General features: G+C 72.8%; 56 protein-coding genes and 1 pseudogene (1 of these 57 running past the window's edge). 29 read left to right on the top strand and 28 right to left on the bottom strand.

Annotated features, from left to right (window positions below; genetic code table 11):
• Positions 1-179: 179 nt before the first annotated feature.
• Positions 180-596 carry an IS200/IS605 family transposase gene (tnpA, locus tag ACIHFD_RS11070; protein WP_397366651.1) on the bottom strand — a complete coding sequence of 139 codons (417 nt, stop codon included), beginning with the start codon at positions 594-596 and terminating at the stop codon, positions 180-182.
• A 28-nt stretch (positions 597-624) separates the two neighbouring features.
• Here tnpA and ACIHFD_RS11075 point away from each other — a divergent pair, with 28 nt between their 5' ends.
• The 4 genes from ACIHFD_RS11075 to ACIHFD_RS11090 are packed head-to-tail and all read left to right on the top strand — an operon-like array spanning position 625 to position 2,733.
• Positions 625-1,308, top strand: a complete 684-nt coding sequence (locus ACIHFD_RS11075; protein WP_397366653.1) for an RNA-guided endonuclease InsQ/TnpB family protein — start codon at positions 625-627, stop codon at positions 1,306-1,308.
• Positions 1,298-1,681, top strand: a complete 384-nt coding sequence (locus ACIHFD_RS11080; RefSeq protein ID WP_397366961.1) for a transposase — start codon at positions 1,298-1,300, stop codon at positions 1,679-1,681. The genes ACIHFD_RS11075 and ACIHFD_RS11080 overlap by 11 nt, the downstream gene beginning before the upstream one ends.
• Positions 1,566-2,102, top strand: coding sequence for a zinc ribbon domain-containing protein (locus ACIHFD_RS11085; protein ID WP_397366962.1), 537 nt, complete (start codon positions 1,566-1,568; stop codon positions 2,100-2,102). Before ACIHFD_RS11080 ends, ACIHFD_RS11085 begins: the two co-directional genes overlap by 116 nt.
• Positions 1,996-2,733, top strand: coding sequence for a hypothetical protein (locus tag ACIHFD_RS11090; protein WP_397366969.1), 738 nt, complete (start codon positions 1,996-1,998; stop codon positions 2,731-2,733). Before ACIHFD_RS11085 ends, ACIHFD_RS11090 begins: the two co-directional genes overlap by 107 nt.
• Before the next feature lie 204 nt (positions 2,734-2,937).
• On the opposite strand, the gene ACIHFD_RS11095 is transcribed toward ACIHFD_RS11090, so the two are convergent.
• Positions 2,938-3,768, bottom strand: coding sequence for a trypsin-like serine protease (locus tag ACIHFD_RS11095; RefSeq protein ID WP_397366654.1), 831 nt, complete (start codon positions 3,766-3,768; stop codon positions 2,938-2,940).
• A 130-nt stretch (positions 3,769-3,898) separates the two neighbouring features.
• Here ACIHFD_RS11095 and ACIHFD_RS11100 point away from each other — a divergent pair, with 130 nt between their 5' ends.
• From ACIHFD_RS11100 to ACIHFD_RS11110, 3 genes are read left to right on the top strand one after another with little or no spacing between them, the layout of a single operon-like run.
• Positions 3,899-5,044 carry an acyl-CoA dehydrogenase family protein gene (locus tag ACIHFD_RS11100; protein ID WP_397366655.1) on the top strand — a complete coding sequence of 382 codons (1,146 nt, stop codon included), beginning with the start codon at positions 3,899-3,901 and terminating at the stop codon, positions 5,042-5,044.
• Positions 5,041-6,084, top strand: a complete 1,044-nt coding sequence (locus ACIHFD_RS11105) for an acyl-CoA dehydrogenase family protein (protein WP_397366656.1) — start codon at positions 5,041-5,043, stop codon at positions 6,082-6,084. Before ACIHFD_RS11100 ends, ACIHFD_RS11105 begins: the two co-directional genes overlap by 4 nt.
• 16 nt (positions 6,085-6,100) lie before the next feature.
• A complete protein-coding gene (locus tag ACIHFD_RS11110) occupies positions 6,101-6,889 on the top strand; it encodes an enoyl-CoA hydratase-related protein (protein ID WP_397366657.1) in 789 nt (262 codons plus the stop codon).
• Positions 6,890-6,892: 3 nt separating this feature from the next.
• Here the strand turns inward: ACIHFD_RS11110 and ACIHFD_RS11115 are convergent, their stop codons facing one another.
• The 3 genes from ACIHFD_RS11115 to ACIHFD_RS11125 all read right to left on the bottom strand — a co-directional run bounded on the left by ACIHFD_RS11115 (position 6,893) and on the right by ACIHFD_RS11125 (position 9,161).
• The gene (locus ACIHFD_RS11115) at positions 6,893-7,396 is read right to left on the bottom strand and encodes a cupin domain-containing protein (RefSeq protein WP_350727626.1); all 504 of its coding nucleotides are present in this window, start codon (positions 7,394-7,396) and stop codon (positions 6,893-6,895) included.
• 23 nt (positions 7,397-7,419) lie between these two features.
• Complete coding sequence (locus ACIHFD_RS11120) at positions 7,420-8,019, bottom strand: TetR/AcrR family transcriptional regulator (protein WP_397366658.1); 600 nt, start codon at positions 8,017-8,019, stop codon at positions 7,420-7,422.
• Between the two features lie 203 nt (positions 8,020-8,222).
• Positions 8,223-9,161 carry a LysR family transcriptional regulator gene (locus ACIHFD_RS11125; protein WP_397366659.1) on the bottom strand — a complete coding sequence of 313 codons (939 nt, stop codon included), beginning with the start codon at positions 9,159-9,161 and terminating at the stop codon, positions 8,223-8,225.
• Positions 9,162-9,276: 115 nt separating this feature from the next.
• On the opposite strand from ACIHFD_RS11125, the gene ACIHFD_RS11130 reads away from it, so the two are divergent.
• From ACIHFD_RS11130 to ACIHFD_RS11140, 3 genes are all read left to right on the top strand, one after another.
• Positions 9,277-10,194 (top strand): NAD(P)H-binding protein, encoded by a 918-nt coding sequence (locus ACIHFD_RS11130; RefSeq protein WP_397366660.1) that lies wholly within the window; start codon positions 9,277-9,279, stop codon positions 10,192-10,194.
• Positions 10,184-10,549 carry a darcynin family protein gene (locus ACIHFD_RS11135; protein ID WP_350727630.1) on the top strand — a complete coding sequence of 122 codons (366 nt, stop codon included), beginning with the start codon at positions 10,184-10,186 and terminating at the stop codon, positions 10,547-10,549. Before ACIHFD_RS11130 ends, ACIHFD_RS11135 begins: the two co-directional genes overlap by 11 nt.
• Before the next feature lie 175 nt (positions 10,550-10,724).
• The gene (locus tag ACIHFD_RS11140) at positions 10,725-10,991 is read left to right on the top strand and encodes a hypothetical protein (protein ID WP_397366661.1); all 267 of its coding nucleotides are present in this window, start codon (positions 10,725-10,727) and stop codon (positions 10,989-10,991) included.
• 24 nt (positions 10,992-11,015) lie between these two features.
• Here the strand turns inward: ACIHFD_RS11140 and ACIHFD_RS11145 are convergent, their stop codons facing one another.
• The 4 genes from ACIHFD_RS11145 to ACIHFD_RS11160 form a co-directional block, all read right to left on the bottom strand.
• Positions 11,016-12,548 (bottom strand): aldehyde dehydrogenase family protein, encoded by a 1,533-nt coding sequence (locus tag ACIHFD_RS11145; RefSeq protein ID WP_397366662.1) that lies wholly within the window; start codon positions 12,546-12,548, stop codon positions 11,016-11,018.
• 13 nt (positions 12,549-12,561) lie between these two features.
• Positions 12,562-13,716, bottom strand: coding sequence for an NAD(P)/FAD-dependent oxidoreductase (locus ACIHFD_RS11150; RefSeq protein ID WP_397366663.1), 1,155 nt, complete (start codon positions 13,714-13,716; stop codon positions 12,562-12,564).
• Between the two features lie 65 nt (positions 13,717-13,781).
• Complete coding sequence (locus ACIHFD_RS11155; RefSeq protein ID WP_397366664.1) at positions 13,782-14,738, bottom strand: LysR family transcriptional regulator; 957 nt, start codon at positions 14,736-14,738, stop codon at positions 13,782-13,784.
• Positions 14,739-14,747: 9 nt separating this feature from the next.
• Positions 14,748-17,573 carry an FAD-binding and (Fe-S)-binding domain-containing protein gene (locus tag ACIHFD_RS11160; protein ID WP_397366665.1) on the bottom strand — a complete coding sequence of 942 codons (2,826 nt, stop codon included), beginning with the start codon at positions 17,571-17,573 and terminating at the stop codon, positions 14,748-14,750.
• A gap of 67 nt (positions 17,574-17,640) precedes the next feature.
• Here ACIHFD_RS11160 and ACIHFD_RS11165 point away from each other — a divergent pair, with 67 nt between their 5' ends.
• Complete coding sequence (locus ACIHFD_RS11165) at positions 17,641-19,047, top strand: 2-oxoadipate dioxygenase/decarboxylase family protein (protein ID WP_397366666.1); 1,407 nt, start codon at positions 17,641-17,643, stop codon at positions 19,045-19,047.
• A gap of 62 nt (positions 19,048-19,109) precedes the next feature.
• On the opposite strand, the gene ACIHFD_RS11170 is transcribed toward ACIHFD_RS11165, so the two are convergent.
• The 3 genes from ACIHFD_RS11170 to ACIHFD_RS11180 all read right to left on the bottom strand — a co-directional run bounded on the left by ACIHFD_RS11170 (position 19,110) and on the right by ACIHFD_RS11180 (position 21,965).
• Positions 19,110-19,865, bottom strand: a complete 756-nt coding sequence (locus ACIHFD_RS11170) for a GntR family transcriptional regulator (RefSeq protein WP_397366667.1) — start codon at positions 19,863-19,865, stop codon at positions 19,110-19,112.
• Positions 19,866-19,932: 67 nt separating this feature from the next.
• Positions 19,933-20,751 (bottom strand): citryl-CoA lyase, encoded by an 819-nt coding sequence (locus tag ACIHFD_RS11175; protein ID WP_397366668.1) that lies wholly within the window; start codon positions 20,749-20,751, stop codon positions 19,933-19,935.
• Positions 20,748-21,965, bottom strand: a complete 1,218-nt coding sequence (locus ACIHFD_RS11180; protein ID WP_397366669.1) for a CaiB/BaiF CoA transferase family protein — start codon at positions 21,963-21,965, stop codon at positions 20,748-20,750. Before ACIHFD_RS11180 ends, ACIHFD_RS11175 begins: the two co-directional genes overlap by 4 nt.
• A 282-nt stretch (positions 21,966-22,247) precedes the next feature.
• On the opposite strand from ACIHFD_RS11180, the pseudogene ACIHFD_RS11185 reads away from it, so the two are divergent.
• From ACIHFD_RS11185 to ACIHFD_RS11195, 3 genes and pseudogenes are all read left to right on the top strand, one after another.
• Positions 22,248-22,352: pseudogene (locus ACIHFD_RS11185) on the top strand (hypothetical protein); the annotation flags it as partial.
• 73 nt (positions 22,353-22,425) lie between these two features.
• The gene (locus ACIHFD_RS11190) at positions 22,426-23,475 is read left to right on the top strand and encodes an aldehyde dehydrogenase family protein (RefSeq protein WP_397366670.1); all 1,050 of its coding nucleotides are present in this window, start codon (positions 22,426-22,428) and stop codon (positions 23,473-23,475) included.
• Entirely contained in the window at positions 23,472-24,722 is a 1,251-nt protein-coding gene (locus tag ACIHFD_RS11195; protein ID WP_397366963.1) for a cytochrome P450, read from the top strand. The genes ACIHFD_RS11190 and ACIHFD_RS11195 overlap by 4 nt, the downstream gene beginning before the upstream one ends.
• Here ACIHFD_RS11195 and ACIHFD_RS11200 read toward each other — a convergent pair whose 3' ends face one another.
• Positions 24,723-25,205 (bottom strand): hemerythrin domain-containing protein, encoded by a 483-nt coding sequence (locus tag ACIHFD_RS11200; protein ID WP_397366671.1) that lies wholly within the window; start codon positions 25,203-25,205, stop codon positions 24,723-24,725.
• 115 nt (positions 25,206-25,320) lie between these two features.
• Here ACIHFD_RS11200 and ACIHFD_RS11205 point away from each other — a divergent pair, with 115 nt between their 5' ends.
• Together ACIHFD_RS11205 and ACIHFD_RS11210 are read left to right on the top strand one after the other, a co-directional pair.
• Entirely contained in the window at positions 25,321-27,030 is a 1,710-nt protein-coding gene (locus ACIHFD_RS11205) for an ABC transporter transmembrane domain-containing protein (protein WP_397366672.1), read from the top strand.
• A gap of 28 nt (positions 27,031-27,058) precedes the next feature.
• A complete protein-coding gene (locus ACIHFD_RS11210; RefSeq protein WP_397366673.1) occupies positions 27,059-28,873 on the top strand; it encodes an ABC transporter ATP-binding protein in 1,815 nt (604 codons plus the stop codon).
• 4 nt (positions 28,874-28,877) lie between these two features.
• Here ACIHFD_RS11210 and ACIHFD_RS11215 read toward each other — a convergent pair whose 3' ends face one another.
• Positions 28,878-29,366 (bottom strand): DUF4396 domain-containing protein, encoded by a 489-nt coding sequence (locus ACIHFD_RS11215; RefSeq protein ID WP_397366674.1) that lies wholly within the window; start codon positions 29,364-29,366, stop codon positions 28,878-28,880.
• A 194-nt stretch (positions 29,367-29,560) separates the two neighbouring features.
• Between ACIHFD_RS11215 and ACIHFD_RS11220 the strand changes: the two genes are divergently transcribed.
• Positions 29,561-30,202 carry a nucleoside/nucleotide kinase family protein gene (locus ACIHFD_RS11220; RefSeq protein ID WP_397366675.1) on the top strand — a complete coding sequence of 214 codons (642 nt, stop codon included), beginning with the start codon at positions 29,561-29,563 and terminating at the stop codon, positions 30,200-30,202.
• Positions 30,203-30,699: 497 nt separating this feature from the next.
• Here the strand turns inward: ACIHFD_RS11220 and ACIHFD_RS11225 are convergent, their stop codons facing one another.
• The 4 genes from ACIHFD_RS11225 to ACIHFD_RS11240 are packed head-to-tail and all read right to left on the bottom strand — an operon-like array spanning position 30,700 to position 33,248.
• On the bottom strand, positions 30,700-31,122 hold the full coding sequence (locus ACIHFD_RS11225; protein WP_397366676.1) for a thioesterase family protein: 423 nt from the start codon (positions 31,120-31,122) through the stop codon (positions 30,700-30,702).
• Positions 31,123-31,161: 39 nt separating this feature from the next.
• Positions 31,162-32,325, bottom strand: coding sequence for an RNA polymerase sigma factor (locus ACIHFD_RS11230; protein ID WP_397366677.1), 1,164 nt, complete (start codon positions 32,323-32,325; stop codon positions 31,162-31,164).
• Positions 32,326-32,328: 3 nt separating this feature from the next.
• Positions 32,329-32,667 (bottom strand): YciI family protein, encoded by a 339-nt coding sequence (locus tag ACIHFD_RS11235; RefSeq protein WP_350727648.1) that lies wholly within the window; start codon positions 32,665-32,667, stop codon positions 32,329-32,331.
• Positions 32,668-32,678: 11 nt separating this feature from the next.
• A complete protein-coding gene (locus ACIHFD_RS11240) occupies positions 32,679-33,248 on the bottom strand; it encodes a dihydrofolate reductase family protein (protein ID WP_355195585.1) in 570 nt (189 codons plus the stop codon).
• Between the two features lie 300 nt (positions 33,249-33,548).
• Between ACIHFD_RS11240 and ACIHFD_RS11245 the strand changes: the two genes are divergently transcribed.
• Both ACIHFD_RS11245 and ACIHFD_RS11250 read left to right on the top strand, forming a co-directional pair.
• Positions 33,549-34,235 (top strand): DivIVA domain-containing protein, encoded by a 687-nt coding sequence (locus ACIHFD_RS11245; RefSeq protein WP_397366678.1) that lies wholly within the window; start codon positions 33,549-33,551, stop codon positions 34,233-34,235.
• Positions 34,236-34,269: 34 nt separating this feature from the next.
• Positions 34,270-35,472, top strand: a complete 1,203-nt coding sequence (locus ACIHFD_RS11250) for a hypothetical protein (RefSeq protein ID WP_397366679.1) — start codon at positions 34,270-34,272, stop codon at positions 35,470-35,472.
• A gap of 13 nt (positions 35,473-35,485) precedes the next feature.
• Here ACIHFD_RS11250 and ACIHFD_RS11255 read toward each other — a convergent pair whose 3' ends face one another.
• Complete coding sequence (locus tag ACIHFD_RS11255) at positions 35,486-36,085, bottom strand: TetR family transcriptional regulator (protein ID WP_397366681.1); 600 nt, start codon at positions 36,083-36,085, stop codon at positions 35,486-35,488.
• Between the two features lie 87 nt (positions 36,086-36,172).
• Between ACIHFD_RS11255 and ACIHFD_RS11260 the strand changes: the two genes are divergently transcribed.
• The 3 genes from ACIHFD_RS11260 (at position 36,173) to ACIHFD_RS11270 (ending at position 37,887) form a co-directional block, all read left to right on the top strand.
• The gene (locus tag ACIHFD_RS11260) at positions 36,173-36,757 is read left to right on the top strand and encodes a CGNR zinc finger domain-containing protein (RefSeq protein WP_397366682.1); all 585 of its coding nucleotides are present in this window, start codon (positions 36,173-36,175) and stop codon (positions 36,755-36,757) included.
• On the top strand, positions 36,757-37,302 hold the full coding sequence (locus ACIHFD_RS11265) for a GNAT family N-acetyltransferase (RefSeq protein WP_397366683.1): 546 nt from the start codon (positions 36,757-36,759) through the stop codon (positions 37,300-37,302). The genes ACIHFD_RS11260 and ACIHFD_RS11265 overlap by 1 nt, the downstream gene beginning before the upstream one ends.
• Positions 37,303-37,368: 66 nt before the next feature.
• On the top strand, positions 37,369-37,887 hold the full coding sequence (locus ACIHFD_RS11270) for a nitroreductase family deazaflavin-dependent oxidoreductase (RefSeq protein ID WP_350727655.1): 519 nt from the start codon (positions 37,369-37,371) through the stop codon (positions 37,885-37,887).
• An 8-nt stretch (positions 37,888-37,895) separates the two neighbouring features.
• Here the strand turns inward: ACIHFD_RS11270 and ACIHFD_RS11275 are convergent, their stop codons facing one another.
• Positions 37,896-38,981, bottom strand: coding sequence for a 1-aminocyclopropane-1-carboxylate deaminase/D-cysteine desulfhydrase (locus tag ACIHFD_RS11275; RefSeq protein ID WP_397366684.1), 1,086 nt, complete (start codon positions 38,979-38,981; stop codon positions 37,896-37,898).
• Between the two features lie 101 nt (positions 38,982-39,082).
• Between ACIHFD_RS11275 and ACIHFD_RS11280 the strand changes: the two genes are divergently transcribed.
• The gene (locus tag ACIHFD_RS11280; protein WP_397366685.1) at positions 39,083-40,000 is read left to right on the top strand and encodes a LysR family transcriptional regulator; all 918 of its coding nucleotides are present in this window, start codon (positions 39,083-39,085) and stop codon (positions 39,998-40,000) included.
• Here ACIHFD_RS11280 and ACIHFD_RS11285 read toward each other — a convergent pair.
• Positions 39,942-42,107, bottom strand: a complete 2,166-nt coding sequence (locus ACIHFD_RS11285) for an ATP-binding protein (protein WP_397366686.1) — start codon at positions 42,105-42,107, stop codon at positions 39,942-39,944. The genes ACIHFD_RS11280 and ACIHFD_RS11285 overlap by 59 nt on opposite strands.
• Entirely contained in the window at positions 42,104-44,491 is a 2,388-nt protein-coding gene (locus ACIHFD_RS11290; RefSeq protein WP_397366687.1) for an ATP-binding protein, read from the bottom strand. Before ACIHFD_RS11290 ends, ACIHFD_RS11285 begins: the two co-directional genes overlap by 4 nt.
• A gap of 290 nt (positions 44,492-44,781) precedes the next feature.
• Between ACIHFD_RS11290 and ACIHFD_RS11295 the strand changes: the two genes are divergently transcribed.
• Both ACIHFD_RS11295 and ACIHFD_RS11300 read left to right on the top strand, forming a co-directional pair.
• Positions 44,782-45,201, top strand: a complete 420-nt coding sequence (locus ACIHFD_RS11295) for a hypothetical protein (RefSeq protein WP_397366689.1) — start codon at positions 44,782-44,784, stop codon at positions 45,199-45,201.
• A 123-nt stretch (positions 45,202-45,324) separates the two neighbouring features.
• Positions 45,325-45,516 (top strand): DUF5708 family protein, encoded by a 192-nt coding sequence (locus ACIHFD_RS11300; RefSeq protein WP_397366690.1) that lies wholly within the window; start codon positions 45,325-45,327, stop codon positions 45,514-45,516.
• 7 nt (positions 45,517-45,523) lie between these two features.
• Here ACIHFD_RS11300 and ACIHFD_RS11305 read toward each other — a convergent pair whose 3' ends face one another.
• Positions 45,524-46,129 (bottom strand): DNA-binding response regulator, encoded by a 606-nt coding sequence (locus ACIHFD_RS11305; protein WP_397366691.1) that lies wholly within the window; start codon positions 46,127-46,129, stop codon positions 45,524-45,526.
• A gap of 123 nt (positions 46,130-46,252) precedes the next feature.
• On the opposite strand from ACIHFD_RS11305, the gene ACIHFD_RS11310 reads away from it, so the two are divergent.
• The 4 genes from ACIHFD_RS11310 to ACIHFD_RS11325 all read left to right on the top strand — a co-directional run bounded on the left by ACIHFD_RS11310 (position 46,253) and on the right by ACIHFD_RS11325 (position 51,094).
• On the top strand, positions 46,253-48,100 hold the full coding sequence (locus tag ACIHFD_RS11310) for a serine hydrolase domain-containing protein (RefSeq protein WP_397366692.1): 1,848 nt from the start codon (positions 46,253-46,255) through the stop codon (positions 48,098-48,100).
• Between the two features lie 78 nt (positions 48,101-48,178).
• Positions 48,179-49,873 (top strand): sensor histidine kinase, encoded by a 1,695-nt coding sequence (locus ACIHFD_RS11315; RefSeq protein ID WP_397366693.1) that lies wholly within the window; start codon positions 48,179-48,181, stop codon positions 49,871-49,873.
• Positions 49,874-49,949: 76 nt separating this feature from the next.
• Positions 49,950-50,369, top strand: a complete 420-nt coding sequence (locus ACIHFD_RS11320) for a hypothetical protein (RefSeq protein ID WP_397366694.1) — start codon at positions 49,950-49,952, stop codon at positions 50,367-50,369.
• A gap of 68 nt (positions 50,370-50,437) precedes the next feature.
• Complete coding sequence (locus ACIHFD_RS11325; RefSeq protein ID WP_397366695.1) at positions 50,438-51,094, top strand: hypothetical protein; 657 nt, start codon at positions 50,438-50,440, stop codon at positions 51,092-51,094.
• A gap of 5 nt (positions 51,095-51,099) precedes the next feature.
• On the opposite strand, the gene pcaG is transcribed toward ACIHFD_RS11325, so the two are convergent.
• The 5 genes in view from pcaG to ACIHFD_RS11350 are tightly spaced (at most 6 nt apart) and all read right to left on the bottom strand, a layout consistent with a single transcriptional unit that may run on beyond the window.
• On the bottom strand, positions 51,100-51,624 hold the full coding sequence (gene pcaG / locus ACIHFD_RS11330) for a protocatechuate 3,4-dioxygenase subunit alpha (RefSeq protein ID WP_350727667.1): 525 nt from the start codon (positions 51,622-51,624) through the stop codon (positions 51,100-51,102).
• Positions 51,621-52,373 (bottom strand): protocatechuate 3,4-dioxygenase subunit beta, encoded by a 753-nt coding sequence (pcaH, locus tag ACIHFD_RS11335; RefSeq protein WP_350727668.1) that lies wholly within the window; start codon positions 52,371-52,373, stop codon positions 51,621-51,623. The genes pcaG and pcaH overlap by 4 nt, the downstream gene beginning before the upstream one ends.
• A 6-nt stretch (positions 52,374-52,379) precedes the next feature.
• Positions 52,380-53,528 carry a thiolase family protein gene (locus tag ACIHFD_RS11340; protein ID WP_397366696.1) on the bottom strand — a complete coding sequence of 383 codons (1,149 nt, stop codon included), beginning with the start codon at positions 53,526-53,528 and terminating at the stop codon, positions 52,380-52,382.
• A complete protein-coding gene (locus ACIHFD_RS11345; protein ID WP_397366697.1) occupies positions 53,525-54,154 on the bottom strand; it encodes a CoA transferase subunit B in 630 nt (209 codons plus the stop codon). The genes ACIHFD_RS11340 and ACIHFD_RS11345 overlap by 4 nt, the downstream gene beginning before the upstream one ends.
• Positions 54,151-54,656, bottom strand: partial view of a CoA transferase subunit A gene (locus ACIHFD_RS11350; RefSeq protein WP_397366698.1) — the 3' portion only. Its footprint extends 244 nt past the window's final position; 506 of the gene's 750 nt are visible here — the last part of the coding sequence; the start codon falls outside the window, past its right edge; the stop codon is at positions 54,151-54,153. The genes ACIHFD_RS11345 and ACIHFD_RS11350 overlap by 4 nt, the downstream gene beginning before the upstream one ends.

The following is a 54,656-nucleotide window of genomic DNA, read 5'->3' on the forward strand; positions in this document are numbered from 1 at the left end:
GCCTCCCTCGCCCACCCGCCGACTTTCACCATCAGTGTCGATTTGATAGCTCAATGAACACAATGGCCGCAATGAGAGATCCCCAACGGGGTCCTTCAGGCCGGGGGTGAAGTCGACCAGCCCGCGTAGCGGGGCAGGAACAGCCGTTTCGCCGCCGGGAGAAACGGCGTTCACCCAGCTCAGACGGGCCGGTTTTGCTGCTCGATGTACTGGCGCAGAACACTGATCGGATCGCCGCCCACCGATCCGGCGAAGTAAGAGCCTGACCACAGCTTGTTCGCCCGGTAGTAGTGGCGGGCCAGTTCGGGGAACTCCTGACGCATCCGGCGCGAGGACACGCCTTTGAGGCTGTTGACCAACTTGGACAGGGCCACCTTGGGTGGGAAGTTGACCAGCAGGTGGACGTGGTTGTCTTCGCCGTTGAACTCGCGCAGTTCGGTTTCGAAGTCGGCGCACACGGATCTCATGATCTCTTGTAGTCGGGTGAGGTGCTCGCCGGTGAACACGCGATGGCGGAACTTCGTTACGAAGACCAAATGTGCATGCAGCACGAAAACGCAATGTCTGCCTGTCCTGATATCGCCGTCGTCGGCCATAACCCAACTGTAGGATGATCGTGGGCGGTTGCGGTACTCCTTCCGGATCGACCCGACCCCGGGCCAGCGCATCGCGCTCGCGCGGGCGTTCGGGTGCGCCCGGGTGGTGTTCAACGACGCGGTCGCACTGCGCAACCACGCCCATGAGCGGGGCTTGCCGTTCATCACCGACGCCGAACTGTCCCGCCTGGTGATCACCCAGGCGAAGCAGACGCCGGAACGCTCCTGGCTGGGCGAGGCGTCGGCGGTGGTGCTCCAGCAGGCGCTGGCCGACGCCTGCGCGGCGTTCCGGAACTTCTTCGCTTCTTTGGCCCAGACCCGCAAGGGGCCCAAGCTGGGGCCGCCGCGTTTCCGGTCCCGTAGGGACAACCGGCAGGCGATCCGCTTCACCCGCAACGCCCGTTTCGCCATCACCGCAGCCGGCAAGTTGCGGCTGCCGAAGATCGGCGATGTGGCGGTGCGCTGGTCACGGAGCCTGCCGTCGCAGCCCTCTTCCGTCACCGTGGTGAAGGATGCCGCCGGGAGGTATTTCGCCTCGTTTGTGGTCGAAGCAGCCGAAACCCCCTTGCCTGCGACCGAGGCCGAGACCGGGATCGACCTGGGCCTGACCCACTTCGCGGTGCTGTCGGGCGGACGGAAGATCGACAGCCCGCGGTTTCCTGCGCCGAGCGGAGAAGAAACTCAAGCGGGCGCAAAAAGCCCTGTCCCGTAAGGAGAAAGGCAGCAAGAACCGGGCCAAGGCCCGAGTGAAGGTCGCCCGCCGGCATGCCAAGGTCACCGACGCGCGCCGCGAGTTCCACCACTGGTTGTCCACGGTGCTGATCCGCGAAAACCAAGCGATCTATGTGGAGGATCTGGCGGTCAAGGGGCTGGCGCGCACTGGTACTGGCCAAGAGCGTGCACGACGCGGGCTGGGCATCGTTCATCGGCATGGTGGAGTACAAGGCGAAGCTGTACGGTCGGACGTTCGTGAAGATCGGCAGGTTCTTTCCCTCCTCCAAGTTCTGTTCGGCCTGCGGGGCGCTGGCCGAACAGATGCCGCTGGCCGTACGGGAGTGGACCTGCCCGTGTGGGGTCACCCATGACCGGGATGTCAACGCCGAGATCAACATCCGGGCTGAGGGACGCCGGATCGTCGCCGCTGGACGGAAACCCGTGCCTGAGATGGGCGGGAAACGGAGACGGAAAACGCCTGCGGAGACTGGTAAGACCCCTCCGCCCGCTCCTCGGGGCGAGCGCGGGGCACGGTCGATGAAACAGGAAGCCACAGAAGTGCCGCGTGACACCACACGGCACAGGCTGAATCCACGGCGTTCACACCGGGGAGCGCGTCAAAAGCAGAACACGCGTCCGGGCCCCGCTCATCGTCTCCTGGCCGGGGCAGGTCCCCGAGGGCGGTGTGCGGACGCAGTTCCACCACGTCATCGACGTGACCCCGAACGATCCTGGACGACGCTTCTCCGAGTGCCACGACCTGGCGGCCGAGCGCCCCGACGTGCTCCATGAGCTGATCGGCCGCTGGTGGTCCGAGGCCGACCGGTACGGCGTCTTCCCCCTGGACGACCGCAACTTCGCCGAACGCGCCGCGAAATACCACAGCGCGGCCTCGCCCAGGAGGCGGCGGAGTTTCGTGCTCTACCCGGAGATGAGCCGCATCCCGGGCGGGGTCACGCCGCTGATCTACGACCGCTCGTACCGCATCGACGCCGAGGTACGGCTGCGCGAGGGCGACGAAGGCGTGCTGATCTCCCAGGGTGACGTGAACGGCGGTCACGTCCTGTACGTGGCAGAGGGCCGGCTCCACTACGAGTACAACCACCAGGGCACCCACTACCGCGTGCACGGCGAGTACCCGCTGCCGCCGGGGGACCACGTCCTGTCGATGATCTTCACCAGGACCGGCCCCTGCCAGGGTGTGGCCGCCCTGGCCGTGGACGGCCGCCCCGACGGCGGCAAGGAGCCGCTCACGACCGCCCGCTACCTGATCGGCTGGCAGGGCCTGGTGCTGGGACGCGACGCGCTGTCGCCGGTGAGCTGGGACTATCCGCGCGGTTTCCCCTTCACCGGCACGATCGAGCGGGTTCGCGTGGAGCTGGACGAGGACGTCCCGGACGCCGTCCACGAGACGTTCGACTGACGGGGAGTAACCGGGCGCGCTCGTGACCTGCTCTTGGTCTCCGTCTCAGTACGCTCCCGTGCGTGATGGAAGACAAGGGCCGGAGCAGGCCGCGGATCAGCATCGACGGAGCGGGCATCGAGAGGCGCAGGACGGCGATCCAGGCGCTGGTGGATCAGGCGCCGCCGCCGGCGGCGGAGCGGGTCCCGATGCCCCGCCCCATCTTCAGCCCGCGCTCGGACGGGCCGGAAGCGCCGCGATCGCCGCTGACCAGGCATCTCCGGGAAGGGTGACGTACTTGCCGAGGAACTGCCGCGCCGAGGCGGAGTCCAGTCGGTAGTCGTAGTTGGTCTTCCTGCAGGCGTCGTCCGCGCCGGAGATCGTCGTGGCGATGAGGAGGTGCGAGGTGAGCCCGCCCAGGAAGTTCGGGCCGCCCGAGTCGCCGAAGCAGGTGCTCCCGTCGCCCTTGGTGGACAGCGAGAGGTTGAGCCATCTCGGGGTCATGCTCTTGTACGAGATGGTCGCCTGGTGGCGCGTGTCGGTGTAGTGGAAGCTCTGGCCGCGCGGCTTGTTCTTGGTGGGCTTGAGCGAGCCGTACCCGACGGGGGTGAAGCGTGCGGACTCCAGCTTGTTCTGGGCCTTGAGGAGGTCGAGCAGGCCCGCGGCCGGCAGCTGGGCGGGCGTGATGTTCGGGACGGGCTTGTTGAACACGACGACGGCCATGTCATGGAGGTCGGACTTCTTCGAGAAGCGGGGGTCCGGGATGTAACGGCCGGTGTAGACCTGGCCCCCGCGCTTGTAGTGGCCCGTGAAGGAGACGGTGGCCGTCTTCTGTTTCGGCTCACCGCAGTGGGCGGCGGTGAGGAAGACGGTCGGCGAGATGAGCGTTCCGGTGCAGTACGACCACGTGCCGTCGGGATTCGCCTCATCGGAGATGAGAGCCCCTACTTCCGGGTGAGCGTCACCGTCGGTGAAACCGTTGGTGATGGCCGCTGCCGGAGTCGCGGTGTATGCCAGCGTCGCAGCGGCAACCAGGACAAAAGGGACATAACGCATTCCCGAAGTTTAGATGTCGGGGGGTGGCGAATGGTACATATGAGCAAAAGATCTACTTGTTTTCCTGGGGGCGGCCGGTTTGGCCGCGCATTTCCCGGAGTGGGAAGCATTGCGTATATAAGATCCCCTCGTGAATGCTCAGGCCCTGGCGCTCGGCGCGGTCGCCGGGCTGCCGGAGGGGTTACGGGAGCTCCGGGTGCGGGTCAGGCGGTTCCTCGAGGACGAGATCGCCTCCGGGGGCTTCGCCCCCGAGGCCGACGCCTGGATGTCGGGCGTCGATCCGGCCTTCAGCGGCCGCCTGGCCGGGCGCGGGTGGGTGGGGATGACGATCCCCGCGGCGTACGGCGGGCGCGGGCGGACCGCGCTGGAGCGCTATGTGGTGACCGAGGAGCTGCTGGCCGCCGGGGCGCCGGTGGCGGCCCATTGGATAGCCGACCGGCAGATCGCACCCAGCATCCTGCGTAACGGCACAGAACAACAGAAACACAAGTATCTCCCGCAAATCGCCCGCGCCCAAGGTTTCTTCGCGATCGGCATGTCCGAGCCCGATTCGGGTTCGGACCTGGCCTCGGTCCGGACCCGGGCCGCAGAGGTCGAGGACGGCTGGCGGCTGACGGGCACCAAGGTGTGGACCAGCGTCGCGCACATCGCCACGGCGGTGGTCGTCCTGGCGCGCACCGACGACGCCGGCGACCGGCACGCCGGGCTCTCCCAGTTCATCGTGGACCTGCCCCACCCGGCGGTCTCGATCCGGCCGATCATCACCATCGACGGGGCGCACCACTTCAACGAGGTGGTCTTCGACGACGCGGTGATCCCGGCGGGTGGCCTGCTGGGCCGCCGGGGGGACGGCTGGCGCCAGGTCACCGCGGAGCTGGGCAACGAACGTTCCGGCCCCGAACGCATCCTCAGCACGCTGCCGCTGCTGCGGGAGTGGGCCCGGCCCGAGAACCTCGGAGACGACCCGGTCGCGCACGCCGAGCTGGGCCGGCTGGTCTCCCGGCTGGTGGCGCTGCGCCGGCTGTCCCTGTCGGTCGCCGCGCGGCTGGCCGCGGGAGAGAGCCCGGCCGTGGCGGCGGCCCTGGTCAAGGACCTGGGCACGGAGTTCGAGGGTGACGTCGTGGACGCCGTGCGGCGACACGTCCGCCCGGAGCCGGGCGGCCGGGGGCTCGCGGCCATGCTGGCCAAGGCCGTCCTGCATGTCCCGGCCTTCACCCTGCGCGGCGGCGCCAACGAGATCCTGCGCTCGATCGTGGCGAAGGATCTGTCCTCATGACCGCCGACCATCTCCGCGACCTGGCCGATGCGGTGCGGGGCCTGCTGGACGCGGAGCTGCCAGGCCCGGCGCTCTGGGCCCGGCTGGAGGAGCTGGGTTTCACCTCGCTCACGGTTCCCGAGCCCCAGGGCGGGAGCGGCGGCACGCTCACGGACGCCGCCGTGGTGGTCCGCGAAGCCGGCGCGGCGGCGTCCACGGGTGGGGCGGCGCTGCCCCTGGCCGAAGCCCTGTTCGTCGCCGGCCCGCTGCTCGCCGCGTCGGGAGCCGCCCTGCCGCCCGGGACGGTGACCGCGTACACCGGCGATCTGGTGGCGGAGCCGGGCCCCCACGGCCGGTGGCGGGTCACCGGCCCGCTGGTCCGCGTACCGTGGCTGAGATCCGCCGATCACCTGGTGGCCCTGGTCGGCACCCCGGACGGGCCGGCCACCGCCGTGCTGCCCGCCCCTGCCGGGCTTTCCCCTGGCGAGAACCTGGCGGGGGAGGAGCGCGACAGCGCCGTGCTCGACGGCGCCGAGGCTGCGGTCACACCCCTGCCGCCCGGCCCGTGGCGCCACGAGCTGGAGCTGCACGGGGCCGCGGCGCGGGCGCTGCAGCTGGCCGGCGCCGCCCGCGCCGTACTGACGCTCACCACGCGGCATGTCACCGACCGGGTGCAGTTCGGCAAGCCGCTGGCCCGGTTCCAGGCGGTCCAGCACCGGCTCGCGCGGCTGGCGGCGGACGTGGTCACCGTCGAGGTGGCGGCGGACGCGGCGGTCGCGGCGCTGCGGGACGGCGCCGAGGACCGGGAGCTCGCCGTGGCCTCGGCCAAGGCCGAGGCGTCCGCGCTGGCCCGGTCGGTGGCCGCCGCGGGCCACCAGCTGCACGGCGCGATCGGGTTCACGATGGAGCACCGGCTCGGCGCCTGCACCAGGAGGCTGTGGGCGTGGCGCGAGGAACACGGCAACGAGCTCCACTGGCAGCGCAGATGCGCCGACCTGGCGAGAGGATCGGGCGACGTGTGGGAGCTCGTCACCGGCGAGCCGGGGTCGAGGCCCCTTTGACGACAGGAGCAGCACCATGACCGCCGAACCGCCCGCCATCACCACCGTCGGCGACGGGATCGCCAGGCTCACCCTGAACAACCCCCGGCGCAAGAACGCCATCACGCTGGAGATGGCCGCCCTCATCGAGGACTTCTGCGCCCGCGTCCACGGTGACGACACCATCGGCGCCGTCCTCGTCGACGGCGCGGGCGCCTACTTCTGCAGCGGCGCCGACACCCGCGACCTGGCCGCCTCCTCCGCCGATCCCGCCGCGCCCGAGTCGGTCGCGCGGACCTCGGCCGTGTACGCGGCGTTCGTGCAGGTCGGGCGGCTCCCGGTGCCCAGCGTGTCCCTGGTGACCGGCGGCGCGGTCGGCGCCGGGCTCAACCTCGCCCTGGCCACCGACCTGATGCTGGTCAGCCAGGACGCGGTGCTCGACAGCGGGTTCGTGGCGCGCGGCATCCATCCGGGCGGCGGTCACCTGGCCCTGCTCGGCCGCGCGGCCGGGTATCAGCACGCCATCGCGCTCGGGGCTCTGGGCGCGGCGCTGTCCGGAGCCGAGGCCGTACGCCGCGGCCTGGCCTGGGACGTGGCCGAGCCGCACGCCATGCTGGACACCGCCACCCGGCTCGTGGCCATGGCCGCCGCCGACCCCCAGCTGGCCCGGCGGATCAAGCAGAGCGCCACCCTCGAACTCGGCCCGCCCGCGGTGTCCTGGCCGTCGGCGCTGGAGATCGAACGCGGGATGCAGATGTGGTCGCTGGGCCGTAAGGGCAGCCAGGGGTGGGACCGGAAGCCGCCCAAGCCGCCCGTGGAGTCCTGATCGTCAGCCCTGCCCGAGCGAGCGGGCCTCCTTCCACCGCGGGCTGTCGAGGAAGTGGTTGTCGTACAGCTCCTGCGAATCGAGCAGCTCCTCGAGGGTGGCCTCGCCGGTGCGCAGGCGGGCCAGCAGGCGGAAGTACTCGAAGCGCTCCACTCCCGGCGTGATGACGATCAGCAGGTCGGCCTCGGAGCCGGGGGCGGCGGCGAAGGCGTGGGCGACGTTCGGGGGTACCACGGCCATGTCACCCTCCTCCAGGGTGAGCACCTCGTCGCCCGCCAGCACCTGGGCGGCGCCGCCGAGGACGTAGAACAGCTCGCTGGAGGAGGTGTGCAGGTGGGGCACCGCGCCGTCGGCGCCGGGGGTGAGGGTCATGCGGAGGCTGCTCAGGGCGCCTCCGGTGGCGCTGGAGTCGAGCAGGAGCCGGCCGGTGGCCGGGGCGTCGCCGCCGCCGATGATCTCGGCGTCGGCCGCGCGTACGACTGCGGTCTCGGGCGTGATGAGCGACATGGTGAGAAGTCCTTCCTGGGGAGTTACAGGGCGCCGTCGAGGGCGGCGGCGACCAGGCGTGCGGCGTAGGCGCGATCCACCGGGTCGCCGGTGATCAGGACGCGGTAGTACAGGGCTCCGGCGAGCTGCTCCAGCAGCGTCATGGGGTCGACGTCGGGGCGGAGCCGGCCCTCGTCGCGGGCGCGTTCGATGAGGCGGCAGGCCAGCGCGTTGCGGCGGGCGTAGACGTCCCGCTCCAGCTCGCCGACGTCGTCGTGGCGCGCGGCGGCGGCGACCAGCTCGGCCACCGTCCCCGCCGAGCGGCTCTCCTGGCCGGGCGGCAGGCCCGCGACCCGCATCCGGTTGAGCCCGGCGGCGACCTTCTCCATGTAGTCGGTGAGGTCGCGCCGGATGTCGCCGGTGTCGGTGATCTCGTCGTGGTCCTGCAGCCTGGCCACGACGGCCAGGGCGAGGTGGTCCTTGGTGGGCCAGCGGCGGTACAGCGTGGTCTTGGCGATGCCGGCCCGCTCGGCCACCTCGTCGGTGGTCAGGCCGCCGTACCCGCGCCGCAGCAGCAGCTCGGTGGCCGCCTGCAGGACGCGTTCGTCGACCTCGGTGTCACGCGGTCGCCCCCGTGGCCTCATGTGGATCCCTCCATTTCGCTACTTGAGTAGCGAAATTCAAGATACACCGGGACCGCTGATTTACGCAACAGCAGTTTCGTATATGCCCTCAAGCCGCCTGTCGCCACCGTCCGATGACCTTGTGGAGGAAAGTCGAGCCGGAGGACCTGGCCGATCCGGCGCCGGCTGCCCGAACCCTGGTATACGCGGACCCGGGCCGTGGGCTATTCCTCCCGGGCCGGACGGAGTACCCGGCGCACGGCGCCACGCAGCCACTGGTGGGCCCCGTCGGCGGTGTGGCGCGGGTGCCAGGCCAAGCCGATCGTCAATGGTGGCAGCGGCAGCGGGATTTCCAGCAGGCGTAGTCCCAGCGCGTGCGCCGCGTCGCTGAGTGGTGAAGGGGGCTCACCCGGCAGTGCGGTCGGCACCAGGCAGACCACGTCGCCGGCTGCGGCCAGCGCCATCGCCGCCAGATGTCCGGGCAGGACGGCGCTGACCCGCCGGCTGAGCCCTTGCTCGGCCAAGGCCGCGTCCAGCGGGCCGGTGAAGCGTCCCCGGCGGCTGACCGTGACGTGCTCGGCCGCGGCCAGCCTGGCGGGCGTCAGGGTTCCTTCGGCGAGCGGGTGCCCGGCCCTGACGCCGGCCGCCATCCGCAGCGTGACCAGCTCTTCGACCCGGGTCTCCGGGTCGACGTGGTCGATGGCCCCGATCTCCAGATCGATCCGGCCCTCGCGCAGCGCGGGGCCCGCCTCCCACTCCTCGGCCAGCACCCGCAGCGAGACGCCCGGCGCCCGGCGCCGGGCCAGCCCGAGCAGACCCGGCGCCAGCGCCGCGCCGACCAGGTCCGAGGCCTGGACGGTGAAGGTGCGCCGCAATGTGGCGGGATCGATCCCGCCGCTCGGGGTGAGCAATGCCTCCAGCCGGCGCACCACCGCGGCGGCCTCGTCCCGCAGCGCCTCGGCGCGGGGTGTCGGCACCATCGCCTGTCCTGCCCGCACCAGCAGCGGGTCCTGGAGCACCCGGCGCAGCCGGGCCAGGGTCCGGCTCATCGCCGCGGGGGAGGTGTGCAGCCGCGCGGCGGCACGGGTGACGCTCTGCTCGGTCAGCAGGGCGTCAAGGGCGACGGCGAGGTTGGCGTCGAGGTTCGGGTCTGGGCTGCTCACCGGCATTATTCCGTTTCAGGCAATGGTTGGATGCTGAAGTTCCCATTGTGGCAATGCGGTCGGGGTCTGCACGATCAAGGGGTTGTACCGATCCGACATAGACCGCGAGGTTTTCATGATCGTCATTACCGCCCCCACCGGGAACATCGGCCGGCGGCTGCTGTCGCTGCTGGTCGAGGCCGCGCCCGCACGCGGAGAGGAGTTGCGCGTCGTGGTCCGCGATCCTGCCCGGCTCCCCGAGGCCGTGCGCGGACGGGTCGAGGTGGTCACCGGCTCGCACGGCGACGCCGCGACCGTCGAGCGCGCCTTCACCGGGGCCGACGCCGTCTTCTGGCTGGTGCCGCCGGACGCCTCGGCCACGCCCGACGAGGCGTACAGCGGCTTCACCCGCCCGGCCGCGCGGGCGTTCGCCGCCCACGGAGTCGGCCATGTCGTCGGCGTCTCGGCGCTCGGCCGCGGCACGCCGCAGGCGGCCCAGGCCGGGCTGGTCACCGCCTCCCTGGCCATGGACGACCTGATCGCCGGCTCCGGCGTCGCCTACCGCGCCCTGGCCAGCCCGTCCTTCTTCGAGAACCTGCTGGAGGAGGCCGACTCGATCCGCGAGCACGGCGTCTTCACCGACACCGTCGCCGCGGACCGTCCGGCCCCGCTGGTGGCCGTCGCCGACATCGCCGCGACGGCGGCCGGGCTGCTGCTGGACCGCTCCTGGACCGGCGTCGGCAGCGTTCCGGTGCTCGGCCCGCAGGACCTGTCGCCCGACGACCTGGCCCGCATCATGACCGAGGAGCTGGGCCGTCCGGTCCGCTACCAGCGCCAGCCGCTCGACGAGCTGCGGTCCACCCTGCTCGGCTACGGCCTCAACGAGGCGTTCGTCGAGGGCATGGTCGACATGAAGCGCGCCAAGGACCAGGGCCTGGACTCGGGCGTCGACCGCTCGCCGCAGGCGGGCCCGGCCACCGGATTCGCGCAGTGGTGCGCGCAGACTCTCAAGCCCGCCGTCCTCGCCACACCGGAGGCAGTCGATGCCCACTGACCGAACCGAGCCGCCGGTCACCGCGTTCATGCTGGTCAAGACAACGCCCGAGTGGCTCGCGATGACCGTGGCCGAACGCGTCCAGGCCTTCACCACCCAGGTCGTCCCGGTGATCGAGGCCCGCACCCGCGGCGTCCGCTCCCGCTTCTATGACACGGAGTTCTACTCGGCGCGGGTCACCGACATCTGGGTCTGGGAGGCGGACGACCACGACGCCTACCGGCTGCTGATCGACGCGCTGCGCGAAACCCCCTTCTGGGACCGCTACTTCGACATTGTGGACCTGCTCGTCGGCACCGAGAACGGCTACGCCCGCACCTACGACCTGGAGCCGGTGGCCACCCTCGCCACCTGACGCTCCTCCCTGACCGGCCGGTGCCGCCACCACCCTGCGCAAGCACCGGCCGGGCTCCGCCGGAACGCATCCGTGACGGCGTTGAGATCTTGATTCGCGAAGATCTCCCACAGCCTCCGTTCCGGACGCCCGCACCACCATCGGTGAGCTGTACAAGCTGAATCCGAGCCTGTGGGTGGACGACCTCAAGAAGCCCACAGGACAGTACGCGAGCTATGCCAAGCTGCCCGTGAAATGGCGGCTGTGGCTCGGCTCGGATCAGCTCGTATGCAGGTGCCAGACGCGGTATGACGAGGCCGACTCCCTCTGGAACGTCAAGGACCGCAGTCTCCAGACCGCCGATGTGCGGTTCTCCGGCTGGGGCGACGCGATCCACATCAAGCCGCCTCCCACCGAACTCGTGGCGACGATCGATGAACTGATCTTCTCCGACGACGACTGAAACGCGGCGGTGCCGCCGGGTTGGTCAGATGGTGAACTCGACCCCCTGGGCCAGCGGCAGCTCGCCGGAGTAGTTGATCGTGTTCGTCGCCCGGCGCATGTAGCCGCGCCAGGCGTCCGAGCCGGACTCGCGCCCGCCGCCGGTCTCCTTCTCGCCGCCGAACGCGCCGCCGATCTCGGCCCCGGAGGTGCCGATGTTCACGTTGACGATCCCGCAGTCGGAGCCCTCGGCCGAGACGAACAGTTCGGCCTCGGCCTGGTCGCGGGTGAAGATGCTGGACGACAGGCCCTGGGGGACCGCGTTGTTGAGCGCGATGGCCTGCTCCAGGGTCTCGTACGGCATGACGTAGAGGATCGGCGCGAACGTCTCCTGGGTCACGATCGGGGTCTGCTCCCCGATCCGGACCAGCGCCGGCTCGGCGTAGAAGGCGTCCGGCGCCTGGTCGGCGAGCCGGCGCCCGCCGCCGGCCACCAGCGTGCCGCCCTGCTCCACGGCGGCCTCCAGCGCGGCGCGCATGGCGGCGTGCGCGCGGCCGTTGATGAGCGGTCCGACCAGGGTGCCGGGCGCCATCGGGTTGCCGATCGGCAGCCGCGCGTAGGCGTCGGTGAGCCGCTCGGCCAGCGCGTCGGCGATGTCGGCGTGGGCGATGACGCGGCGCATGGTCGTGCACCGCTGGCCCGCCGTCCCGGCGGCCGAGAACACGATGCCGCGCGTGGCCAGGCCCAGGTCCGCGGACGGGCACACCACGGCCGCGTTGTTGCCGCCGAGCTCCAGCAGCGACCGCCCGAACCTGGCGGCGACCCGCGGCCCCACGGCGCGGCCCATGCGGGTCGAGCCGGTGGCGCTGACCAGGGCGACCCCGGGGTGGTCCACGAGCGCCTCGCCGACCTCGGGGCCGCCGACGAGGACCTGGCTCAGGTACGCGGGCGCGCCGTGCTCGGCGGCGGCCCGGTCGAGCAGGGCCGCGCAGGCCAGGGCGGTCAGCGGCGCCAGCTCCGACGGCTTCCAGACGACCGGGTCGCCGCACACCAGGGCGATGGCCGTGTTCCACGACCAGACGGCCGCCGGGAAGTTGAACGCGCTGATCACGCCGACGACGCCCAGAGGGTGCCAGGTCTCCATGAGCCGGTGGCCGGGCCGCTCGGAGCTGATCGTGCGCCCGTACAGCTGGCGGGACAGGCCCACCGCGTAGTCGCAGATGTCGATCATCTCCTGGACCTCGCCGAGCGCCTCGGAGGTGATCTTCCCGACCTCCAGGCTGATCAGCGTGGCGAGGTCCGCCTTGTGCGCGGACAGCAGCTCGCCGAGCCGCTTGACCAGCGCGCCCCGGGCCGGCGCGGGCACGGTCCGCCAGGCCAGGAACGCCTGCCTGGCCCGCTCCACGGCGGTGTCGACGGCGCCGGGGTCCACCCAGTCCACGGCGGACAGCGGCCCGCCGTTGATCGGTGAGGTGGTCGTGACGCCGCCGCCGAGCGCGTCCACGTCCACACCGCAGCGCTTGGCGGTCTCTCGCGCCGTCGCGGCCAGCTCGTCGGCGCCGGGCAGCGTGGTCACCATCAGGATCTCCTTGTCAGACGATGTTGATCTCGGGCCTGGCCCCGGACAGGGCGAAACGGCCCGCGTCGAAGCCGGTGACGTCCACGAACGGCGTCCGGCCCAGGTAGAGGTCGCGGACCACCTCGCCGACGGCCGGGCTCATCAGGAAGCCATGGCCGGAGAAACCGGTGGCGTAGATGAACCGGTCGACGCCGCGGGCGGTGCCGATGAGCGCGTTGTGGTCCGGCGTCACCTCGTACAGCCCGGCCCAGCCGGTGGCGATGCCGGTCTCCATCAGCGCCGGGGCGCGGCGGGCCATGGCCTCGCCGAGCCTGGGCAGCCAGGCGTCGGAGCGGTCGAGCTTGAACCCCGGCGTCTCGTCCGGGTCGGACATGCCGAGGAGCAGCCCGGGGCCCTCGCGGTGGAAGTAGAACGTGGTGCCGAAGTCGATGGTGAACGCCATCGGCGGCAGGTCCGCGACCGGCTCGGTGACCAGGATCTGGCGGCGCAGCGGGGCCACCGGCAGGTCGACCCCCGCCCACTCGCCGACCGGCCGCGACCAGGCGCCGGCCGCGCAGATCACCGTGTCGGTCTCGACGCGGCCGCCTTCGGTCCGGACGGCGACGATACGGCCGTCCACGACCTCGATGCCGGTCGCGGCGCAGTTCGGCAGCAGCCGCGCGCCCAGCCGCCGGGCCGCGCCCGCGTAGCCGAGCACCACGGACTCGGGCGTGCAGTGGCCGTCGGTGGGGGAGTAGGCGGCGGCCAGCAGCCCGTCGGTGTCGATCAGCGGCGACAGTTCCTTGGCCTCCCCGACCGGGATCATCCGGCTGGGGACGCCGAGGTCGTTCTGGATCGCCACGTTCTTCTCGAACTCCGCGACCGACTCGGGGGAGTCGAGCAGGAACAGGTAGCCGGGCTTGTGCAGGTCGATCTCCTGCCCGAAGCGCTCGGCGAAGGTCTCGAACGTCTCCAGGCTGCGTACGGCGAGCTCGATGTTGACCCGGTCGGAGAACTGCGCGCGCACGCCGCCGGCCGCCTTGGAGGTCGAGCCGGAGCCCAGCGACCCCTTGTCGATGAGGACCACGTCGCTCACGCCGGCCGCGGCCAGCGCGTACGCCGAGCTGACGCCCATGGCGCCGCCTCCGATGATGACCACCGAGGCCCGCGCGGGCAGGTCACGTCCCATTGATCGGCTTCCTTCCTCACGTACCGCATTCAGGATCGGGGATCGGACAGAGCCGGAGGAAGCGGTCAAGCCTCGGCATCTGTGGGTGAGGCGTAAGAAGTTCTTATGCTCTGGGGGAGGTCGTCCTCCAGCCGGGCCGCGGCCAGCCGCAGGGAGCACACGGCGCCGGTCACCGCCGGGTTGGCAGCGGCGGTCCGGTGCACGGCGGCGATGCGCCGGCGGGCCTCGACGCCGTCGAGCCCGGTCGCGACCACGCCCTCGCCGGGCAGGTGCGCCAGCGCCGGGACGAGCGCCACCCCCAGGCCGGAGCGTACGAACCCGTGGATGACGCCGTAGTCGTTGCTGCGGTAGTCGACCTGCGGTTCGTAGCCCGCCCGCGCGCACAGCCGACGCAGGCAGGAGGCCCCGGAGGTGCCCTCCCGGGTGGACACCCACGTCTCGTGCTTGAGGTCGTCGAGCGCGACCGCCCCGGCTGCGGCCAGCGAGTGCCCCGCGGGCAGCAGGAGCAGCAGCTCCTCCGCCAGCAGCGGGATCTCCCGCAGGTCGCGCGGCCAGGCGCGGGGCACCAGGTCGTAGCGGTAGACCAGGGCCAGGTCGAGCTCACCCGCCCGGACCAGCGGGATCAGCTCGTCGGGCTCCCCCTCGTCGAGCAGGGTCTCCACCGCCGGGTGCGTCTGCGCGTACGCGGCCAGGGCGATCGGCAGCAGCCGCTGGCTCGCGGTGGGGAAGCTGCCCAGCCTGAGCCGGCCGATCGTGCCCTCGGACATGCCGCGGACGTCGTCCTCCAGCGCGTCCAGCGCGGCCAGCACCTCGTACGCCCGCAGCACCAGATACCGGGCGGCCGGCGTGGGCGTGATCGTCTGGGCCCCGCGCTCGAACAGCGGCATCCTGACCGCCCGCTCCAGCGCCGCGATCTGCTGCGAGACCGCGGACCCCGTGTAGCCGAGCCGCCTGGCCGCGGCGGCGAACGAGCCCGCGTTCAGCACGGCGGTCAGCGTCCGCAGGTGGAGCGGGTTGAGCATAAGCAGACCTTACGGCAGCCGGTCGGCGAGGAGCTGGGCCAGGTGGGTGCCCCGCCGGGCCGACAGATCGGCGATCTGCGTGCGGCAGGAGAACCCGTCGGCGAGCACGGCCGTCCCCGGCCCGGCCTCCCGGATCGCCGGGAGCAACTGGTGCTCGGCCACCGCCACGGACACGTCGTAATGCCCCTTCTCGACGCCGAAGTTGCCCGCCAGCCCGCAGCACCCGCCCAGCCGGGTCACCCGCGCGCCCGCCTCCCGCAGCAGCCGCAGGTCCTGCTCCCAGCCCATGACCGCGTGGTGGTGGCAGTGCGGCTGGGCCACCACCGTCACCCCGTCAAGCGCGGGCGGCCGCCAGCCGGGCGTGCCGGACAGCAGCTCGGCCAGCGTGCGGGTCATGCGCGCCACCGGCCCCGCCACCGCCTCGTCCAGCAGCTCCAGCGCGTCCGAGCGCAGCACGGCCGTGCACGACGGCTCCATCCCCACGATCGGCACGCCCTGCCCGGCGGCCTCGGCCAGCTCGGCGACCGTGCGGCCGAGGATGGCCCGGGCCGCGTCCAGCTGCCCGGTGGAGATCCACGTGAGCGCGCAGCACTGGCGGCGCTCGCTGACCCGCGGGCGGTAGCCGGCGGCCTCCAGCACCTTCACGGTCGCGCGGCCGATCTCCGGCGCGAAATGGTCGGTGAAGGTGTCGACGAACAGCATCACCGGCCTGCCCTCCACCGGCCGCCGCCGCTCGAACCAGGCCCGGAACGTCTCCCGCGCGAACTCCGGGAGCCCGCGCCGCCGGTCCACCCCGGCCAGCGCCGGCAGCCCCGGCACCCGCATGAGCGCGTTCACCGCCCGCGGCATCCTGCTCGCCAGCCGCGCCCAGCGCGGCAGCCGCCCCAGGGAGTAGTGCGTGAGCGGCCGGACGCGCCCCTTGTAGGTCTGGTGGAGCACCTCGGACTTGTACGCGGCCATGTCGATCCCCGTCGGGCAGTCCGAGGCGCAGCCCTTGCAGGACAGGCAGAGGTCGAGGGCCTCGTGGACCTCGGGAGAGCGCCAGCCGCCGGTGACGCCGGAGCCGTTGATCATCTCCTGGAGGACGCGGGCGCGGCCCCGGGTGGAGTCCTTCTCCTCCCTGGTGGCCAGGTAGGAGGGGCACATCACCCCGCCGGCCGCGGTGTTGTCGGCCCGGCACTTGCCCACACCCGTGCAGCGGTGCACGGCCTGGCCGAAGTCGCCGCCATCGTGGCGGTAGGCCAGGGCCAGGCCCTCGCGCACCGGGCGGGCGGCCGGGACACGCAGGTCGGCGTCGAGGGGGCGAGGCCGTACGAGCACGCCGGGGTTGAGCACGTCGCCCGGGTCGAAGATCGCCTTGACCCCGGCGAACAGGTCGATCGCCGCCCGCGAGTACATGAGCGGCAGCAGCTCGCTCCTGGCCCGGCCGTCGCCGTGCTCGCCGGACAGCGAGCCGCCGTAGCCGGCTACCAGCGTGGCCGCGGCCACCAGGAAGGCCCTGAACTCCTCGCGCCCGCCCGGCCGGTCCAGCGGCACGTCGAGCCGGATGTGCAGGCAGCCGTCGCCGAAGTGCCCGTACGGCAGGCCGGTCAGGCCGTGCCCGGCCAGCAGCGCCTCGAAGTCGCGCAGGTAGCGGCCCAGCATCTCGGGCGGCACGGCGGCGTCCTCCCAGCCCGCGTGCGCCGGCCGCCCGGCGGGGCTGCGCCCCGACAGGCCCGCGCCGTCCTCGCGGATGCGCCAGAGCGCCGCGGCCTCGGCCGGATCGGTGACGACCAGGGCGTCCTCGCCGCCGGCCGCCACCCGGGCGGCCCGCTCCCGCACCTCGGCCGCGTCGTCGCCCGCGACCTCGACGAACAGCCAGGCGGCGCCGCGCGGCAGCGGCGGCACCGCGCCGGGGCCCCGCCGCAGGCGCACCACGTCGACGATGCGCGCGTCGATGCCCTCGCAGGCCGTCGGCCGGTGCTCCAGCACTCCCGGCGCGGCGTCCCCGGCGGCGGCGATGTCGGCGTAGCCGAGCACGACCAGGGCGCGGTGCGCCGGATCGGTCACCAGCCGCACCGTCGCCTCCGTGAGCACCGCCAGCGTGCCCTCGCTGCCGACCAGCAGGCGGGCCACGTCGAAACCGCGCTCCGGCAGCAGGTGCTCCAGCGCGTATCCCGACATCTGCCGCCCGAACCGGCCGAACTCGGTCCTGATCGTGGCGAGGTTGGCCATCGCGAGATCCCGCAGCGCGGCCGGGATGTCCTGGCCGCGCAGGCCCGGCGCGTCGGAGGCGCCCGGCAGGTCCAGCGCGGCCTGGGCGGGCAGGTCGAGCGCGGTCCCGTCGCCGGCCACGGCCTTGAGCCCGGCGATGTTGTCGGACGTGCGGCCGTAGCCGAGCGTCCTGGAGCCGCAGGCGTTGTTGCCGATCATGCCGCCGATCGTGCAGCGGGTGTGGGTGGACGGGTCGGGTCCGAACCTGAGCCCGTACGGGGCCGCCGCCCGCTGCAGGGCGGCCTGGACCACCCCCGGCTGCACCACCGCCGTGCGGGCCTCGGCGTCGACCCGCAGCACCTGGTCCATGTGGCGGCTGAAGTCCAGCACCAGGCCGGGGCCGATCGCGTTCCCGGCGACCGACGTGCCGCCGCCGCGCGCGGTGAGGGGGATCTCGTGGCGCGCGCACAGCTCGATCGCCGTCGCCACGTCCTCGGCGGACCTGGGCCGGGCCACCAGCAGCGGCGGCACCCGGTAGAGGGAGGCGTCGGAGGAGTGGAGCGCCCGCGACGTGGAGTCGTCCAGCACGTCGGTGACCCCGCGACGGCGGAGGTCGGTCGCGAGAGCGGCTGCGCGGTCCATAAGTAGCATGCTACATGCGACCCATGTAGCATGCTACTCGCTTCCGGCGGCGAGGAGAGAAGGCACGATGGTCGACGCGACCGCACTCCGGGCGGCTTTCGCCCGGCGCCTGTCAGCGATGTACGGCACCGAGGTCCCCGCGTACAACACGCTCGTCGACGTCGCCCAGGAGGTGAACCGCGAGGTGCTGGCCCGGATGGGCGCCGGCGCAGAACGCCTCGGCTCCATCGGCCGCGTCACCGCCGAGCGGCACGGCGCGATCCGCGTCGGCACCCCGGCCGAGCTGGCGCAGGTCGCGCGGATCTTCGGCGCGATGGGCATGTACCCCGTCGGCTACTACGACCTGCGCGAGGCGGCCGGCAGCTCCGTGCCCGTCGTCTCCACGGCCTTCCGCCCCGTGGACGAGGCCGAGCTGGCCGCCAACCCCTTCCGCGTGTTCACCTCCATGCTGGTGACGGGCGACCGGCGGTTCTTCGGCGCGGACCTGGAGCGCCGGCTCGGCGAGTTCCTGGGGGCGCGCCGGCTGTTCCCGCCGCGCCTGCTCGACCTGGCCGACCGCGCCGAGGCCGAGGGCGGCCTGGACGACGAGGCGGCCGAGGAGTTTTTGATGCTCGCCACGCGGGCGTTCGAGCTGTCCGCGGAGCCGGTCTCCCGCAGCTGGTACGCCGAGCTCGAACGCGTGTCAGCCGTGGCCGCCGACATCGGCGGCGTGGCCTCCACCCACGTCAACCACCTGACCCCGCGCGTGCTCGACATCGACGCGCTCTACGCCCGCATGAGCGAGCGCGGCATCACCATGATCGACGCCATCCAGGGGCCGCCCCGCTGGGACGGCCCCGACCTCCTGCTGCGCCAGACCTCCTTCCGCGCGCTGGCCGAGCCACGGCTGTTCAGGGAGGACGACGGCCGGGTCGTCCGGGACGACCTGCGGGTGCGGTTCGGGGAGGTGGAGGCGCGCGGCATCGCCGTGACGCCCGCCGGACGCGCGCTCTATGACGAGCTGTCGGCCGAGCTGGACGCGCTGCTCGCCGGGCAGCGGGTCACCGCGGAGGAGCGCAACGCCGCCGGGGCCAAGCTGTGGGCGGACCGGGTGCCGCGCGGCGAGGCCGAGCTGGCCGCGGGCGACCTCGCGTACTTCACCTTCCACGTCCTCGACGCCCGCCCCGGCGGCGCCGCACCCGCCGACCTCGCGACGCTCCTGGCCGACGGGTGGATCGGCGCCCGGCCCATCGTGTACGAGGACTTCCTGCCGCGCTCGGCCGCCGGCATCTTCCAGTCCAACCTGACCTCCGACGGTGCCAAGGACGTGACGGCGGCGGGCGCGGACTTCGGCCCCGAAGCGCTGGCCGCGGTGCTCGGGCGCCCGCTGCACGACCCCTACGAGCTGTACGCGTCGACCCGGGCGGCCTCGCTGGCCCGCGTCCGCGACGAGCTCGGCCTGGCCCGGGAGATCACCCTGCCCCAGGCTCGCTAACCCGGCTGCGGCTCGTCGATGATGGCCCGATGGCCCGGCTGCGAGTCTTCGGCGATGGCCCGTCAGCCCGGCTGCGGCTCCTCGACGATGGACGCCCACAACGCGTCCACGTCGATCGGCTCGCCCTGGGCCCTGGCCGCCTGCCGGGCCAGGATGAGGCCGGTGTTGGTCAGGTGGGCGCGCATCGCGCGCACCGCGCCCTCGGCGTCCGCCGCCGCGACGGCCGCCACGATCGGCTCGTGCTCCTCGTGCACCTGCCGCAGCGTGCGGGAGCGGTCGTCCGTGGACGTGCCGAGGATGCGCATGGTGTCGCGCAGCCCGCCCACGATCGCGCGGGCCCTGCCGTTGCCCGCCGCGACCAGGAGGCGGTCGTGCAGCGCCTGGTCGAGCTGGAAGAACAGCGCCTCGTCGGCCGCCTCGACCGCCGCCGCCATCTCCTCCATGGTCGCCCGCAGCGCCGCGCCGAGCCCGGCGGCGTCGCCCCTGGCTGCCCGCCGCGCGGCGGGCAGCTCCAGAGCCAGCCGCACCCCGAAGATCTCGACGATCTCCCGGGGGTGCGGCAGCACGACGCGGAACCCGCGGTTGCGCTCGACCTGCACCAGCCCCGCCTCGGCCAGGCGCAGCATCGCCTCGCGGACCGGACTCCTGGAGACGTTGAGCTGCTCGGCCACCTGGTAGACGGAGTAGAGCCGGCCGGGGACCATCGCGCCCGTGTGCACCGCCCGGCGCACCTCGGAGATCACCTGCTCGGCCAGCGACCGGCCCGCGTGCGGCAACGGCTGCAGCTTCAGCTCGGCGTGTTCGCGGGTCGGCGGCATGTCGGCATGTTACCCGTACGGGACCAGCGGCGATCATGCGCCGCCCGGCGGGCGTTTCAGCGCCGTTTCAGTGCCGGGCGGCGGGCAGGTCGCGGGGTTCCGGTCCCCGGTAGGCGGGCAGCAGCGGGGGCGGTATGGGGCCTTTGATGCGGCGGCCCTCGCCGTGCTCCTCCCACGCGTGCGCCAGGACGCCGACCGCGCGTGACAGGACGAACAGGCCCCTGCCCAGCTCGGGCGCGAAGCCGAGCTCGCTGTAGACGATGGCGGTGGCGCCGTCGACGTTCATCGGCACCGGCGCCAGCTGCCGCTCGATCTCCAGCCCGATCCGCAGGTACGCGCCCTCGACCACGCCGTCGCGGACCGCGTCCTCGACCGCCCGCACGAGGGGGTCGCGGCGCGGATCGCGCGGGTGGAAGCGGTGACCGAACCCGGGGAAGTACCGCTTGGCACTCCGATACCCGTCCAGCACCCCCGAGACCACCTCCGCCGGATCGGCCTCTGCCGGGTCTGCGGTGGTTCGCACACGGATGTCGGCCAGCACGGCCATGCACTCCTGACCAGCGCCACCGTGTACGTCGCCGAGCAGCCCGACGCCCGTGGCCACGGCGGTGTTGAGGCCGACGCCGCAGGTGGCGGCCATGCGGGCGGCGGCGATCGAGGGCGCCTGCGGCCCGTGGTCGACCCCGGACACCAGCGCGGCCTCGAACAGCGCGGACTGCCCGGGAGAGGGCACCTCGCCGCGCAGCATGAGCCAGATCGTGTCGGCGAACGACAGCCGGCCGATGAGCTGCTCGACGGGATAGCCGTGCAGCCGGATGACGCCGGGGGAGATGTCGGATATGGCGGTGGCCCACCATCCGGTCACCTGCTCTGTCATCGTGCTCATATAGCTCCTTCCTGGTGCAGGCGGGCGATGTCGGTGTCGGAGTAGCCGAGGGTGCGCAGCACCGCGTCGGTGTGCTCGCCGAGCCTCGGGGGCGGGCCGGTGGGGGCCAGGGGGCGGCCGTCCACGTGGGCGGCACCGCCCAGCAGCACGAGCTCGCCGCCGCCGGGGGCGGGGGAGGGCAGGCGGTGCAGCAGGCCGCGGTGTTCGACCTGCGGCGAGCGCAGCGCCTGCGGGACGGTGACCACCGGCGCCGCGGGCACGCCGGTCGGCAGCAGGATCTCGTCCCACTCGGCCGCCGACCTGGTCTTCAGCGTCTTCTCCAGCTCCTCGCGCAGGGCGTCGCGGTGGGTCTTGCGGTCGTCCCTGGTGCGGAAGCGGGGGTCGCTCATGAGCTCCGGCCGGCCCAGCACCCGGCAGAGGGTCTCGAACTGCTCCTGCTTGTTGGCGGCGATGTTGAGCTGGCCGTCGGCGGTCTCGAAGGTGCCCGACGGCGCCGACGTACGGTTCTCGTTGGCCATGGCCGCCGGCTCCCGCCCGGCGACGAGGTAGTCGGAGACCACCCAGCCCATCCCCGTGAGCGCGGCGTCCAGCATGGACACGTCCAGGTGGGCGCCCTGCCCGGTGCGCAGCTTGCGGTGCAGGGCGGCGGCCACGGCGAAGGCGGCGGTGATGCCCCCGGCGCTGTCGCACACCGGGTAGCCCACCCGTACGGGCGCGGTGTCCGGGGTGCCGGTGACGCTCATGATGCCCGCCAGGCCCTGGATCACCTGGTCGTAGGCGGGGCGCTCGCGCATGGGCCCGGTGGCGCCGAAGCCGGACAGCGCGCAGTAGACGAGGCCGGGGTTGATCTCGCGCAGCCGTTCCCAGCCGAAGCCGAGCTTGTCCAGTACGCCGGGGCGGAAGTTCTCCAGCAGCACGTCGGCCTCGCCCAGCAGCCTGGTGAAGACCTCGCGGCCGGAGGCGTGCTTGAGGTTGACGGTGACCGAGCGCTTGCCCGCGTTCTGCGCCAGGAAGGAGACGCCGAGGTTCTCGTCGCTGAGGCGGGGGTCGGCGCCGAGCTGGCGGGCCAGGTCTCCGGTGCCGGGGATCTCCAGCTTGATCACGTCGGCGCCCATGAGGGCGAGCTGGTAGCCGGCGTACGGGCCGGACAGGACGTTCGTCATGTCGAGCACGCGTACGCCGTCGAGCAGCCGCGGTGATGAGTTGTCGGTCATCGAACCCCTGTCCGTACCGCTATGTGGTCCAAAAGTACCGTACAGCGGTTCAGGTGGACGTGTCGATGACCGAGCCGCATGCTTGACACACCCAGGGAACGGCCATAGCGTCGCCATTGAATTGGACAGCTCCATCCAAAAAAAGCGATCGCCTCCCGGGAGAGTGATGCGAGCTCGAGCGGCGGTCCTGCGCGACCCTGGCAGGCCGTTCCCCGTCGAGGACGTCTCGCTCGCCGCGCCCGGCCCCGGAGAGGCACTGGTTCGCGTGGCGGGCGCGGGCATGTGCCACACTGCCGTGACCTGCTCAGGGAGGCGGCCGGCGGGCTCGAGGCCGCGGCCGACCGGCTCGCGCCGATCCTCGCCGCGGAGCAGGGCAAACCCCTCAAGGACGCCCGGCGCGAGGTCGACACCGCCGTGACGTGGCTGCGCTACCACGCCGAACCTGGACCTGCCACGCGAGGTGTCGCAGGACGGCTCCGCCGAGGTGATCCGGCGCCCGCTCGGCGTGGTGGCCGCCATCACGCCGTGGAACCTCCCGATCGCCCTGGCCATGTGGAAGATCGCACCGGCTCTGCGCGCCGGCGACACCATGGTGCTCAAACCCTCCCCGTACACGCCCTTGACCACCCTGGCGATGGGGGAGATGCTTGCGCAGATCCTCCCGCCCGGCGTGCTGAACGTCATCAGCGGCCGCGACCCCCTCGGCGCCCTCATGACCGCCCATCCCGTACCTCGCAAGATCAGCTTCACCGGCTCGACGGCCACCGGCAAGCGCGTCGCCGCGGCCGCCGCCGAGGACCTCAAACGGGTCACCCTGGAGCTCGGCGGCAACGACCCGGCCATCGTCCTCGACGACGCCGACCCCGAGCGGATCGCCGACAGCCTGTTCTGGAGCGCGTTCGCCAACAACGGCCAGGTCTGCCTGGCTGTCAAGCGGGTCTATGCGCCGGAGCGGCTGTACGACGACCTCGTCGAGGCCCTGGCCGTACGGGCCCGGTCGGTGCGAGTGGGCGCCGGCACCGCCGACGGCGCCCAGCTCGGCCCGATCAACAACCGCCCGCAGTACGAGCGCGTCGCCGCCCTGGTCGGCGACGCGCTGGAGCACGGCGCGGTGGCCGCGGCCGGCGGCCGGCCGATCGACCGGCCCGGCTACTTCTACCAGCCCACCGTCCTGTCCGGCGCGACGGACGGGACGCGCGTCGTCGACGAGGAGCAGTTCGGCCCGGCGCTGCCCGTCATCGCCTACCGCGACCTCGGCCAGGCCGTCGAGCGCGCCAACGGCACCGCCTACGGGCTGACGGCGTCGGTGTGGTCGCCCGACCTGGACCGGGCCGCGCGGGTGGCGGCCGAGCTGGACTGCGGCCAGGTCTCGATCAACGCCCACGGCCGCGGTGTCCGCCCCGACCTGCCCTTCGGCGGCCACAAGTGGAGCGGCCTCGGCGTCGAGAACGGCCCCTGGGGCCTGTACGGCTACACCGAGCTCCAAGTCCTGGTAGGGAATCAATCATGAACATGACCATCGAGCAGGCGGGGCTCATGCTGGCCGACCCCCTCGCCTACGCCGACGAGCCGCGGCTGCACCAGGCGCTCACCCTGCTGCGCCGGGAGGCCCCGGTCCATCTCGTGGAGGCGCCCGAGTACACGCCCTTCTACGCCGTCACCCGGCACGCCGACATCATGCGGGTCGAACGCGACAACGCCCTCTGGCTCAGCGCGCCACGCCCGGTCCTGGGCAAGAAGGCGTTCGAGGAGCACGCCAGGCAGCAGGCGGCGCAGGGCATCCAGTTGAAGACGCTGGTCCACATGGACGACCCCGACCACCGGGTGGTCCGGGCGATCGGCGCCGACTGGTTCCGCCCCAAGGCCATGCGCGCCATGGAGAGCCGGATCCAGGAGCTCGCCCGCCGCTACGTGGACCGGCTGGCCGAGTACGGCGGCGAATGCGACTTCGCCACCCAGGTCGCGGTGCACTACCCGCTGTACGTGATCCTCTCCCTGCTCGGGCTGCCCGAGTCAGACTTCCCCCGCATGCTCAAGCTCACCCAGGAGCTGTTCGGCGGCGCGGACGCGGAGACCAGGCGCGGAGACACCGCCGAGGACCAGTTCGCGGTGCTCCTCGACTTCTTCGCCTACTTCCAGCAGCTCACCGCCGCCCGCCGCGCCCACCCCACCGAGGACCTGGCCTCCGCCATCGCCAACGCCCAGGTGGACGGCAAGCCGCTCAACGACATGGAGACGGCCTCCTACTACGTCATCATCGCCTCCGCCGGCCACGACACCACCAGCTCCACCGTCGCCGGCGGCCTGCACGCCCTCATCGAACACCCCGACCAGTTGGCCCGGCTGCGCGAGGACCCCGGCCTGCTGCCGCTCGCGGTCGACGAGATGATCCGCTGGGTCACCCCGGTCAAGGAGTTCATGCGCACGGCCTCGGCCGACACCAGCCTCAACGGCGTGGACATCAAGGCGGGCGAGTCGGTGCTGCTGTCGTACCCGTCGGCCAACCGCGACGAGGAGGTGTTCACCGACCCGTTCGCCTTCGACGCCGGCCGCGACCCCAACCGCCACCTGGCCTTCGGGTTCGGCGTGCACTACTGCCTCGGCGCGGCGCTGGCCCGGATGGAGCTGAAGGCCCTGTTCGCCGAGCTGCTGCCGCGCCTGGAGAGCGTCGAGCTCGCCGGTCGGCCCGAATGGAGCGCCACGACCTTCGTCGGGGGCATCAAGCACCTGCCCATCCGGTACAAGCTCCGCCGCTGATCAGGACATGAGGAAGTCGGGCCTGGCCCGGCGCCACTCCGGGGCGTCCAGCGCGTTGAGCGGCGCGACGATCCGTTTCTCCTCGTAGACGAAGTGCGTCTCCATCAGCGCGGCGAGAGTGTCCAGCTCGCCGCGCACCAGGAGCGGGTCGTGGTCCCGGCCGAGTCCGTCGAGGAGCGCCTGCAACCGCCGCAGGGAATCGTCCACCAGCCGGTGGTCGCGGCGCAGCTCCTCCAGCACCGGGCGCAGCTCGGGGAAGCTCCGGGCGAGCTCGGGGAAGGCGCCGCCGTCCTCGCCGGTGTGGTGCCGCTCCAGCGCGGAGCAGAAGGTCAGGCAGTGGGTACGCAGGTCGCGGGGGAGCGCGCCGCCCGCGAGATAGGCCTCGACGTCCTCGCGCAGCGCGTCGAGCTGCTCGCGGAGCCAGAGGTGCACGTCGATCAACTGGTTGCCGAACGCCGCCAGGCGCCCGTCGGGTGTTTCCATGGGGGTCCCATGTTCCGGCGCCTCCGTGCCCTCGGCGATCTGTTTGCCGGGTGCACCGCGACGCTGGGACGTACCCCATCATCGTTCCGGAGATCGGTCAAATAGGGTGAAGTTCGTGGAACCCGGGACTCCTGACCGCCGAAGCGCCGGACGATACCTGTGGTGGCTGGTCAGGAGTCAGCCCGGCCGCATCGCCGTCGGCGCGTTGCTGGGCTCCGCCTGGATGGTCTGCCTGACGCTGCCGCTGTACTTCCTGTCCCGCGCCATCGACGACGGCCTGGCTCCGGGCGACAGACCCGCGCTGGCCGGCTGGACCGCCGCCGTGCTCGGCGTCGGCGTCCTGAACGCCTGGCTGGCCATCATGCGCCATCGCACGATGACCAGGGTCCGGATGGACGCCGCGTTCCGCACCGTACAGGTGGTGGTGCTGCACGCGACGCGGCTGGGCGCGGCGCTCCCGCGCAAGGTCACGGCCGGGGAGGTGGTGACGATCGGGTTCGGCGACGCCGGCCTGATCGCCCACGCGCTGACCATCACCGGGCCCGGCGTCGGCGCGGTGCTCGCTTATGTCGTCGTGGCCGGGCTGCTGCTGGCCGTCTCGCCGCTGCTGGCCGCGGTGGTGCTGTTGGGTGTGCCGTTGCTGGTCATGCTGGTCGGGCCGCTGCTGGGACGGCTGCGCGGCGCCGAGACGGCGTACCGGCTGCGGCAGGGCGAGCTCGCCGCCCGGTTCGGGGACATCGCCGGAGGGCTGCGGGTCCTGAACGGCATCGGCGGCAAGGACGTGTACGCCGAGCGCTACCGGCGCGGCTCCCAGGAGCTCCGGGAGAAGGGCTACCAGGTGGGCGCGGTCACCAGCTGGATCCACGCCCTCGGGGTCGGCCTGCCCACGGTGTTCCTCGGCGCCGTGACGTGGCTGGCGGCCCGGATGGCCGCGCAGGGCGACATCACCACCGGCGAGCTGGTCGCGGTGTACGGGTACGCCGGTGTGCTGGTGGTGCCGGTCACGAACCTCATCGAGACCGGGTACGGCTTCAGCCGCGGCCTCGTGGCCGCCCGCCGGGTCATCCACTTCCTCACCCTCGAACCGGACGTCACCGGCGGCGACGCGGATCCGCCCGCGTCGCCCGCGCCGCTGCGCGACCCGGCCTCGGGCGTCGAGATCGCGCCGGGGAGGCTGACCGCGCTGGTCGGCGCCCGGCCGGGGGACTCGGCCGCGGTGCTCGACCGGTTGGGCGGGTTCACCGCGTCGGCCGCGACCTGGGGCGGGATCCGGCTCGACACCATTGACCCGGTACGGGTCCGCGAGCGGATCCTGCTGGCCGACAACGAGGCGGACCTGTTCGCCGGCATGCTGCGGGACGTCGTCGCCGGCCGGCACGATCCCGGCGACGAGGCCGTGGGCCGGGCGGTCCACGCGGCCATGGCCGAGGACATCGTCCGGGGGCTGCCGCACGGGCTGGACTCCGCCGTCGACCCCCAGGCCCGCAACCTGTCCGGCGGGCAGCGCCAGCGCGTCCGCCTGGCCCGGGCCCTGCTGGCCGACCCGGAGATCCTGCTGGCGGCCGAGCCCACCTCCGCCGTGGACGCCCACACCGAGGCGACCATCGCCGCCCGGCTGCGCGAGGCGCGAAGGGGCCGTACCACGGTGGTCACCACGACCTCGCCGCTGCTGCTGGACCGGGCGGACACGGTGTACTACCTCGTGGACGGCTCGGTCGCGGCGGCCGGCGAGCATCGCGACCTGCTGCACGAGCACCCGGGCTACCGCCTGCTGGTGTCACGCGACGACGAGCCCAGCACACCACCCGAGCGGGCCGCCCGATGACCGGATCCCCGCCCGAGGAGGCCGCGCGATGACCGAGCCGCAGCCCGTCGCCCAGCCGGCCCCCGTCGCCCAGCCGGCCCCCGTCGCCCAGCCGGCCCGTGCGATGACCGGGGCCCTGCCGGTCGCCGAGCCGGCCCGGGTGCGGCGGGCGGCGTTGCGCCTGATCCGCCTGGACGGCCGCGCCTTCGCCGCCATGATCGCCCTCAACGCCCTGGCCGCCGTCGCGGGGCTGGCCGGGCCGTGGCTGCTCGGCCGGATCGTCGACGCGGTCAAGTCCGGCGCCGGGGCCGCCGCCGTGGACCGGCTGGCCCTGGCCATCCTGGCCGCCGCCCTGGTCCAGCTCGTCCTGTCCCGCTACGCGGGCCACGTCGGCCACCGCTTCGGCGAGCGCACGCTGGCGCGCATCCGCGAGCGGTTCACCGAACGCGCCCTCGACCTGCCCGTCTCGGTGGTCGAGCGGGCCGGCACGGGCGACCTGACCACCCGGGGGACGACCGACGTGGCCGCGCTCGGCGCCACGCTGCGCGACGCCGGGCCGGACGTCCTCATCGCCGCGGTCCAGGCGGCGTTCATCCTGGCCGCGGTCTTCGTGCTCGATCCGCTGCTGGGCGCCTGCGGGGTGCTCGGCCTGCTGGGCATCTGGTTCGCCGCCCGCTGGTATCTGCGCCGCGCGATCCCGGCCTACCTGGCCGAGGGTGAGGCCAACTCCGCGCTGGCCGAGCAGCTCGCCGCCACCACCGCCGGCGCGCGCACCGTCGCGGCGCTGCGCCTCGAACACCGCCGCATCACGGCCTGCCAGGCGGCAATCGGCGAGTGCCGCCGGACCCGCGTCCGGACCCTGTTCCTGCGCAGCGTCCTCTTCCCCGTCGTGGACATCTCGTACGCGATCCCGGTGGTCGGCGTGCTGCTGGTCGGCGGCCTCATGGCGAACGGCTCCATGACCCTCGGAACGGTCGTCGCCGCCGCCCTCTACCTCCGCCAGCTCGGCCAGCCCCTGGACACGATCCTCCTGCACCTGGAGGGCATGCAGAGCAGCGGCGCCTCGTTCGCCAGGGTCGAGGGCCTCGCCCTGGTCCCGGGGCCGGCGCCGGCCGCCGGGCCGGAGCTCGTACCGGACGGCGACCGGCTCGTGGCCGCCGGCGTGCACTACGCCTACGACGGCGGCCCCGACGTCCTGCGCGGGGTGGACCTGACCGTCCGCCCCGGCGAGCGTCTGGCGATCGTCGGGCCCTCGGGCGCGGGCAAGACCACGCTGGGCAGGCTGCTGGCGGGCGTGGACGCCCCGCGCACCGGCACGGTCACCGTCGGCGGCGTTCCCGTCGCCGCCCTCGACCCCGGCCGCCTGCGCGAACGCGTCGTCCTGGTCACCCAGGAGCACCACGTGTTCCTCGGCACGGTACGCGACAACCTGCGCATCGCCGCCCCTTCCGCCACCGACGCCGAGCTGCGCGCGGCCCTCGCCACCGTCGGCGCCGACTGGATCGACGACCTCCCGGACGGCCTCGGCGCCGATCTCGGCCCCGGGGGCCACCGGCCCGACGGCGCGCAGGCCCAGCAGCTGGCCCTGGCCCGCGTCGTACTGGCCGACCCCCACACGCTGATCCTCGACGAGGCCACCGCGCTGCTGGACCCGAGGACCGCCCGCCACACCGAGCGCGCCCTGGCCGCCGTGCTGGACGGCCGTACCGTCATCGCCATCGCCCACCGCCTCCAGACGGCCCACGACGCCGACCGGGTGGCGGTCATGCAGGAGGGCCGCCTCACCGAGCTCGGCACGCACCACGACCTCGTCGCGGCCGGGGGCACGTACGCCGAGCTCTGGCGCTCATGGCACGGGGAGTGAACGCTCAGTGGCCCTGGTGGTACTGGTGCGTCACCGCATGGCCCTTGCCCCGTGAGATGAGCCACTTGTTCACCGGCGTGGTCAGCACGAACGCCACCAGCAGCGCACCGGCCAGCGCCACCCAGAACAGCCAGTTCGACAGGCCCGCGTCCATCGCGCCGGGCACGAGCAGCATCACCGCGTTGTCCAGGACCTCCATCATCGCGATGGAGATGGTGTCGGCGGCCAGCGCCACCCGCAGCGCGGTGCGGAAGTCGACACCGGCCCGCAGCACGCCCCGCATGGTCAGCGCGTAGCCGAACACGAAGGCCAGCGCGACGGACAACACCACGGTGGTCAGGTTGGACAGGCCGGCGGCGGTGCCGATGACCATGCCCAGCACCTCACCGATGGCGCAACCGGTCAGGCAGTGCAGGGTCGCCTGCGCGGCCATTCCCCACGTGGCCGCGGGCGGGGCCTCATGGTGTGCGTGGTGGTGCTCGCTGTGATCCATACGATGCTCCTTAGTAGAGGGGAGACACATTGTAGGGGTATGGGGTATATCGATAATCGGGGGGCGGGCGCGGATAAGCTGACGGCTCATTAGCGACATATCGCGCTAAATCCGTATTCGAGGAGAATCTTGAGCCTTACCCAGCCGCCCGGCGTCCACCGCCTCCCGGCGGCCCCGCTCGCCGGAGGCGTCCGGTGACCGGCGCGCAGCTGATCGAGCGCGTACGCGGGCTGGCCGCGTCCGGCGAGCGCGTCGTGGTGGGCATCGCGGGATGCCCGGGCGCGGGCAAGTCCACGCTGGCCGGCTGGCTGGCCGAGAACCTCACCTCCGCCGGGCTGCCGGCGGTGTGGGTGCCGATGGACGGCTTCCACCTGGCCGACGTCGAGCTCGAACGCCTCGGGCGGCTGCGCCGCAAGGGCGCCATGGACACCTTCGACGCCCACGGCTACCTGGCGCTGCTCCACCGCCTCCGCGCCGAGACCGGCACCGTCGTCTACGCCCCGTCCTTCGACCGCGAGATCGAGCAGCCGATCGCCGGCGCCATCCCGGTGCCGCCGGCCGCGCGGGTCGTGGTCAGCGAGGGCAACTACCTCCTCGCCGACGACGAGGCGTGGCGGCGGGTGCGGGGGGCCATGACCGAGGTCTGGTACGCGGAGATCGACGACCGCGTCCGCCTGGACCGGCTCACGAGGCGGCACGTCCAGTTCGGCAAGACCCCCTCCCAGGCCGCCCGCTGGGTCGCCGAGGTCGACGAGCCCAACGCCGCCGCCATCCGCACCACCCGCGACCGCGCCGACCTCCTGCTCAACCCCGACACCCTCGCCCCGTCCCCCTGACCCACGATCTCGCCTGACCTCCGGCACCGCCTGGCCCATCGGCATCCCGACCTGCCCGCACCCCTGGCCCGCCGGCAGCCCACCGCCCCGGTGCGCAAGGGAGGGCCGCCCCAGAGCGCCGGGCTGGGCGCCGTTCGTGTTGCGCCGGTCTCCTCCGCGTCGCATCCCGCCGACCCGGCGCCGGCGGTGCAAAGCGTGCGGTGGGTGCGGGCTGGGCGCCGTTCGTGTTGCGCCGGTCTCCTCCGCGTCGCATCCCGCCGACCCGGCGCCGGCGGTGCAAAGCGTGCGGTGGGTGCGGGCTGGGCGCCGTTCGTGTTGCGCCGGTCCCCGCTGCGCCGCGTTCCGCCGACCCGGCGCCGGTGCAAAGGGCGTTCGATGGGTGGGGTCTGTGCCCGATCAGCGCTGTAGCGCGCCCGCTGTGCCCGGTGCGCCCGCCGTGCCCGGTCGGTCGGCGCGGTCGGCGCGGTCGGCGGCGGGTGGGCGGTGGCGTGGGTTGGTTATGGGGTGGGGGTGATCTTGGCGTGGGCGCGGGCGGTGAAGCGGGTGGCGTCGATGACGGTGCGTTCGTGGGTGCCGGTGCTGATCACGTCAGCCCCGTCCTCGGCGCTCACCTCGAACCGCAGCCGCCGCCCCTCCACCCCCGTCAGCCGCACCCGGCAGGTGACCTCCATGCCCGGCGGCGTGGGGGCCTCGTGGCTGAGGTCGACGTGCGTCCCGACCGTCTGCTCGCGCGGCCAGTCCAGGTACGGCACGACCGCCTGAACGCACGTCCACTCGATCAGCCCCACCAGGAACCCGGTGGCGAAGACGGGCGGCATGATCGCGAACTCCGGCGACTCCGGATACAGCCCCGCCACGATCTTGCTCTCCGGGACGCGGAAACGGAAGGTGTGTTCCAGTCCGGGCTTCAGCTCACGCATGATCCTACACTGACAGGTCTGTAAACCCGGGACAAGAGGTCAGAGCTCGCCGAGGCGGCGGGTGAGGAAGCGGCGCTCGGCCTCCGTTGTGGCCAGGTCGAGCGCCCTCCGGTACGCCGCCCGCGCCCCAGCGGTGTCGTCCAGGCGCCGCAGCAGCTCGGCCCGGGTGGAGTGGAAGTACCGGTAGCCGTCGAGACCGAGCCCGTCCACGATCGCCAGCGCCGCCCGCGGCCCGTCGACCTCGGCGACCGCCACCGCTCGGTTGAGCTCGACCACGGCCGAGCCCGTCAGCTCCCGCAGCCGGTCATAGAGCGCGGCGACGGCCCGCCAGTCGATCCGCTCCTCGGTCTGCAGCGCCGCGATGGCCGCCTGCACCACGTAGGCGCCGCGGGCGCCGAGCGCGAGGGCGCGGTCGAGCAGCGCCTGCCCCTCCTCGATCTGAGCCGCGTCCCACAGGCCGCGATCCTGCTCGTGCAGCAGGACGATCTCGCCGTCGCGGACCCGGGCGGCGCGCCGCGAGTCGTGCAGCAGCATCAGCGCCAGCAGTCCGGCGGCCTCGGGCTCGCCGGGCACGAGCTCGACCAGGATCCGGGCCAGCCGGACGGCCTCGGCCGCCAGGTCGGCGCGGCCGTCGCCGTACCCCTGGTTGAAGATGAGGTAGAGCACGGAGAGCACCGCCTCCAGGCGGGCGGGCAGCAGGTGCTCCCGGGGGATCCCGAACGGGATCCCGGCCGCGCGGATCTTGTCGCGCGCCCGGGAGAGCCGCCGCTTCATCGTCTCGTCGCTCACCAGGAACGCCCGGGCGATCTCCGGGGTGGACAGTCCGCCCAGGGCCCGCAGGGTGAGCGCGACCTGGGCCTCGTCCGCCAGGGCCGGATGGCAGCACAGGAAGAACAGCTCGAGTCGTTCGTCGGGGACCGCCGACTCGTCCATCGTCACCTCCTCGCCCGGCTCCGGCCGGTCCAGCATGCGGAGCTTGTCCGCATAAGTACGGTCCCGGCGAAGGCGGTCGATCGCCCGGCGGCGCCCGGTCACCACGAGCCAGGCCCCGGGATTGTCCGGGACCCCGTCGCGGGCCCAGCGCTCGGCCGCGACGGCGAACGCCTCCTGCGCGGCCTCCTCGGCCACGTCGACGTCGCCGGTGTAGCTCACCAGGGCGGCGAACACGCGGGCCCACTGGTCGCGGAAGATCTCCTCGAGCACCGGCTACCGCTCCACCAGCGGCCGCACCTCGACCGATCCGCCGAGGCGGGCGGCGGGGACGCGGGCGGCCAGCTCCAGCGCGTCGTCGAGGTCGTCCGCCTCGACGATGTAGAACCCGCCGAAGATCTCCTTGGTGTCGGCGAACGGCCCGTCGGTCATCAGCGTCCGGCCGCCCTGGACCCGGACGGTGGTCGCGGTCTCGGCCGGTTGGAGCCGCTCGCCCGAGATCATGCGCTCGTCCTGCATCAGCGCGACGTACTCGGCGGTGATGGCGGCGCGCTCGTCGGCGGTGAGCCCGTCGTACGCTCCGGGCCGCTCGTTGATCAGCAGTGCGTATCTCACGGTGGTCTCCTTCACGCCGCCGCGTCGCGGCCGTAGACGAGGCGGACGGCCTGACCCATGCGTTCGGCGGACTCCAGAGCCAGGCCGAGGGGCCGGTCATCCTGATCGAACAGGCGGCGTCCCCGGCCCAGCACGGTCGGGAACACCAGCAGCCGGTACTCGTCGACCAGGTCATGCGCCCGCAGCGCGGCGACGACGCTGCCGCTGCCGGCGACCACGATATCCCGTTCCCGCCTGCGCCCGGCCACCTCCTCGATCAGGTCGCCCCGCAGGAGGGAGGAGTTGCTCCACCCCTCGACGCCGTCCGACGATCGCGAGGCGACGAGCTTGGGGATGGCGTTCATCTTCCGGGAGAACTCGTCGTCCCTGCCGGGCCAGATGCGGGAGAAGCGCTGCCAGGTGGCGCGGCCCAGCAGCATGGCCCCGGTGTCCAGCACCTCGCCGAGCGCGAACTTGTCGCCGGCCACCGACTCGGGCCCGTACCGGAAGGCCCAGCCTCCCCACGGCGTCCCGTCCGCCCCGTCCGGGTCCTCGATGACCATGTCGAGGGAGACGAACTCGATGACGATCAGCTTGCCCATGTCCTTGAACCTTCCTCGTAGCCGGTTGCTCGGCAGGAGGACGGACGGGTCGGGCCCGGGGGGACAGGTCGTCGATGTGACCCTGGTCACATCCGAAGCGGCCTTTACCCGTGAGCGGCTGCTCGCATGTTTAAGCACACGGTAACGTGTCAACTACTGTGCGTATAGAATGCCTGGTTGGACGGTCAAGGTTTCGCACCGGTTCCCCCCGATCCGGGGCACCCCTCCATGCCCCGGGGCCGGTGCGGGCGCGCCCGGCCGCTCCAGCGCTGACGGTGAAAGGTTCGGTGAAACTCCGTCATGCACATCGAGCACGAAGACCACGTCTACGGCCTCCCGATCCCGCACGGCCATGCCGTCGGCGACGGCTTCGTCACCGTGCCGGCCCAGGCCGCCGGCCCCGGCCAGCTCACGCTGCTGACCCCCACCGCCGTGCACCACCAGGTCTTCACCGTGGTCCGGTTGCGGGCAGGCTACGACCTGGCCGAGGTGGACGCGTTCCTGTCCACCGTGGAGACCACGATCAGCCTGCTCTGGCAGGACAACGCCCACCTGCGCGAGCGTCTCGCCGCCGCCACCCCCGCCCCGGCCGACATGCTGGCCGCCGCGGAGGAGAGCGCGCGGGAGACCGTCGAGGTCGCCCGGCACGAGGCTCGGCAGACCGTCGAGGCCGCCCGGGAGGAGGCGCGGGAGACCGTCGAGGCCGCCAGGCAGGAGGCGCGCCACACGCTGACCGAGGCCCGCGCCGGCGCCGAACGGGTGCGGCTCGATGCCGCCGCCGCGGCCGAGGCGCTGACCAGGACCGCCCGCCTGGCCTATCAGGAGGCCATCGAGGAGCAGTTCAACGAATTCGACGCCGTCCTCGCCGACCACGGCAGGCAACTGCAGGACAGCCTGCACACCCAGCTCGGCCGGTTGCGCACGGTCCTGGAGGACGTCGCGACGCCCGGCCACGGCACGCACACCGGCCCTCTCGCGGCTCAGTGATCGATCACCGCACACCAGCCAGAAAGGCCGTCACATGTTCTTGCCGCTCGGGGGGTCAGTACTGCCGTTGCCGGCGCGCGACGCGGCCATGGGGGCCGCCATGCCGGTCTGGACGGTGTGGGCCGCCGTGGGCCTGGTGGCCCTGTCCACGCTGGCCGGCGCCCACCTGGCGCAGCGCAAGGCCGACCGGATCAGCGTCTGGCTGGCCGTCGCCTCGGCGCTCATGCTCATCACCGCACTGACCGACGTGATGCCCGATGCCTGGCGGGAGGCCGTCGCGACCCATGTGCCCGTGTGGCTGGTGGCGGTGGCCGGGCTGTTCGGGTACGTCGTCATCACGCACTTCACCCGCCACGGGTGCGCCCACCAGCACGACGTGGGCCGGCGTGCCCGGCACGCCCCCGGCATGCACCGGCGGGTCGAGCAGGCCGTCAGCGCCGCCGTGTACGGGGGAGTGGGCACCGCCGTCGCGCTGAGCCTGCACCGCATGATCGAGGGCGCCACCCTGGTGCTGGCCGCCTCGATCATCGTCGTGGCCGCGCTCATGATCCACTCGGCCGGTGAAGGGGTGGCCCTGACGGCCATGCTCGACCTGGCCCGCAAGCCGCTGGCTCCCTGGCTGGCGCTGGCCTGCCTCAGCCCGGCGGCCGGCGTCGTGCTGGCCAGCGTGGCGCCGCTGCCGCCGCAGAGCGTGCCGATCCTGCTGGGCGTGCTCACCGGCGTGCTGCTGCGTACCGCGATGGTCGGGCTGCAGATGGCCCGCGCCAGCGGCCGGCTGCCGCGCCGCCAGGTCGTCGTCGTGGCGACCGGCGTGCTGGCCGTCGGCGGCCTGCTGGTCACCGCCCAGACCATGCTCCCCGGCGCGCTCCCCGCCCCGGCCGTACCGGTCGCCGCCGCCCGCCTGGGCGCGCCGCCCACCCCGCAGCCGCGCCCGCCGTCCCCGCGGCCCAAGCCGACGACCGGACCCGAACCGATGACGGCCGGCGAGCTGCGCACCGCCGTCGCGGCCGGGCGGCTCGGCCTGGAGGCCCTGCTGTCGCGCACCGACCTGGCCACCATCGGGGCCGACGTGGAGACGGTGCTGCGGGCGCTGCCCGGGCGCAGCGGCACCGAGATCACCCGCGTGCTGCGCAGGGGCAGGATCCTCAGCGGCGCCAGCATCGGGGACCTCACCCTGCGCCAGCGCCACTACCTCCTGCTCGCCCTCGGCGCCATCCCGGCGAGCCCGGCCGGATGAGCCGCAGCACCTATCAGGGGGCCCGGCCGGTGAGGTAGCGCTGCAGCGTCGGCGCCATCCAGGCGATGAGCTCCTCGGGCGAGGACGAGACCAGCGCGTCCACCCGTACGGCGTATCGGGTGATGGCCAGCCCCACGAGCTGGCCGGCCGCGAGCGCCGCGCGCAGCTCGGGCTGGTCCACGCCGAGCTTCCTGGTGACCTTGCCGAGCATGTCGTTGGCGAGGAACTCCCTGATCAGGGCGGCCGCGTGCGCGTTCGTGGCGGCCGAGCGCATCAGGCCCAGCACCGGGCCGGGCCGGTCCACCGCGCCGAGCAGGCCGAGGACGTATCCGGCCAGCCGCTCCCCGAGCTTGCCGCGGGGCCCGTCCAGCAGCATGGCCACGGCCTGCTCGGGCTGGAACACCGACGTCACGACCGCGCTGAACAGCTGCTCCTTGCCGCCGAAGAACCGGCGCACGAGCGCCGGGTCCACGCCGGCGTCCGCGGCCACCTGGCGCATGCTGGTGGCCTCGTAGCCGCCCGCGCTGAAGGCCCTGGCCGCCGCGGCGACGATCTCTTCCCTGGTGGTCGAGGCCCCCGGCCGCCGCCCGGTCCTGCCTGTGCGTTCCTCCACGGCCGCCAAGTTATATCCCCGTACAGGGACTTGCTACCCCTATAAATCAGATGCTGACTGTTACGGTGCTCTGTTAGCGTCAGCATCGTGACGGCAGTCGAGTTCCCGATCCTCGGGACGGAACCTCTCGCGGTGGAGCTGGCCAACACGCTGTACGGCGCGGGGGAGGCGCGGATCGACTTCCTGCCGGACGCCCGGCGGGTCGGCGAGTGGTTCGCCCAGGTCTCCGAGCGCCATGGGGTCGCGGTCGCGATGGGTCCGCACGCGGCCCGGGTGCGGATGTTGCGCGACTGCGTGCACGCCCTGCTGTCGGCCGCCGTCGAGGGGCGCGTTCCCGACGCGGCGCCGGTCCGGCGGGTCAACGACTTCACGGCGGCGGCGCCGACGTACCTGCGGCTCGACTGGAGCGGCGGCGCGCGGGCCTCGCGCTGGACCAGCACAGTCACCGGCACCGTCACCGGCCCGGCCGCCGTGCTCGGGAGCATCGCCACCTGCTGCGTCGAGCTGCTGACCGGCCCCCAGGCGGATCGGGTACGCCGCTGCCAGGGCCCCGGCTGCTCGCTGTTCTTCGTCCAGAACCACCCCCGCCGGCGCTGGTGCCACCCCTCGTGCGGTCACCGCGACCGCCAGGCCCGCTACTACCGCCGGCAGCACACCCCCGGAGCGTCCTGATGATCACATGGCGTCGGCTCGGCCAGGAGGACTTCCCCCTGCTGCGTACGTGGCTGGAGCAGCCGCACGTGGCGCTGTGGTGGAACCACGAGACCTCGATGGAGGCGGTGACCCGCGACTTCGGCCCCGCCGCCCGCGGGGAGGAGCCGTCGGAGGACCTGCTCGTGTTCCTCGACGGCCGGCCGCTCGGCCTGGTCCAGCGGTCGCGGTACGCGGACTACCCCGACTACCTGGCCGAACTGGCGACGCTCACCCCCGTCCCCGACGGCGCGGTGAGCATCGACTACCTGATCGGCGACCCCGGCCAGGTCGGCCGGGGCCTGGGCCCGGAGATGATCCGCTCGGTGATCGAGCGGACCTGGACGGAGATCCCCGGCTCGTCCTGCGTGCTGGTCCCCGTCTCGGCGGCCAACCGCGCGTCGTGGCGGGCGCTGGAGAAGGCCGGGATGCGCCGGGTGGCCGAGGGCGAGCTCGAGCCCGACAACCCGATCCACGATCGCGCCCACTACGTCTACCGGATCGACCGGCCGGCCGACCCCGAGTAGACCAATCGCTTGGTTGGGAAGTATCCTTGGCCCCCGTCGGCAGCGCAACGAGGACGTGAGGGCACCGTGGTCGAGCAGCAGCAGTCCAGCGGCGGTTTCATGGCACGCGTCAGCACCGCGCTCCGCCCGTTCTTCCAGTGGCTCGCGGGCACGAGGGGTTTCGCGCGGGTCGCGCCCAAGATCGTCCCGCCTCTTGATCGCTTCGTCAACCGGGTGACCGGCGGTCGCGTGCTCATGGGGGACCAGATGATCCCCCACCTGCTGCTCACCACGACCGGCAGCAAGTCAGGGCAGGAGCGCCAGAGCCCGCTGGCCTGCCTGCCCGAGGACGGCGGCACGTTCCTGGTGGTCGGCAGCAACTTCGGCAGGGAGCACCACCCGGCCTGGAGCGGCAACCTGCTCAAGACCCCGCAGGCCACCGTGACCTTCCGCGGGCGGGTCATCCCCGTCACGGCCGCCCTGCTCGCCGGAGCCGACCGCGAGCAGGCCTGGCAGGCGCTCACCGGCTTCTGGCCGCTGTACGACGGCTACACCGAGCGCTCCGGCCGCGAGCTGCGCGTCTTCCGCCTGTCCCCGCGCTCCTGACCGCCCGCTTACCGGCCGCCGGCCACGTCGCCGACGACCTGCGGGATCTCGAACAGGTTGGCGGTGTCCCCGGTGTGCAGGAACGCCACGTTCCGGCCCGGCTCGACCCGCCCCGAGCGCACGTGGTCGAGCAGCCCCGCGAAGCCCTTGCCCGTGTAGACGGGGCCCATGAACACGCCGTCCGAGCGGGCCAGCTCCTTGATGGCGGCGACGCCTTCCGGCGAGGGCACCGCGTAGTCCTCGCCGATGAACCGTTCGTCGACGTCGATCTCGGCGCGGATGACCTCGTCGGCGGGGACCGGGACCTCGAGCAGCTTGAGGATGTGCTTCACGCGGTCGACGATCACCTCGACGTTGATCCAGTTCCCGGGCCGGTAGCCGCAGATCGCGATGGAGCGCACGACGACCGGGCTCCGCGTCACCAGCTTCGCCGCGATCAGGCCCGGCAGCGCCGTGCCCGTGCCCGCGGTGTGGTAGAGGTAGTCGAGCCGGACCCCGGACGCCCCGGCCTGCTGGATCATCTCCGTGAACGTCAGCGTATGCGCCACGAAGCCGTACGGATGCGCGCCGCCGGTGGGCACGATCAGCGCCTTGTGCCCCTGTGCCTCCAGCTCGGCCTTGCGGGCGGTCATCGCGTCGGCGATGCGCTGCTGCTCGTCGGCCGTGTCCCAGTAGGCGCCGCCCCGGGTGGGCAGGTAGTGCGTCTCCACGTCCATGATCTTGCTCAGCAGCAGGTTGCCGCGGTACTCCGCGAGCTCGCCGTGGCGTCCTTCGTCCCGGGTGAGGAAGAGGATCGGCGTGAGCCCGGCCGCCCGGCAGGCGGCGGCGAACTGCATGCCGGAGTTCGTCAGGTAGACGCCCTGCGTGATGAGGTGCGTGACGCCGTCCTCCAGGGCCTGGCCGATGATGAACTCGGCCAGGCGGGTCTTGCTTCCGCTGATGGTGCCGGGCCCCGCCAGGTCCTCCCGCTTGAGGAAGAAGCCGGCCCCGTAGGCGGCCGACAGATTGTCCAGGCGGTGGAAGGGCGTCGGGTAGAAGCCGATCCGCCTGCGGGGCAGCCGGTCGACCAGCGCGTCGAGGGCGGCGAGGTCCATGGTGGAAACCCTTCTTCAGGCGACGTGCCTCCATGCTCCATCAGCCCGACCATAAGCACCAGCAAAGTCTGCTAAGCCTGGCATTAGGTAGGCTAATGCTCGTGCCCGGACAACTGGAGCCCCGCCTCCTGGCCACGCTGGAGGCAGTCGTCCGGCTGGGCTCGTTCGCGGCGGCCGCCGAGGAGCTCGGCTACACGCAGGGGGCCGTCTCCCAGCAGATCGCCGACCTCGAACGGCGGGCGGGGCTGCGGCTCCTGGACCGCCGTCCCGTACGCCCCACCGCCGCCGGCACCGTCCTCCTGCGGGCCGAAGAGGCGGTCCGGGCGGCGATGACCCGGGCCCGGACGGAGCTGGAGGCCCTGAACGCCGGGCTGTCGGGCGAGGTGCGGCTGGGCGCCTTCGTCTCGGCTGCGGCCGGCCTCGTCCCGCCGGCCCTGGCCGCGTTCCGCCGGGCCTGCCCGGGTGTGCGGGTCACGCTGAGCCAGTACGAGACCGAGGACGCCTACCAGCGGCTGCTCCGCGGCGACCTCGACCTCGCGGTCACCTTCGACTACAGCTGGTTCCCCCTGCCGCCGCCACCGGGCCTGCGGCGCTCGCTCATCGGCCGCGACCCGGTCATGGTCGCGCTCCCCGCCCGCCACGCCCTGGCCGGGCGCACGTCGCTGAGCCTGGCCGACCTGGCCGGCGAGGCGTGGATCGGCACCCCCGTCACCGGCCCCAATCTCGGCCCTCTCGCGGAGCTATCCCGCTCCGCGGGCTTCCGTCCCCGGCTCGCCTTCGAGGGCGACGACTTCAGGACGGTGCTGCAACTCGTCGCCCACGAGCTCGGCATCGCCGTGCTGCCCGCGCTGGCGCTCACGGACACGGTGGACGGCGTCGTCGCCCGCCCCATCGCCGAGGAGCCCCTCGTACGCCTCCTGTACTGCTGCCGGATCGACACGGCCGGGGCGCCGGCCATCGTCACCCGGCTGGAGACGTGCCTGACCGAGGCCGCCGCCGGCCTCCCACGGCCGTCGTGACGGGTTTCGAACCCCGGACGCCCCGCCGCCCCGACCGCTCCCGCGGCGCGCCGCTCACCGCGTAGGCCGCGGCCCGCTGCGGCCCCAGCCGCGACCCCTGGCGGAACGCCGTCGCGAACGCCGACCGGCCCAGCGCCGCGCGGGCCTGCTTCGTGCAGCGCTCGTGCGAGGTCGCGTGGTAGCTGATCCACTCGGGCGAGGTCCCCACCGCCTGCCACATCGCGTGCGCCGCCCCCAGCAGCGCGGCGGCCCGGTCATGCTCGTCCCGCGCGCCCGCGAGCCAGGCCAGCACCTCCAGGCACTGGGTCAGGCACCACCGGTCGTTGATCCGCCCGGTGAACTCGGTGGCCGCCGTCAGCAACGCCTCCGCGCGCCGGCGCTCGCCCAGATTCCAGTGCGCGACACCCAGCGCGAGCTGCGCGTACGCGCGGAAGACCAGGGCCCGCCGGCTCTCGCACAGGGTCAGGAGCCGCTCGCCGAACTCGCTCGCCTGGCGGGGATCCTCGGTCGAGCCGTACGCGGCCCCGACGTAGAGGTTGAACATGATGCCGTCGATGTCGCCCATGGCCTCGTGGAGGGCGAGGGACTCCCGGATCAGCGCCAGGCCGCGCCGGGCGTCGCCGGTGTAGAACGCCGCGACGCCCGAGCTGCGGATGCCGTGCGCCACGAGCTGCTCGTCGCCCTCCCGGCGGGCGAAGGCGATGAATTCCTCCAGCCGCCGCGTGGCGGTCGCGGCCTGGCCCTGGCGCAGGGAGAGCAGGCTGTCGGCCCAGACCGCCAAGGCACGGCACCGGCTGCCCTCCGGCACCAGTTCCAGGCCGCGTCCCAGCCAGTAGCGGCCCTCCACGAACGATCCGGTCAGGAGCCAGAAGCACCACATCGCCGACGCGGCCTCCAGCTCCATCGGCGCCAGCGCGGGGTCGCTCAGGCACATCTCCAGGGCGACGCGGATGTTGGGCAGCTCCCGCTGCAGGAGCAGGTAGCGGTCCAGCTGCTCGGGGACCATCCGGTCGATCCGGTGCTCCGTGACCAGGTCCCGGTAGTGCTCGGCGTAACGCCGGCGCAGCCGCCGCTCCTCGGGAGGCGGCAGCTGCTCGCAGCCGTACGCGCGCAGGGCCTCCGGCATGCGGTATCTGGAGCCCTCCCTGACCAGGACCGACTTGTCCACCAGCCCGGTCAGGTGGTCGAGCACGTCGAGCCGGTCGATGCCGTCGCCGGAGCACACCGCCTCGGCGGTCTCCAGGTCGGCCCCGGAGGGGAACAGCCCCAGCCGCGCCCACAGCCGCCGCTCCCCGGCCGAGCAGAGGCGGAAGCTCCACTCCATGGTCGCGCGCATGGCCTGGTGGCGGGGCAGGGCGGTGGGCGTCTTCGCGACCAGCACGTCGAAGCGTTCCTCCAGCTCCCGTGCCAGGCGTTCGAGCGGCATGGAACGCAGCCGGACCGCCGCCAGCTCGATCGCCAGCGGGATGCCTTCCAGGCGCCGGACCAGCTCCGCCACGGGCGCCACGTTGCGCGCGTTCAGCCGGAAGCCGGGCACGGCGCCCGCCGCGCGCGCCACGAACAGCCGGACGGAGTCGTGGCGGCCGACCTCCCTGACCGTGTGGCCGCAACCCGGGCCGGGATCGGGAGTGGACAGCGGAGCGACCGTCAGCACCTGCTCGCCGGAGACCCGCAGCGTCTGCCTGCTGGTCGCCAGGACCTGCAGCCGGGGCGCGGAGCGCAGCAGCCGGTCCACGAACCGGGCGCAGACCGCGCTCAGATGCTCGCAGTTGTCCAGGACCAGCAGCATCCGCTTGCCGGACAGGTAGTCCACCAGCACGCCCATGGGGTCGCGGCGCACGTCACGCAACCCCAGCGCCATGGCGACCTCCGACTCCAGCAGGTCGCCCGTCTCCAAAGTGGCCAGCTCGACCACCTCGACCCCGTCCTGGTAGGTGTCCCGCAGCAGCTCCGCGGCCCTGAGCGCCAGCCGGGTCTTGCCGACGCCGCCCGCGCCCGTCAAGGTGAGCAGCCGGGACCTGCCCAGCAGCTTCCGCACCGTGGACAGCTCCTGGGCCCGCCCGACGAAGGTGGACTTGTCGGTCAGAACGCCGGCGCCGGATCTCATGGGGCGCCCCCGGGAAGCAGGCCCTGCTCGCCGACCCAGGCCGCGATCTGGGAGCGCGAGTTGAACCCGAGCTTGGTCAGGATGTGCTCGACGTGTCCCTCGGCCGTGCGCTGGGCGATCACCAGCGCGGAGGCGATGGCCTTGTTGGTCATGCCCTGGGCGACGAGCCGGGCGATCTCCATCTCCCTCCGGGTGAGCGGCGAGGCCTGGGCCGGCGCCGCTGGCTTGGCCGGTTTCACGCTCTCGCACATCGCGTACGCGAGCGCGTCGGCCGGGGTGAGCTCGGTGCCTCTGCGGAAGGCGGCCTCGAACCGCTCCTCTCCGAGACGCTCGCGCGCCAGCGCCTCGGAGGCGTCGTGGTGGCCGGACAGGTAGCCGAACGGGGGAGCGCCGAACGACCGCCAGCGCTCCTGCGAGGCCCCGAACAGCACGGCGGCGCGCTCGGGCGTGCCGTCGGCGGCCATCCACGCCAGCGCCTCGATGCACAGGGCGGTGCCCAGCCGGTCGTCGAAGGGCCGCTTGAGCCGGATGGCCTCGCGCTCCATCTCGACCGCCCTGGCCACGTCGCCCTCCCGCCACACCTCGATCCCGTACACCCACAGCGTGTACGACCTGAACCAGTGGTCCGCGCGGGCCTCGCAGGCCTCCAGGCCCTCCTTGAAACGCGTGACCGCCTCGTCGGGATGGCCGAGGAGCGAGTGGGCGGTGGCCAGGTACAGCAGCGTGTTCACCACCCCCATCGGGGAGTCCGCCTCGCGGTAGCCCGCCACCGCCTCCTCCAGCAGGGCCGCCGCGCCGGTGATGTCGCGCTGGATCAGGGTCGCCAGTCCGGAGACGTAGGAGATCTCGGCGGGGATCACCGCGCCGTCGAGCCGTTTCGCCAGCTCGCGGGCCTCCTCGAGCATGTCCGCCGCCAGCGCGAAGTCGCTCTGCAGCACAGCCAGCCGCGCGTTGACGCACAGCGCGTTGGCGCGCGCGGTCAGCGCCGCGTCACCCGCCGCCGGACCTGCCGCTGGGCCCGCCGGAAGGCCCGCCGGAGGGGCCGCCGCGTCGCCCGTCGCGAGCAGGCGGTCGAGCCAGTCGCGGGGCTCACGCAGCGACCCGGTCGCGATCCAGTAGAACCGCAGCGCCGTGGCGATGGCCAGGCCGCGCACCGCCTCGCCCGGCGTCGTAAGGCAGTAGTCGAGGGCGCTGCGGATGTTGCCGTGCTCGGCGCGCAGGCGGTTGAACCAGGCCACCTGGTCGGGGCCGAACCACTCCCGCTGCCCGCGGCTCGCGAGGTCCGCGAACCAGTCGCGGTGCCGCGCCCGCAGCGCCGCCTCGTCGCCCGACTCGCGCAGCCGGTCGCGGCCGTACTGGCGGATCGTCTCCAGCAGCCGGTAGCGCACCGTGGTCTGGTCGCCCTCGCGGGCCAGCACCGACTTGCCCACCAGGCCGACCACCAGATCGACGACCTCGTCCGGCTCGATGCCGTCGCCGGCGCACACGTGCTCGGCCGCCTCCAGGTCCAGACCGCCGGAGAACACCGACAGCCGGGCCCAGAGCAGCCGCTCCTGCTCGGTGCAGAGGCCGTAGCTCCAGTCGATCAGCGCCCGCAGCGTCTGCTGGCGGGGCATCGCGGTGCGCGCCCCCATCGTGAGCAGCCGGAACCGGTCGTCCAGCCGGGCCAGCAGCTGCTCCACGGAGATCGCCCGCAGCCGGACGGCCGCCAGCTCGATCGCCAGCGGGATGCCGTCCAGCCGCCGTACGATCCGCGCCACGCTGTCCTGGTTGTCGTCGGTGACCTCGAACCCCGGCAGCACGGACTGGGACCGGTCGGCGAACAGCCGGATCGCGTCGAACTGTTTCAGCGAATCCGTGGACGACCGCGAACCGTCGGAATCCGGCATGGGCATCGGCGGAACGGGCATCATCTGCTCGCCCACGACGCCGAGCGTCTGCCGGCTCGTGGCCAGGATCCGCAGACCGGGGGCGGCGCGCATGAGCGTTTCGGCCACCGCGGCGCATTCGTCCAGCAGGTGCTCGCAGTTGTCCAGGATGAGGAGCATTTTCTTGTCACGCAGATGATCCGTGAGCACCTCTATGGAGGGGCGTACAGAACGGTCCTGGATTTCCAGGCATTCCATCACCGTCTGCACCAGCAATTCGGGGCTCTCCAGCCCCGCGAGCTCGACCAGCCACACGCCGTCGGGGTAGCTGCGCCGCAGGTCGAAGCCGACCCGCATGGCGAGGCGGGTCTTGCCGACGCCACCGACGCCGATCAGGGTCACCAGCCTGGCATCGGACAGCAGCCGCTTGATCTCGGCGATTTCGTGCCGCCTGCCGATGAAGCTGTTGAGCTCCGCGGGCAGGTGGCACGAAACGTTCGGTGCGGTTGTGGTCATGAATGCTCCAACGGCTCCGGTGCTCGGCTCACCGCGCCTCCGGTGCCCGAGCTTCCACTCCCAGATTATTCGGTGAAGGTACCCCTCGCACTTTGTCGTTTCCGCGCGGGTGTAGTCGGTCAAGCAAATCCCCATTTTCCGGAAAAATTGGGAAAAGTCGGTGGCTAAATGGCGGCGCACTTTACCGATGCGAGGACATAGCTTTGCCCGGCGGGATTTTGTCTTTAGACATCTCGGGCATGGATGCAGACGGCGACCCGGAGTTTCAACTCGCCGGGAAGGAGACGATCATGGCGACGTCAACGTCACCGTTCGCATTCCACCGTGGTGGTTACTCGGGCTGGCTCGGATTCGCCGGCACCCTCTCGATGGTGCTGGGCGTCTTCAACATCATCGAGGGCGTCATAGCCCTGTTCAAGACGTACTTCTTCGTCACGCCCGGAGGCCGCCTCCTGGTGTGGAACTACACCGCCTGGGGCGTGATCTGGCTGGCGATCGGCGTCCTGATGTTCGCGGTGGGGCTCGGCGTGCTGGCCGGGCAGACCTGGGCCCGCTGGACCGGGGTCGTCCTGGCCGGGCTGGCGATGATCGGCCACTTCGCCTTCATGGTGGCCTTCCCGCTCTGGTCGGTGATCGCGATCGCGCTCTGCGCCCTGGTCATGTACGGCCTCATCGCGCCGCCCAAGGGGGCCACCGGCGTTCCCGCCTGACGATCATGAGGTCCCGTGGCGTCACCCGAAGGATGTGCGCCGATCTCCTCAGCGGGCAGGAAGCCTGGAGACCAGGGCCGTCGCTAGCGTTGCTGGAAACGGTCCTGATCGAAAGAGGTCCCCATGGCTCCTGCCCGCAAGACGTTCCTCACCGGACTGGCGGTCCTCGTCATCGGGCTCGCGCTGTGGCTGTTCGGGACCGACGTCGAGATCGTGGTGTTCACCCCGTCGAAGGTCGGCGTGGTCATGATGGTGCTCGGCGCGATCGAGGCCGCGTACGGGCTCTACCGGATGGCCCGGAGCGAGCGCGCCTGACGGCGGGTCAGAGCCAGCCGGCCTCGGTGGCGATGCGGACCGCGTCCAGCCGGTTGCGGGCGTCGAGCTTGGTGACGATCGCCCCCAGGTAGTTGCGTACCGTGCCCCTGGTCAGGTGGAGCGCGGCGGCGATCTCCGGGAGGTCGTCGCCGTCGGCGGCCCGGCGCAGCACGTCCACCTCGCGCGGTGACAGCGGGTTCGCCCTGGCCGCGATGGTGGCCGCGGCGAGGGCGGGGTCGACCACCGTCTCGCCCGCGTGGACGCGGCGCACGGCCGCGGCGAGGTCGGCGGGCGGCGCGTCCTTCAGCATGAAGCCCTGGACGCCGGTCGCCAGCGCCCTGCGCAGCACCTCCGGACGGCCGAGCTGGGTGAGGACGAGCACGCGGCAGCCGGGGACCCGTTCGCGGAGCGCGGCGGCGGCCTCGATGCCGTCGATGCCGGGCATCTGCACGTCCAGCACGGCCACGTCGGGCCGGTGCGCCAGCGCCGCGGGCAGCACCGCGTCCCCGTCCGCCGCCTCGGCGACGACCTCGATGTCGGGCTCCAGGCGCAGGAGCGAGGCGAGCGCCCCGCGGATGAGATGCAGGTCCTCGGCCAGCAGCACCCGGATCACTCTCGACTCCCCCCGAAGCTTGGGGACCATGATATTTCCGATGTCCGGTTCGTGCGTTTCACATGCCGGATCGAGGTGCCTGGCACTGGTCCGGGACCGGCCGGGTTCGCGATCTTGGGAGGCATGCAGAAAGCCCTGTTCCCTGGCCTGGCGACCGCGCTGGCGACCGCGCTGCTGGTGTGCGGCCTGTCCGGCGGAGCCGCCGCCGCCTCCACCGACCTGGAGGACGTCGGAACGCTGGTCGACCAGGTGGTGCCCGCCCAGCTCGCCGCGCACGGGATCCCCGGCGCGGCGGTCACGGTGGTGTCGGGCGGCCGGCAGGTCTTCTCCCGCGGGTACGGCTACGCCGACCTGGCCGGGCGCGTTCCGGTGGACGCGGCCCGCACGGGGTTCTTCACCGCCTCGACGGCCAAGACGTTCACCGCGATCGCCGCGCTCCAGCTCGTCCAGGAGGGCAAGCTCGACCTGCGCGCCGACGTCAACACGTACCTGAAGACCTTCAAGATCGAGAACACCTTCCCCGGACGGCCGGTCACCCTGGAGCACCTGCTGACCCATACGGCCGGCTTCGCGGACAGCGTGCTCGGCTCGTCCTGGGAGGATCCCGGCGCCGCCGAGCCCCTGGCCGAGGTCGTCAAGAACGGCCGGCCGGAGCGGGTGCGCCCGCCGGGGACCGTCCTCGCCTACGACAACTACGCCTACAACCTCGCGGGCTACCTGGTCGAGGTGGCCTCGGGCCGGCCGTTCGCCGAGTACGTGCGCTCGCGCATCCTCGGGCCGCTGGGCATGGAGGGCACGTCGTTCAAGGCGCCGCTGCCCGTCGCCCTGCTCGGCACCCTGGCCCAGGGATATAACGGGGACGTTCCGTACAAGCGCTACTACGGGTCGCCCGCCTCCGGGGCCGGGCCCGTCACCACCGCCGCCGACATGGGGCGGCTGATGATCGCGCTGCTGGGCGACGACCCCCGCCTGGGCAGGAACGTCGGCACGACCATGATGACCCGCCACTACACGCAGGACGACCGGCTCCCCGGCATGGGGTACGGCCTGGAGGAGACGTCCAGGAACGGGCGCCGGATCTTCTCCAAGGGCGGCGACATCAACGGCTTCCACCACGTCCTGGCCCTGCTGCCCGACCAGAGGACCGGCGTGTACGCCGTCTACAACGGCGAGGACTCCGCGGCCGCCGCCGCCGAGCTGGTCGACCGGATCGTCGACCGCTACTTCCCCGGCAAGCCGGAGCAGCCGTGGCCGGTGCGCGGGGACACCTCGGCGTACGCGGGGACGTACACCTCGACCCGGATCCGCGGCGACCTGCTGAGGTTCGGCGCGCTGTTCAGCAACGTGACCGTGGAGGCGGCGGGGGACGGGACGATCACCACGACGGGCCTGTCCCGCGACCCCGCCAGACCCGTGCAGACGTGGCAGCTCGTCGGGCCGGGGCTGTTCGCCGAGCGGGGCGGCCAGGAGCGCATCGCCTTCGACGGCCGCGGGCTGCTCGCGGGCGGCCATCAGGAGGAGGCGGCCACGTTCGAACGCTCGGCCGCCGGCCTGCACGTGTGGCTGGTGTACGCGGGCCTGGCCGCGTTCGTGCTCGCCGGGCTCGGGATGCCGGTCGCGGCGCTCGTCCGCAGGCTCCGGGGCAGGCCCGCCCGGCACCGGGCCGCGTGGTGGCTCGCCTGGCTGACCGGCGTGCTCGTCCTGGTCTTCGCGTACGGCCTCGCCGTCACGATCGTCATCGCGCCGACCGACGCCATCTTCCTCGGGTCCCCACTGCTCACGGCCGCCCTGATCGCCTCGTCCACGGCGTTCGTGCTCAGCGGCGGGGTCCTGGCCTGCTCGGCGGGCGCCTGGTGGAAGGGCTGGTGGGGCCCGGCCGGGCGGATCTCCTACACGGCCTTCGCGCTCGTCTCGGCGGGCTTCATGGCCGTCGCGTACGCGTACCACATGGTCGGGGGCGTGTTCGGCTGATCCCCGCCCGGGACCCGGACCCGCGCTGTGGGATGCTTGGCCGCGAAACGGTGAAGGTCGTCTCGCGGTGGGGATCGAGTGTCCACGCTCATCATCCTGGTCGTGCTCCTCCTCCTGGTGATCCCCCCGGCCGCAGGACTGCCGGGCGTGCCGGCGCTGCTCTCCCTCGCTCTGCAACTGCTGTGCTCGCTCCCGCGGACCCGGCGGCTGCGGGGCTGGTGGCTGGTGGCCGGCCAGGCAGCGCTGTTCGCCTGGATGGGGCCGGTGCCGTTCGGCGGGCCGTCGGCGTTCTTCGCCGCCTCCGTCCTCCTGGTCGCCCGCGGGCCGCTGCGGTGGGTGCTCTTCGGCGGCGTGACGGCCGCCGCGGGCGCCGTGAACCTCGGCGCCGACGCCTACGTCTGGGTCAACGCGGTGGGCAACACGGCCACGCAGGGGCTGGTCGTGTTCGCCCTCACGCGGCTCAGCGACCTGCGCGACGAGCTCCACGCCACCCGGGCCGAGCTGGCCGCGCGCTCGGTGGCCGAGGAGCGCGAGCGGGCCGGCCACGACCTGGACGCGGTGCTCGGGTCCACGCTGTCCCGCGTCATCGGGCTGGCCGCCGCCGGGCGGGCCGGGGAGATCCCGCCGCTGACCCGGCGGGCGGCGCGGCAGGTCAGGCAGCGCCCCGAACCGCCGCCGATCCCGCCGCCCGGCGACCTGACCCCGCGGCTCGCGCTGCCCATCCTGACGGTGGTCTACCTGTGGGTCCCCGTCGCCGCGATCATCGTCATCGCCCGCGCGCCGGTGCCGGCCGGGCTGCGGGTGGCGTACTGGGCCGCGGTCATCGCGGTGGTCGCGCTGCAGGCGTACCACGCGCTGCCGCGGCCTCCCGGCGTCCGGCCGAGGCACGCCGCCTGGACGCTGCCCGCGCAACTGCTGCTCGCGTGGCTGCCGCTGCTCGAACCGGACCGCCCCTACTACCAGCTCGTCGGCTGGGCCGCCGCCGCCCTGCTGATCGTGATCCCCGCGCCGCGCCTGGCGTGGGCGCTGTACGCGGCGATGGTGGCGAGCGTGCCCGCGGTGCTCCTGGCCCGGTCCGGCTCGTCCGCGGGCGTCCCGGCGGCCCTGGTGGAGGTGGTCGGCCTGTCGGCGATGTTCTACGGGCTGACCGCCGTGACGCGGCTGGTCTACCAGGTACGCGAGTCGCGGCTGGCGCTCGCCGGACTGGCCGCGGCCCGGGAGCGGCGCAGGATCGCCCAGGACGTCCACGACCTGATCGGGTACGGCCTGTCCGCGATCACCGTCAAGGCCGAGCTGGCCGCCCGCGACCCCGCCCGCGCCGAGGCCGAGCTGGCCGGCATCGTCACCGTGGCCCGCACCGCGCTGGCCGACCTGCGCGCCATCCCCGGGGACGGCGAACCCGGGCTCAGCCTGCGCGCCGAGCTGGCCTCGGCCCGCGAGGTCCTCGAGGCGACCGGCGCGACCGTGGAGATCGACCCCGATCCCGCATCCCTGCCCGCCGGCGTCGACGCCCTGCTCGCCGTCGTGGTCCGCGAGGCGGCCACCAACGTGCTGCGGCACAGCGAGGCCCGCCACGTGACGATCGCCCTGACCACCGGCGACGACCTCGTGCGGCTGCGCATGGACAACGACGGCGTCACCGGCCGTCCCGACGAGCCCGGCCAGGGCGTCGCCAACCTCACCGCCCGCCTCGCCGCCCGGGGCGGCCGCCTCACGACCGCCTCCCGGGATCATCGCTTCCGGCTCGACGCGACCGTGCCCGCGCGACGCTGACCCGGTTGTCACATTCGCGGGGGCTACGACGTCTTGTCTGTGTAGACGCGTCTTACCGGACAGCGAGGTGAGCCCCTTGATCCCCTATACCGATCCCAACGCCTGGCGGATCGCCATGGACGCCAGCGAGACGACGCTCTCGGCCGGTCTCGGGAGCGGCGACTTCGACGGCTCCTTCTACCTGAGCCCGGCCGGGTCGCTGGCGGGCTTCACGCTGCGGCTCTCCCTGCCCGGGGCGCCGGAGCTCCTGTGGGAGTCGGTGAGCCTGGAGGGCGGATCCGAGGTCCGCGGGAGCAGCCGGCTGCTGCTGGACGGGCGGGCGGCCCGCGCCGACGTGTCGGGGCTCTGCGCGCGGGTGCCCGTGGGGCAGACCGGGAGCTCGTACCTGAAGATCGTCCTCACGGCCAGGTTCTCGCCCCTGCGGCTGCGGTGGCCCAGGTGGCGGCTGCGGCCGGTGACGCTGCGCCTGTTCACCGAGATCCGCCCCGCAGGGTGACCCAGAACGCTTCGCAAAAGTACGAAGCGTCACAGTACGCGCCGTGATCACGGCTAACCTGCCGTTTCATGACGTACGGCCCGCAGCAGCCACAGTTCAACGCTCCCTACCCCCCGCAGCAGCAGCCCGCCTTCGCGCCGCCTCCCGTGGTGATCGACGTCGGAGGCGACGCCAAGGTGAAGGCGCTGATCGGCGGCTCCGTCGCGGGGGCCATCGGGCTCATGGCGGTCTTCTCGGCGCTCACCGGGCAGACGACGGGCGGCGCGGGCTCCGCGGTCGCCGTCCTGGTCCTCGGGCTGATCTTCCTGTTCATCGGGCTGCTGCCGATCATCACCTGGCGCAAGCTCAGCCGGCCGCGCAAGCTCGTCTTCGACGTCCACGGCGTGCGCTGGGACGACCCCCAGGGCCGCCCGTGGGTGGCCCCGTGGGCGGAGCTGTCCGGGGTGGGCATCTCGCGCACGCAGCAGCGCCGCGTCAAGCTTGCCGACTACATCATGCGCAAGACGATGGTCCGCCTCGACCTCTTCCCAGCCGACCCGGGCTTCCGCGCGCGCCATCCCGACATGGAGCACCTGTGGGAGTTCCACACGGTCAAGAACGGCTACCGGCTCCCGCTGGGCTCGAACCCCAAGTACATCCCGGTCATCGAGCACGCCATGCGCCAGTACCGCCCGGCCATCTACCTGGGCATCCGCGACGAGGGCTTCATGGTGGGCCTGGTCTGAGGAGATCAGCCGAAGTCCAGGAAGACGGTCTCCTCGTCGCCCTGCAGGTGGATGTCGAACCGGTAGACGCCCGTACGCTCCTCCACCGGCACCAGCGTCCGCCCGCGCTCCGGCGGCAGCGAGCCGAGGAAGGCGTCCTGGGTGAAGTAGATACGGGTGTAGAGGTGGTGGAGCAGGCCGCGGGCGAACACGCAGACGCTGATGTAGCCGTTGCCGGGCGGGAGCGTGCGCAGGGCCCAGCCGCCGTCGGCGTCGGTGGCCACCCGGCCGAACCCGGTGAAGTCGACCCCGCGCCTGCCCAGCAGCACGCCGGTGACCTGGTCGCGCCGGAGCGTGCCCGGCGCGCCCGCGAGGCCGCCGGACGGGTCGGCCTGCCAGAACTCCAGCAGCGCGTCGGGCACCGGCTCGCCCGCGCCGTCGTAGACGTGGCCGTGGACGGTGATCCCGCCGTCGGCGACGTCGCCGCCGCGGGGGATCGGCAGCGCGTAGCCGTAGAACGGGCCCACCGTCTGCGAGGGGGTGGGGTTCATCGGCCTTCCTCCATCCAGGTCGCGGCGGGGCCGTCCAGCACGATGTCCCACCGGTAGCCCAGCGACCACTCCGGCACGGACAGGTCGTGGTCGTAGGCGGAGACCAGCCGCTGCCGGGCCCGCTCGTCGGTGACGGAGTTGAGCACGGGGTCGTACCGGAACAGCGGGTCGTTCGGGAAGTACATCTGGGTCACCAGCCGCTGCGTGAAGGCCGTGCCGAACACCGAGAAGTGGATGTGCGCGGGCCGCCAGGCGTTGACATGGTTGCGCCACGGGTACGCGCCGGGCTTGATCGTGGTGAAGGCGTAGCGGCCCTCGTCGTCGGTCAGGCAGCGGCCCACGCCGGAGAAGTTGGGGTCGAGCGGCGCGGGATGGTCGTCACGCTGGTGGAGGTAGCGGCCCGAGGCGTTGGCCTGCCAGACCTCCACGAGCTGGCCGCGTACCGGGCGGCCGTCGCGGTCCAGCACCCGCCCCTGGACGGTGATCCGCTCGCCGAGCGGCTCGCCGGCGTGCTGCCTGGTCAGGTCCGCGTCGAACGGCGCGACGTCGGCGACGCCGAAGACCGGCCCGGCCAGCTCCGCCGCCTCCGGGTCCTTCAGCGCGACGAGCGGCTGCTTGGGGTGGCGCAGCACGCTGCTGCGGTAGGGGGCGAAGTCGCGATCGGGATGGTCGGCCTCCGCGCCTTCGCGGGCCTTGTGGACCTCGGCGATCTCGCGGTCGATGTCGGCTTGGGTGAGGGGTGGGGTCATCTGCGGCTACCTTTCCAGGACGACGGCCAGGCCCTGGCCGACGCCGATACAGAGGGACGCGAGCCCGGTGCCGGAGCCGGCGGCGGCGAGCCGGTGGGCCAGGGTGCCGGTGATGCGGGCGCCGGAGGCCCCGAGCGGGTGGCCCAGAGCGATGGCGCCGCCGTCGGGGTTGACGATGGCGGGGTCGAGGTCGGGCAGCTCGGCCAGGCAGCCGAGCACCTGCGCGGCGAACGCCTCGTTCAGCTCGGCCGACGCCAGGTCGCCAAACCCCTTGCCCGCCCTGGCCAGGGCCCTGCGCGACGCCTCGACCGGGCCGAGCCCGAAGTAGCGCGGTTCGAGCGCACTGGCCGCACCGGCGACGATCCTGGCCAGGGGCTCGCGGCCGCGCAGCCCCGCCTCGTCGGTCAGCAGCAGGGCGGCCGCGCCGTCGTTGAGCGGGGAGGAGTTGCCCGCGGTGACCGTGCCGCCGTCCTTCCTGAACACCGGTTTGAGCCGGGCGAGCTGGTCGGGGCCGGTGCCCTCGCGGATGCTCTCGTCCCTGGTCAGGCCGCCGATGGGGATGATCTCGCGCTCGAACGACGCCTTGGCCGCCTTCTGGTGGCTGGCCAGCGCGTACGCGTCCTGCTCCGCCCTGGCGATGCCGTGCCGGTCGGCGATCAGCTCGGCGCCCTCGCCCAGCGGCACGGTGTGCTCGGCGGGCATCCGCGGGTTGACCAGCCGCCAGCCGAGCGTCGTGGAGACCAGCTCCTGCCCGCCGGCCGGGAACGCCCTGTCCGGCTTGGGCAGCACCCACGGCGCGCGGGTCATCGACTCCACACCGCCGGCGATCACGGTGGAGGCGTCGCCGAGGGCGATCATGCGGTACGCCTGGATGACGGCCTCCATGCCGGAGCCGCACAGCCGGTTCACGGTCACGCCCGGAGTGGTCACGGGCAGGCCGGCGAGCAGCGCGGCCATACGGGCGACGTTGCGGTTCTCCTCGCCGGCGCCGTTGGCGTTGCCGAGGATCACCTCGTCGGGGGCCTCCACGCCGTTGCGCTCGGCGACGGCCCTGACGACGTGGGCGGCCAGGTCGTCGGGGCGGATGCCGGCCAGCGCCCCGCCGTGGCGGCCGAAGGGCGTGCGGACGGCGTCCACGATGTAGACGGTGTTCATTCGGCTACCTCCGCTTCCGTGCGGTCGCGCAGGTCGGCCACGCTCACCCCGGGCGCGGTCTCGACCAGCCTCAGCCCGTCCCCGGTGACGTCGAGGACGCCGAGGCCGGTGATGATCCGGTGCACGCACTCCTTCCCCGTAAGGGGCAGCGAGCACTCCTTGACGATCTTCGGCGTGCCGTCCTTGGCGGTGTGATCCATGATCACGATGACCCGGCCCGCGCCGTGGACCAGGTCCATCGCCCCGCCCATGCCCTTGACCAGCTTCCCGGGCACCATCCAGTTCGCCAGGTCGCCCTTCGCCGAGACCTGCATCGCGCCCAGCACCGCCACGTCGATGTGCCCGCCCCGGATCATCCCGAACGACAGCGAGGAGTCGAAGAACGACGCCCCCGGGAGCACGGTCACGGTCTCCTTGCCGGCGTTGATCAGGTCGGGGTCCAGCGCGTCGGGGGCGGGGTAGGGGCCGACGCCGAGGATGCCGTTCTCCGAGTGCAGGATCACGTCCACGTCGGGCGGCAGGAACGACGGGATGCGGGTGGGCAGCCCGATGCCGAGGTTGACGTAGTCGCCGTCGCGCAGCTCGGCCGCCGCCCGCGCGACCATCTCGTCCCTGGTCCAGCTCACGAGGTGGTCCTCTTCTCTATGCCCTTGTCGGTGGCCTGCTCGGGGGTCAGGACCAGGACCCGCTGGACGAACACGCCGGGCAGGTGCACCTCGTCCGGCTCCAGCTCGGTCAGCTCCTCGACCTCGGCGACCGTGACCCGCCCGGCCATCGCGGCGAGGGGGTTGAAGTTGCGGGCGGCCTTGTTGAAGACCAGGTTGCCGTAGCGGTCGCCCTTGGCGGCCCGCACCAGCGCGAAGTCGGTGGTGATACTGCGCTCCAGCACGTAGAAGCGGCCGTCGAACTCGCGGACCTCCTTCGGCGGCGAGGCCACCGCGATCGACCCGTCCGGGTTGTGGCGCAAGGGCAGGCCGCCGTCGGCGATCGGCGTGCCGACCCCGGCGGGGGTGTAGAAGGCGGGGATGCCGGCGCCGCCCGCCCGCAGCCGCTCGGCCAGGCTGCCCTGCGGGGTCAGCTCCACCTCCAGCTCCCCGGCGAGGTACTGGCGGGCGAACTCCTTGTTGT

This window comes from Nonomuraea sp. NPDC051941 (assembly GCF_044593615.1).

Excerpts from the sequence above, each read along its gene's own strand:
- ACIHFD_RS11215 (WP_397366674.1), bottom strand. The coding sequence starts at position 29,366 with ATGGATCACAGCGAGCACCACCACGCACACCATGAGGCCCCGCCCGCG.
- ACIHFD_RS11275 (WP_397366684.1), bottom strand. The coding sequence starts at position 38,981 with ATGGACCTCGCCGCCCTCGACGCGCTGGTCGACCGGCTGCCCCGCAGG.
- ACIHFD_RS11250 (WP_397366679.1), top strand. The coding sequence starts at position 34,270 with ATGTTCTTGCCGCTCGGGGGGTCAGTACTGCCGTTGCCGGCGCGCGAC.
- ACIHFD_RS11290 (WP_397366687.1), bottom strand. The coding sequence starts at position 44,491 with ATGACCACAACCGCACCGAACGTTTCGTGCCACCTGCCCGCGGAGCTC.
- ACIHFD_RS11310 (WP_397366692.1), top strand. The coding sequence starts at position 46,253 with ATGCAGAAAGCCCTGTTCCCTGGCCTGGCGACCGCGCTGGCGACCGCG.
- ACIHFD_RS11300 (WP_397366690.1), top strand. The coding sequence starts at position 45,325 with ATGGCTCCTGCCCGCAAGACGTTCCTCACCGGACTGGCGGTCCTCGTC.
- pcaH (WP_350727668.1), bottom strand. The coding sequence starts at position 52,373 with ATGACCCCACCCCTCACCCAAGCCGACATCGACCGCGAGATCGCCGAG.
- ACIHFD_RS11155 (WP_397366664.1), bottom strand. The coding sequence starts at position 14,738 with ATGCTCAACCCGCTCCACCTGCGGACGCTGACCGCCGTGCTGAACGCG.
- ACIHFD_RS11110 (WP_397366657.1), top strand. The coding sequence starts at position 6,101 with ATGACCGCCGAACCGCCCGCCATCACCACCGTCGGCGACGGGATCGCC.
- ACIHFD_RS11240 (WP_355195585.1), bottom strand. The coding sequence starts at position 33,248 with ATGGGCAAGCTGATCGTCATCGAGTTCGTCTCCCTCGACATGGTCATC.
- ACIHFD_RS11175 (WP_397366668.1), bottom strand. The coding sequence starts at position 20,751 with ATGAGCACGATGACAGAGCAGGTGACCGGATGGTGGGCCACCGCCATA.
- ACIHFD_RS11145 (WP_397366662.1), bottom strand. The coding sequence starts at position 12,548 with ATGGTGACCACGCTGCCCGGCGCCGACGAGCTGGCCGCGACGGCGCGA.
- ACIHFD_RS11095 (WP_397366654.1), bottom strand. The coding sequence starts at position 3,768 with ATGCGTTATGTCCCTTTTGTCCTGGTTGCCGCTGCGACGCTGGCATAC.
- ACIHFD_RS11115 (WP_350727626.1), bottom strand. The coding sequence starts at position 7,396 with ATGTCGCTCATCACGCCCGAGACCGCAGTCGTACGCGCGGCCGACGCC.
- tnpA (WP_397366651.1), bottom strand. The coding sequence starts at position 596 with ATGGCCGACGACGGCGATATCAGGACAGGCAGACATTGCGTTTTCGTG.
- ACIHFD_RS11180 (WP_397366669.1), bottom strand. The coding sequence starts at position 21,965 with ATGACCGACAACTCATCACCGCGGCTGCTCGACGGCGTACGCGTGCTC.
- ACIHFD_RS11200 (WP_397366671.1), bottom strand. The coding sequence starts at position 25,205 with ATGGAAACACCCGACGGGCGCCTGGCGGCGTTCGGCAACCAGTTGATC.
- ACIHFD_RS11135 (WP_350727630.1), top strand. The coding sequence starts at position 10,184 with ATGCCCACTGACCGAACCGAGCCGCCGGTCACCGCGTTCATGCTGGTC.
- ACIHFD_RS11340 (WP_397366696.1), bottom strand. The coding sequence starts at position 53,528 with ATGAACACCGTCTACATCGTGGACGCCGTCCGCACGCCCTTCGGCCGC.
- ACIHFD_RS11165 (WP_397366666.1), top strand. The coding sequence starts at position 17,641 with ATGGTCGACGCGACCGCACTCCGGGCGGCTTTCGCCCGGCGCCTGTCA.
- ACIHFD_RS11245 (WP_397366678.1), top strand. The coding sequence starts at position 33,549 with ATGCACATCGAGCACGAAGACCACGTCTACGGCCTCCCGATCCCGCAC.
- ACIHFD_RS11285 (WP_397366686.1), bottom strand. The coding sequence starts at position 42,107 with ATGAGATCCGGCGCCGGCGTTCTGACCGACAAGTCCACCTTCGTCGGG.
- ACIHFD_RS11265 (WP_397366683.1), top strand. The coding sequence starts at position 36,757 with ATGATCACATGGCGTCGGCTCGGCCAGGAGGACTTCCCCCTGCTGCGT.
- ACIHFD_RS11225 (WP_397366676.1), bottom strand. The coding sequence starts at position 31,122 with ATGCGTGAGCTGAAGCCCGGACTGGAACACACCTTCCGTTTCCGCGTC.
- ACIHFD_RS11325 (WP_397366695.1), top strand. The coding sequence starts at position 50,438 with ATGACGTACGGCCCGCAGCAGCCACAGTTCAACGCTCCCTACCCCCCG.
- ACIHFD_RS11210 (WP_397366673.1), top strand. The coding sequence starts at position 27,059 with ATGACCGAGCCGCAGCCCGTCGCCCAGCCGGCCCCCGTCGCCCAGCCG.
- pcaG (WP_350727667.1), bottom strand. The coding sequence starts at position 51,624 with ATGAACCCCACCCCCTCGCAGACGGTGGGCCCGTTCTACGGCTACGCG.
- ACIHFD_RS11170 (WP_397366667.1), bottom strand. The coding sequence starts at position 19,865 with ATGCCGCCGACCCGCGAACACGCCGAGCTGAAGCTGCAGCCGTTGCCG.
- ACIHFD_RS11105 (WP_397366656.1), top strand. The coding sequence starts at position 5,041 with ATGACCGCCGACCATCTCCGCGACCTGGCCGATGCGGTGCGGGGCCTG.
- ACIHFD_RS11295 (WP_397366689.1), top strand. The coding sequence starts at position 44,782 with ATGGCGACGTCAACGTCACCGTTCGCATTCCACCGTGGTGGTTACTCG.
- ACIHFD_RS11160 (WP_397366665.1), bottom strand. The coding sequence starts at position 17,573 with ATGGACCGCGCAGCCGCTCTCGCGACCGACCTCCGCCGTCGCGGGGTC.
- ACIHFD_RS11150 (WP_397366663.1), bottom strand. The coding sequence starts at position 13,716 with ATGGGACGTGACCTGCCCGCGCGGGCCTCGGTGGTCATCATCGGAGGC.
- ACIHFD_RS11120 (WP_397366658.1), bottom strand. The coding sequence starts at position 8,019 with ATGAGGCCACGGGGGCGACCGCGTGACACCGAGGTCGACGAACGCGTC.
- ACIHFD_RS11130 (WP_397366660.1), top strand. The coding sequence starts at position 9,277 with ATGATCGTCATTACCGCCCCCACCGGGAACATCGGCCGGCGGCTGCTG.
- ACIHFD_RS11195 (WP_397366963.1), top strand. The coding sequence starts at position 23,472 with ATGAACATGACCATCGAGCAGGCGGGGCTCATGCTGGCCGACCCCCTC.